The organism is Brachybacterium sp. AOP25-B2-12 (assembly GCF_052378625.1).
Classification (GTDB): domain Bacteria; phylum Actinomycetota; class Actinomycetes; order Actinomycetales; family Dermabacteraceae; genus Brachybacterium.
The window spans coordinates 1-55,742 of record NZ_JBQSXW010000010.1 but is presented as its reverse complement, the minus strand read 5'-3'; the positions used below and the strand labels follow the sequence as shown (position 1 = coordinate 55,742).

The 55,742-nt window shown below is 72.7% G+C and carries 50 protein-coding genes (1 of these 50 running past the window's edge); 24 read left to right on the top strand and 26 right to left on the bottom strand.

The window, feature by feature from the left end; genetic code table 11:
- From ACT3TZ_RS09020 to ACT3TZ_RS09005, 4 genes are all read left to right on the top strand, one after another.
- Positions 1-71: the 3' end of a CPBP family intramembrane glutamic endopeptidase gene (locus tag ACT3TZ_RS09020; protein WP_444583074.1), read on the top strand. Its footprint begins 700 nt before the window's first position; 71 of the gene's 771 nt are visible here — the last part of the coding sequence; the start codon falls outside the window, past its left edge; it ends in the stop codon at positions 69-71.
- A 144-nt stretch (positions 72-215) separates the two neighbouring features.
- On the top strand, positions 216-1,313 hold the full coding sequence (locus ACT3TZ_RS09015) for an NADH:flavin oxidoreductase/NADH oxidase (RefSeq protein WP_444583137.1): 1,098 nt from the start codon (positions 216-218) through the stop codon (positions 1,311-1,313).
- 89 nt (positions 1,314-1,402) lie between these two features.
- Positions 1,403-2,350 (top strand): L-lactate dehydrogenase, encoded by a 948-nt coding sequence (locus ACT3TZ_RS09010; RefSeq protein WP_444583073.1) that lies wholly within the window; start codon positions 1,403-1,405, stop codon positions 2,348-2,350.
- 103 nt (positions 2,351-2,453) lie between these two features.
- Complete coding sequence (locus ACT3TZ_RS09005; RefSeq protein WP_444583072.1) at positions 2,454-4,052, top strand: L-lactate permease; 1,599 nt, start codon at positions 2,454-2,456, stop codon at positions 4,050-4,052.
- A gap of 138 nt (positions 4,053-4,190) precedes the next feature.
- Here the strand turns inward: ACT3TZ_RS09005 and ACT3TZ_RS09000 are convergent, their stop codons facing one another.
- The 3 genes from ACT3TZ_RS09000 to ACT3TZ_RS08990 form a co-directional block, all read right to left on the bottom strand.
- Positions 4,191-5,015 carry a sulfurtransferase gene (locus tag ACT3TZ_RS09000; RefSeq protein ID WP_444583071.1) on the bottom strand — a complete coding sequence of 275 codons (825 nt, stop codon included), beginning with the start codon at positions 5,013-5,015 and terminating at the stop codon, positions 4,191-4,193.
- Positions 5,016-5,061: 46 nt separating this feature from the next.
- Positions 5,062-5,568: a MarR family winged helix-turn-helix transcriptional regulator gene (locus ACT3TZ_RS08995; protein WP_444583070.1), complete on the bottom strand. Its 507-nt coding sequence runs from the start codon at positions 5,566-5,568 to the stop codon at positions 5,062-5,064.
- Between the two features lie 107 nt (positions 5,569-5,675).
- Positions 5,676-6,452, bottom strand: a complete 777-nt coding sequence (locus ACT3TZ_RS08990; RefSeq protein ID WP_444583069.1) for an alpha/beta fold hydrolase — start codon at positions 6,450-6,452, stop codon at positions 5,676-5,678.
- A gap of 144 nt (positions 6,453-6,596) precedes the next feature.
- Here ACT3TZ_RS08990 and idi point away from each other — a divergent pair, with 144 nt between their 5' ends.
- Complete coding sequence (idi, locus tag ACT3TZ_RS08985) at positions 6,597-7,229, top strand: isopentenyl-diphosphate Delta-isomerase (RefSeq protein ID WP_444583068.1); 633 nt, start codon at positions 6,597-6,599, stop codon at positions 7,227-7,229.
- Between the two features lie 12 nt (positions 7,230-7,241).
- On the opposite strand, the gene ACT3TZ_RS08980 is transcribed toward idi, so the two are convergent.
- A complete protein-coding gene (locus ACT3TZ_RS08980; protein WP_444583067.1) occupies positions 7,242-8,477 on the bottom strand; it encodes an endonuclease/exonuclease/phosphatase family protein in 1,236 nt (411 codons plus the stop codon).
- A gap of 89 nt (positions 8,478-8,566) precedes the next feature.
- On the opposite strand from ACT3TZ_RS08980, the gene ACT3TZ_RS08975 reads away from it, so the two are divergent.
- Entirely contained in the window at positions 8,567-9,400 is an 834-nt protein-coding gene (locus ACT3TZ_RS08975) for an NAD(P)-dependent oxidoreductase (protein ID WP_444583066.1), read from the top strand.
- Between the two features lie 44 nt (positions 9,401-9,444).
- Here the strand turns inward: ACT3TZ_RS08975 and ACT3TZ_RS08970 are convergent, their stop codons facing one another.
- The 6 genes from ACT3TZ_RS08970 to ACT3TZ_RS08945 form a co-directional block, all read right to left on the bottom strand.
- Positions 9,445-9,687 (bottom strand): hypothetical protein, encoded by a 243-nt coding sequence (locus tag ACT3TZ_RS08970; protein ID WP_444583065.1) that lies wholly within the window; start codon positions 9,685-9,687, stop codon positions 9,445-9,447.
- An 88-nt stretch (positions 9,688-9,775) separates the two neighbouring features.
- The gene (locus tag ACT3TZ_RS08965) at positions 9,776-11,623 is read right to left on the bottom strand and encodes an ABC transporter ATP-binding protein (RefSeq protein WP_444583064.1); all 1,848 of its coding nucleotides are present in this window, start codon (positions 11,621-11,623) and stop codon (positions 9,776-9,778) included.
- 52 nt (positions 11,624-11,675) lie between these two features.
- Entirely contained in the window at positions 11,676-12,452 is a 777-nt protein-coding gene (locus tag ACT3TZ_RS08960; RefSeq protein ID WP_444583063.1) for a response regulator, read from the bottom strand.
- On the bottom strand, positions 12,449-13,627 hold the full coding sequence (locus ACT3TZ_RS08955) for a sensor histidine kinase (protein WP_444583062.1): 1,179 nt from the start codon (positions 13,625-13,627) through the stop codon (positions 12,449-12,451). The genes ACT3TZ_RS08960 and ACT3TZ_RS08955 overlap by 4 nt, the downstream gene beginning before the upstream one ends.
- 61 nt (positions 13,628-13,688) lie before the next feature.
- On the bottom strand, positions 13,689-14,498 hold the full coding sequence (locus ACT3TZ_RS08950; protein WP_444583061.1) for an ABC transporter permease: 810 nt from the start codon (positions 14,496-14,498) through the stop codon (positions 13,689-13,691).
- Between the two features lie 28 nt (positions 14,499-14,526).
- Entirely contained in the window at positions 14,527-15,462 is a 936-nt protein-coding gene (locus tag ACT3TZ_RS08945) for an ABC transporter ATP-binding protein (protein WP_444583060.1), read from the bottom strand.
- 136 nt (positions 15,463-15,598) lie between these two features.
- Here ACT3TZ_RS08945 and ACT3TZ_RS08940 point away from each other — a divergent pair, with 136 nt between their 5' ends.
- Entirely contained in the window at positions 15,599-16,498 is a 900-nt protein-coding gene (locus ACT3TZ_RS08940) for a phosphotransferase (protein WP_444583059.1), read from the top strand.
- A 52-nt stretch (positions 16,499-16,550) separates the two neighbouring features.
- Here the strand turns inward: ACT3TZ_RS08940 and ACT3TZ_RS08935 are convergent, their stop codons facing one another.
- A complete protein-coding gene (locus ACT3TZ_RS08935) occupies positions 16,551-18,095 on the bottom strand; it encodes an MFS transporter (protein ID WP_444583058.1) in 1,545 nt (514 codons plus the stop codon).
- 106 nt (positions 18,096-18,201) lie between these two features.
- Between ACT3TZ_RS08935 and ACT3TZ_RS08930 the strand changes: the two genes are divergently transcribed.
- The 4 genes from ACT3TZ_RS08930 to ACT3TZ_RS08915 all read left to right on the top strand — a co-directional run bounded on the left by ACT3TZ_RS08930 (position 18,202) and on the right by ACT3TZ_RS08915 (position 22,877).
- Entirely contained in the window at positions 18,202-18,741 is a 540-nt protein-coding gene (locus tag ACT3TZ_RS08930) for a TetR/AcrR family transcriptional regulator (RefSeq protein WP_444583057.1), read from the top strand.
- Between the two features lie 172 nt (positions 18,742-18,913).
- Positions 18,914-20,392, top strand: coding sequence for an amidohydrolase family protein (locus ACT3TZ_RS08925; protein ID WP_444583056.1), 1,479 nt, complete (start codon positions 18,914-18,916; stop codon positions 20,390-20,392).
- Positions 20,393-20,528: 136 nt separating this feature from the next.
- Entirely contained in the window at positions 20,529-21,632 is a 1,104-nt protein-coding gene (locus tag ACT3TZ_RS08920) for a hypothetical protein (protein ID WP_444583055.1), read from the top strand.
- Between the two features lie 342 nt (positions 21,633-21,974).
- Positions 21,975-22,877: a serine protein kinase RIO gene (locus ACT3TZ_RS08915; protein WP_444583054.1), complete on the top strand. Its 903-nt coding sequence runs from the start codon at positions 21,975-21,977 to the stop codon at positions 22,875-22,877.
- A 43-nt stretch (positions 22,878-22,920) separates the two neighbouring features.
- On the opposite strand, the gene ACT3TZ_RS08910 is transcribed toward ACT3TZ_RS08915, so the two are convergent.
- The 6 genes from ACT3TZ_RS08910 to ACT3TZ_RS08885 form a co-directional block, all read right to left on the bottom strand.
- A complete protein-coding gene (locus tag ACT3TZ_RS08910; RefSeq protein ID WP_444583053.1) occupies positions 22,921-23,550 on the bottom strand; it encodes a DJ-1/PfpI family protein in 630 nt (209 codons plus the stop codon).
- Positions 23,551-23,627: 77 nt separating this feature from the next.
- Positions 23,628-24,959, bottom strand: a complete 1,332-nt coding sequence (locus tag ACT3TZ_RS08905; protein ID WP_444583052.1) for an MFS transporter — start codon at positions 24,957-24,959, stop codon at positions 23,628-23,630.
- Positions 24,960-25,005: 46 nt separating this feature from the next.
- Positions 25,006-25,920 carry a DMT family transporter gene (locus tag ACT3TZ_RS08900; protein ID WP_444583051.1) on the bottom strand — a complete coding sequence of 305 codons (915 nt, stop codon included), beginning with the start codon at positions 25,918-25,920 and terminating at the stop codon, positions 25,006-25,008.
- 69 nt (positions 25,921-25,989) lie between these two features.
- Positions 25,990-26,325 (bottom strand): hypothetical protein, encoded by a 336-nt coding sequence (locus tag ACT3TZ_RS08895; RefSeq protein WP_444583050.1) that lies wholly within the window; start codon positions 26,323-26,325, stop codon positions 25,990-25,992.
- A gap of 62 nt (positions 26,326-26,387) precedes the next feature.
- Positions 26,388-27,485, bottom strand: a complete 1,098-nt coding sequence (locus ACT3TZ_RS08890; RefSeq protein WP_444583049.1) for a hypothetical protein — start codon at positions 27,483-27,485, stop codon at positions 26,388-26,390.
- A 31-nt stretch (positions 27,486-27,516) separates the two neighbouring features.
- A complete protein-coding gene (locus ACT3TZ_RS08885) occupies positions 27,517-28,200 on the bottom strand; it encodes a class I SAM-dependent methyltransferase (RefSeq protein WP_444583048.1) in 684 nt (227 codons plus the stop codon).
- A 57-nt stretch (positions 28,201-28,257) separates the two neighbouring features.
- On the opposite strand from ACT3TZ_RS08885, the gene ACT3TZ_RS08880 reads away from it, so the two are divergent.
- Positions 28,258-31,269: a DEAD/DEAH box helicase gene (locus ACT3TZ_RS08880; protein ID WP_444583047.1), complete on the top strand. Its 3,012-nt coding sequence runs from the start codon at positions 28,258-28,260 to the stop codon at positions 31,267-31,269.
- Between the two features lie 62 nt (positions 31,270-31,331).
- On the opposite strand, the gene ACT3TZ_RS08875 is transcribed toward ACT3TZ_RS08880, so the two are convergent.
- From ACT3TZ_RS08875 to ACT3TZ_RS08860, 4 genes are all read right to left on the bottom strand, one after another.
- Positions 31,332-32,165, bottom strand: a complete 834-nt coding sequence (locus ACT3TZ_RS08875; protein WP_444583046.1) for an HAD family hydrolase — start codon at positions 32,163-32,165, stop codon at positions 31,332-31,334.
- A gap of 144 nt (positions 32,166-32,309) precedes the next feature.
- Complete coding sequence (locus ACT3TZ_RS08870; RefSeq protein WP_444583045.1) at positions 32,310-32,846, bottom strand: J-domain-containing protein; 537 nt, start codon at positions 32,844-32,846, stop codon at positions 32,310-32,312.
- Between the two features lie 40 nt (positions 32,847-32,886).
- Complete coding sequence (locus tag ACT3TZ_RS08865; RefSeq protein ID WP_444583044.1) at positions 32,887-33,387, bottom strand: SRPBCC family protein; 501 nt, start codon at positions 33,385-33,387, stop codon at positions 32,887-32,889.
- Positions 33,388-33,763: 376 nt separating this feature from the next.
- The gene (locus ACT3TZ_RS08860) at positions 33,764-34,807 is read right to left on the bottom strand and encodes a GNAT family N-acetyltransferase (protein ID WP_444583043.1); all 1,044 of its coding nucleotides are present in this window, start codon (positions 34,805-34,807) and stop codon (positions 33,764-33,766) included.
- A gap of 415 nt (positions 34,808-35,222) precedes the next feature.
- On the opposite strand from ACT3TZ_RS08860, the gene ACT3TZ_RS08855 reads away from it, so the two are divergent.
- The 5 genes from ACT3TZ_RS08855 (at position 35,223) to ACT3TZ_RS08835 (ending at position 41,773) form a co-directional block, all read left to right on the top strand.
- Complete coding sequence (locus ACT3TZ_RS08855) at positions 35,223-37,625, top strand: oxidoreductase (protein ID WP_444583042.1); 2,403 nt, start codon at positions 35,223-35,225, stop codon at positions 37,623-37,625.
- Between the two features lie 142 nt (positions 37,626-37,767).
- A complete protein-coding gene (locus ACT3TZ_RS08850; protein ID WP_444583041.1) occupies positions 37,768-38,574 on the top strand; it encodes an SDR family NAD(P)-dependent oxidoreductase in 807 nt (268 codons plus the stop codon).
- 50 nt (positions 38,575-38,624) lie between these two features.
- Positions 38,625-39,572 carry a PfkB family carbohydrate kinase gene (locus tag ACT3TZ_RS08845; protein ID WP_444583040.1) on the top strand — a complete coding sequence of 316 codons (948 nt, stop codon included), beginning with the start codon at positions 38,625-38,627 and terminating at the stop codon, positions 39,570-39,572.
- 325 nt (positions 39,573-39,897) lie between these two features.
- Positions 39,898-40,470, top strand: coding sequence for a glutathione peroxidase (locus tag ACT3TZ_RS08840; protein WP_444583039.1), 573 nt, complete (start codon positions 39,898-39,900; stop codon positions 40,468-40,470).
- A 163-nt stretch (positions 40,471-40,633) separates the two neighbouring features.
- Positions 40,634-41,773 carry an SPFH domain-containing protein gene (locus ACT3TZ_RS08835; protein WP_444583038.1) on the top strand — a complete coding sequence of 380 codons (1,140 nt, stop codon included), beginning with the start codon at positions 40,634-40,636 and terminating at the stop codon, positions 41,771-41,773.
- Between the two features lie 119 nt (positions 41,774-41,892).
- Here ACT3TZ_RS08835 and ACT3TZ_RS08830 read toward each other — a convergent pair whose 3' ends face one another.
- Together ACT3TZ_RS08830 and ACT3TZ_RS08825 are read right to left on the bottom strand one after the other, a co-directional pair.
- Positions 41,893-42,867, bottom strand: coding sequence for an aldo/keto reductase (locus tag ACT3TZ_RS08830; protein ID WP_444583037.1), 975 nt, complete (start codon positions 42,865-42,867; stop codon positions 41,893-41,895).
- A gap of 394 nt (positions 42,868-43,261) precedes the next feature.
- Positions 43,262-44,023 (bottom strand): GAP family protein, encoded by a 762-nt coding sequence (locus ACT3TZ_RS08825; RefSeq protein WP_444583036.1) that lies wholly within the window; start codon positions 44,021-44,023, stop codon positions 43,262-43,264.
- Between the two features lie 66 nt (positions 44,024-44,089).
- Here ACT3TZ_RS08825 and ACT3TZ_RS08820 point away from each other — a divergent pair, with 66 nt between their 5' ends.
- Entirely contained in the window at positions 44,090-45,370 is a 1,281-nt protein-coding gene (locus ACT3TZ_RS08820) for a sensor histidine kinase (RefSeq protein WP_444583035.1), read from the top strand.
- A 29-nt stretch (positions 45,371-45,399) separates the two neighbouring features.
- Positions 45,400-46,284, top strand: coding sequence for a response regulator (locus tag ACT3TZ_RS08815; RefSeq protein WP_444583034.1), 885 nt, complete (start codon positions 45,400-45,402; stop codon positions 46,282-46,284).
- Positions 46,285-46,296: 12 nt separating this feature from the next.
- Here the strand turns inward: ACT3TZ_RS08815 and ACT3TZ_RS08810 are convergent, their stop codons facing one another.
- Positions 46,297-47,595 carry an alpha/beta fold hydrolase gene (locus tag ACT3TZ_RS08810; RefSeq protein WP_444583033.1) on the bottom strand — a complete coding sequence of 433 codons (1,299 nt, stop codon included), beginning with the start codon at positions 47,593-47,595 and terminating at the stop codon, positions 46,297-46,299.
- A 178-nt stretch (positions 47,596-47,773) separates the two neighbouring features.
- Here ACT3TZ_RS08810 and ACT3TZ_RS08805 point away from each other — a divergent pair, with 178 nt between their 5' ends.
- Both ACT3TZ_RS08805 and ACT3TZ_RS08800 read left to right on the top strand, forming a co-directional pair.
- A complete protein-coding gene (locus ACT3TZ_RS08805; RefSeq protein WP_444583032.1) occupies positions 47,774-48,727 on the top strand; it encodes an ABC transporter ATP-binding protein in 954 nt (317 codons plus the stop codon).
- Positions 48,728-48,730: 3 nt separating this feature from the next.
- Complete coding sequence (locus tag ACT3TZ_RS08800; protein ID WP_444583031.1) at positions 48,731-49,465, top strand: ABC transporter permease; 735 nt, start codon at positions 48,731-48,733, stop codon at positions 49,463-49,465.
- Positions 49,466-49,535: 70 nt separating this feature from the next.
- On the opposite strand, the gene ACT3TZ_RS08795 is transcribed toward ACT3TZ_RS08800, so the two are convergent.
- Both ACT3TZ_RS08795 and ACT3TZ_RS08790 read right to left on the bottom strand, forming a co-directional pair.
- Positions 49,536-50,567: a LacI family DNA-binding transcriptional regulator gene (locus tag ACT3TZ_RS08795; RefSeq protein ID WP_444583030.1), complete on the bottom strand. Its 1,032-nt coding sequence runs from the start codon at positions 50,565-50,567 to the stop codon at positions 49,536-49,538.
- Positions 50,568-50,610: 43 nt separating this feature from the next.
- Entirely contained in the window at positions 50,611-51,783 is a 1,173-nt protein-coding gene (locus tag ACT3TZ_RS08790) for a Gfo/Idh/MocA family protein (protein ID WP_444583029.1), read from the bottom strand.
- Positions 51,784-51,981: 198 nt separating this feature from the next.
- On the opposite strand from ACT3TZ_RS08790, the gene ACT3TZ_RS08785 reads away from it, so the two are divergent.
- The 3 genes from ACT3TZ_RS08785 to ACT3TZ_RS08775 all read left to right on the top strand — a co-directional run bounded on the left by ACT3TZ_RS08785 (position 51,982) and on the right by ACT3TZ_RS08775 (position 55,698).
- Positions 51,982-53,010, top strand: a complete 1,029-nt coding sequence (locus ACT3TZ_RS08785; protein ID WP_444583028.1) for an ABC transporter permease — start codon at positions 51,982-51,984, stop codon at positions 53,008-53,010.
- A gap of 125 nt (positions 53,011-53,135) precedes the next feature.
- Entirely contained in the window at positions 53,136-53,996 is an 861-nt protein-coding gene (locus tag ACT3TZ_RS08780; protein WP_444583136.1) for a carbohydrate ABC transporter permease, read from the top strand.
- Positions 53,997-54,048: 52 nt separating this feature from the next.
- Positions 54,049-55,698: a sugar ABC transporter substrate-binding protein gene (locus ACT3TZ_RS08775; protein ID WP_444583027.1), complete on the top strand. Its 1,650-nt coding sequence runs from the start codon at positions 54,049-54,051 to the stop codon at positions 55,696-55,698.
- The last annotated feature ends 44 nt before the right edge of the window (positions 55,699-55,742 follow it).

The window sequence follows — 55,742 nt, the reverse complement described above, 5'->3', positions numbered from 1 at the left end:
TCAACAACCTCCTGCTCGCCGGCCCCGTGACGCTCCTGCTCGTGACGGTTCTGCAGAGCGCGGTGGGCTGACCAGGGAGCGGCACCGCTCGTGTGCCGTGCATGCTCCACGATCTTGGCGCGAAAGGAATACCCGCGCCTGCAACTTCGTTGGAGCCTCACGGGTGCCCCCTGCGCATCCGTGCCCGCACGCCCCGACGGAAGGAGCACCCCGTGGTGCCGCACCTCTTCACCCCGATCACCCTGCGCGACCTGACGATCCGCAACCGCGCCTGGGTCCCGCCGATGTGCCAGTACTCGGTGGACGCACGGGACGGCATCGCGACCCCGTGGCACCTCATGCACTACGGGTCCTTCGCCCGGGGCGGCGCCGGCGCCGTGATCATCGAGGCCACGGGGGTGCTGCCCGAGGGTCGCATCTCCCCCGAGGACCTGGGGCTGTGGGACGACGCCCAGCGCGACGCGCTCGTGCCCGTCGTGGACCTCGTCCACTCCCAGGGCGCCGCGATCGGCATCCAGCTGGCCCACGCCGGCCGCAAGGCCTCGACCGCGGCCGCGTGGGGCACCCCGCGACCGGGTGCCTCGCTCACCCCCGCCGAGGGCGGCTGGGAGACCGTGGGACCTTCCGAGCTCGCCTTCGAGGGGCTGACGCGGCCCGCGGAGCTCGGCGAGGCGGGCCTCGATGCCGTCGTCGCGGCGTTCGTCGCCTCCGCCCGCCGCGCCGTCGAGGCCGGCTTCGACCTCCTCGAGCTGCACGGCGCCCACGGCTACCTCCTGCACGAGTTCCTCTCCCCGCTCAGCAACCACCGCACCGACGAGTACGGCGGCGACCTGGCCGGCCGCGCCCGCCTGCTGCTGCGCGTGGCCGATGCCGTCCGCGCCGAGATCCCCGCGGGCATGCCCCTGCTGGTGCGGCTGTCGGCCACCGAGTGGGTCGACGGCGGCTTCGACCTCGAGGAGGCCACCGAGGTCGTGCGCCTGCTGGGTGAGCACGGCGTCGACATGGTCGACGTTTCCTCCGCCGGCAACACCGCCGACGCCACGATCCCCGTCGGCCCCGGCTACCAGACACCGCTGGCGGCGCACCTCAAGGCCGCCACCGAGGTCCCGATCTCGGCCGTCGGCCTGATCGAGGACCCCATCCAGGCCGAGCACGTCCTGGCCACCTCCCAGGCCGATGCCGTCCGCGTGGGGCGGGCCTTCCTGCGGGACCCCTCGTGGGCGGTGCACGCCGCCGTGGCCCTTCGTGCCGACGTCGGGATCGTCCCGCCGCAGTACGACCGGGCGTTCCGGGGCCTCCTCCCGCGCCGCTGAGAGGTCTTGGGAGAGGTCCGCGCAGGTCGCGGCCGCACCCCGTGCCTTTGGTCCTGATCGACTCCTGGGAATGCCCCTAGGTTCGAGGCATGAAGACCGTGAGCAAGCTGACCGTCGTCGGAGCCGGAGCCGTCGGATCGAGCGTCGCGTATGCGGCGATGATCCGCGGCGCGGCCCGCCATATCGCCCTCTACGACATCGCCCCGGAGAAGACCCGCGCCGAGGTGCTCGACCTCGCCCACGGCGCCAAGTTCGTGGGTGCCACCGAGATCACCGGCGGCAGCGACATCGCCGTGACCGCGGACTCCGACGTCGTGGTCATCACCGCCGGGGCCAAGCAGAAGCCCGGCCAGACCCGCATCGAGCTGGCCGCGACCAACGCCCGCATCATGGGTTCGCTCATGGAGCAGCTGCTGGCGGTGTCCCCCGACGCGATCTACGTGATCGTCTCCAACCCCTGCGACGTCCTGACCATGCTGGCCCAGGAAGCCAGCGGGCTCCCCGCCGAGCGCATCTTCGCCTCGGGCACCACGCTGGACTCCTCGCGCCTGCGCTGGGAGATCGCGCGGCGCGCGGAGGTCTCGGCCTCGAGCGTGCACGCCGTGATCGTCGGCGAGCACGGCGACACCGAGTTCCCGCTGTGGTCGAGCGCCCGGATCGGCACCGTGCCGCTGCTGGAGTGGACGGTCCGCGGTGAGAGCGTGTTCGACCCGGCCCTGCTGGACCAGATCGCCGTCGACGTCCGCGACGCGGCGTACACCGTGATCCAGGGCAAGGGCGCGACGAACTACGCGATCGGCCTGTCCAGCACCCGCATCGTCGAGGCGATCCTCAGCGACGAGAACGCGATCCTGCCCGTGGCGCCCGTCCTGAGCGGCATCGCCGGGATCGACGGTGCGGCCCTGTCCGTGCCGTGCATCGTCAACCGCAGCGGCGCCCACCCCATCCCCGCGACGCCGTTCTCCGATCACGAGCTCGAGCTGCTGCACCGCTCGGCCGCCTCGCTGCGCGAGGTCGCCGGCACCCTGCGCAGCTGACGACCGCGCCGGGTGCGCCTCCTGCGCACCCGGCGTCGCGCACTCTCCCCCATCCGCCACCGACCGGACCTCCCGCGTCGGCCCTCCTCGAGGACCCACCCCCATGTGGACACAGAACATCGACCCGTTCGGCAACCCGCTGCTGTCGGGTCTCGTCGCCGCCCTCCCGATCATCGTCTTCCTGCTGTGCCTGATGGTCTTCAAGCTCACCGGGCTCAAGGCCGGTCTCATCGCCCTGGCCGTCGAGGTCGTCGTGGCCCTGGTCGTCTTCGGCATGCCCGTGGGCTCCGTCGCGGGCGCGTCGCTGGCCGGGACGCTCACCTCGCTGTGGCCCATCGCCGTGATCATCGTGATGGCCGTGTGGCTCTACCGCCTGAGCGTGGTCTCGGGCCGCTTCGACGTGATCCGCTCCTCGATCAGCGCGGTCTCGGCCGATCAGCGCATCCAGGTGCTCATGATCGCCTTCGCCTTCGGCGCCTTCCTGGAGGGGGCGGCCGGGTTCGGCGTGCCCATCGCGATCTGCGCGGCGCTGCTGGTGCAGCTGGGGTTCGGCCCCGTCAAGGCCGCCATGATCGCCCTGGTGGGCAACGTCGCCGCCGGCGCGTACGGCGCGATCGGCGTGCCCGTGATGGTGGGCGCGCAGGTCGCCGGGATGGACGTGCTGGACCTCTCGCGCGCCATGGTGGTGGTGCTGCAGCCGCTCACCCTCGCCGTGCCGTTCCTGCTCGTGCTGATCCTCGACGGCGTGCGGGGCCTCAAGGAGACCCTTCCGGCGACGGTCACCGTGACGCTCGTGTTCAGCGGTGTGCAGGCCGGCGCCCTGTGGTTCCTGGGCCCGGAGCTCGCCGACCTCGGCGCGGGCCTGTGCGCGCTCGTCGCGCTCATGGTGCTGAGCCGCTTCTGGTCGCCGCGCCGGATCTTCCGCGAGGGCGGCGGCGAGATCCCGGCGCTGGACTCCCCCTCGCCCCGGCAGTTCCTCGTGGCGTGGAGCCCCTTCTACATCCTCACCGCCTTCATCCTGCTGTGGTCGATCCCGGCCGTGAAGTCGCTGTTCACCGAGGGGGCGCTGGCCGGGACCACCCTGTCCGTGCCGATCCCCGGGGTGACCGGCCAGATCACGACCGCCTCCGGCGCGGTGGTCCAGTCCACCTGGACGTTCGCGATCCTCGGGGCCACCGGCACCGCGATCCTGCTGGCCGTGCTGGTCACCTTCCTCACCACCCCCCAGGTGGACGTGCGGACCCTGTTCGCCGAGCTCAAGGGGGCGCTGGTGATGCTGTGGAAGGCGATCGCGCTGATCACCGTGATCCTCGTGCTCGCCAACATCGCCAACTACTCCGGCGGCTCGAACGCGATGGGCACGGCGCTGACGGGCGTGGGTCCGATCTTCCCGCTCATCGCGCCGATCATCGGCTGGATCGGCGTGTTCCTCACCGGTTCGGTGGTCAACAACAACACCCTGTTCGCCCCGCTGCAGGTGGCCACCGCCCAGGGGATCGGCGTGGCCCCGCCGCTGCTGGTGGGCGCCAACACCGCCGGAGGCACGGCCGCCAAGGTGATCTCCCCGCAGTCCATCGCGATCGCCGCCGGCGCCGTGGGCCTCAGCGGCCGCGAGAGCGAGATCATGCGGGCGTCGATCGGCTACAGCCTCGCGATGCTGGGCGTGCTGTGCGTGTGGAACCTGGTGCTCGCGCTGCTGTGAGGGGGACGCGGCGTGCGCGTCAGCCGTCCGTGCGGCTGTCGGCGCGCACGAGCGCCACGACCGCCGGCGTCACCGGCCGGCCGTCGTCATGAGACCCGTCGGCATCGCCGGTCCGCCACCGTCACACCGCGGTCGTCCTCACGGGGCCGATCCGGTCGCGACCTCGCGCGTCGGGTCCGCGCTCCACTGCGACCACGAACCGGGCAGCAGCCGCGCGCCCACCAGGCCGGCCCGTTCGAGGGCCAGCAGATTGTGGGTGGCGGTCACCCCGGACCCGCAGTAGACGATCACCTCGTCCTCGGGGTCCACGCCCGCGGCCGTGAAGCGCTCCCGCAGGGCATCGACGGGCAGGAAGCGACCGTCCCCGTCCACGTTGCCCGCGAACGGCACGTTCAGAGCGCCGGGCACGTGCCCGGCGCGGGGGTCGATGGGTTCGGTCGCCCCGCGGTAGCGCTCGGGGGCGCGGGCGTCGATCACGAGGAAGTGCCCGGAGGCCACCTCGTCGGGGGTCGCGACGACCTCGACGTCCCAGGCGCGTGCCGTGAACGTGCCCGGCTCGGGGCGCTCGTCGACGACGGACAGCTCGACGCCGATCACGCCGCGCAGGCCGCCGTCGAGCAGGGCCGCTTCGACGCCGAGGGCTCGGAGCATCCACACCAGGCGGGACGCCTGCGAGCCGTCGGTGTCGTCGTACGCCACGACCAGGGAGTCGTCGTGCAGGCCCGCGCGGCGCATCGAGGCCGCGAAGTCCTCCGGGGCCGGCAGCGGATGACGGCCCTCGGCGGCGCTCGGCGGCGCCGCGAGCTCGGTGCCGAGATCCACGTACACGGCGCCCGGGAGGTGCCCTGCGAGGTACGTGGCGTGCCCCGTGGATCCGTCGAGCGACCAGCGCACGTCCAGCAGGATCGCGCCGTCGGGGACGGACTCGAGGACGGGGGCGATGGTCGGGTGGCGTCGCGTCATGGCCTCATCGTAGGCCCGACGTGCGTCGACGCCGGGAACCCCGCGGTCAGGGCTGGGCGTCCAGGGCGTGGTTGAGCTCGCGCAGGAATCTCGTGACGACGCCGCGCTCGGCGGGGGTCAGCGATGCGGCGACCGCGAGCATGCGGGCATGCATGGCGTTCAGGGTCCGATGGACCTCCTCGCTGCCTGCGGCGGTGGGATGCACGGCGGTCGAACGGCGGTCCTCGGGGTGCGCGGACCGCTCGGCGTACCCGTCCCTGACCAGCCGATCCACCAGGACGCTCACCGATGCCGGGCGGATCCCGAGATGCCGCGCCAGATCCTGCTGCCGCAGGACCTCGCCGCGCGCCTGGGCCGCCAGCAGCAGACGCAGCGCCGTGAGGTCCTTCTCCCCCATGCCCATGTCGTCGCGGACCTTCGAGCGCATGCGGGCGTTGGACTCGCGGTAGAGGCGCAGCTCATGGAGCAGGTCGAGGGCATCGACGGGCGGGTGCTCGACGGGAGGGAAGAAGTACCCGCTGCTCGCGGGCCGCTCCTCCGCGTCGCCGTCCATGTCCGCTCCTGGGTGGTGGTGCTCCGTCGGGCTCCTGCTCTGCACGGAACCCGCCTCCATGATAGGCGGGCGCTCGTCCCGGCTCATCGCGAGATCCCCGCCCGAGGTCAGCGCCCCGCGAGCTGCGGAGCCGTCCGCGCGAGGAACCGGCGGATCTCGGTGGCGGTCTCCTCCGGGCGTTCCAGGGGGATCTGATGTCCGGTCCCGGCGAGCTCGACGAAGGTGGCCATCGGCAGCGAGTGCGCCTGGAGACCCGGCTGGGCCGAGCTGCCGAGCGCCTCGTCCTGATCCCCTCCGAGCACCAGGGCGGGCAGCTCGATCGCCCCGACCCGGGCGCTGAAATCCTCTGTGCTGCCCGCGACCAGCCATCGCGTCCATGCCCGGGGCGAGGACCTCATGAAGGTGTCCACGGCGATCCGATGGCGACGCTCGGGCAGGTCGCGGGCGCAGTCCTCGGCGAGGAACTGCGCGGCGCGCCGCCTGGTCAGCCCCTCCCGGCCCCAGGACAGCATCTCCTCGCGCCGGGCCTCGGGCATCGGCTCGGGCTGTGCCGGGGAGGGTGCCAGGAGGATCAGCCCGGAGGGCTGGAACGTCGCGTACGGGAGGTCCCGCAGGGCGGCGGCGACGGTCAGGGCGATCTTGCCGCCCATGCTGTGCCCGAGGAGGTACCAGGGACCGGAGCCGACCTGCGGGACGGCCTGCATGGCCGCCTGACCCATGACGCGGAGGCCGCCGCCACCGGGCGTCGACGCGCGGTCGCCGAAACCCGGGAGGTCGATGGCGACGAGATCGACGTCGTCGCCGAGCGCCTCGCGCAACGGTCCGAAGGTGGACGCCGTGCCGCCGAGTCCGTGCAGTGCCAGCACGGTGATCGTGGGGCTCATCGCGGACCGCCTCCTCCGGGTGACGTCGTTCGCTTGTCTAATAGTTAGACAGACTAGTGATCCGATAGGGTGATCGCAACCGACCACCCCGGGCCTCGGAAGCGGACACCGACCTAGGGCCCCGGCGAAGGAGAAGGGCGCCCCATGCCAGCCAGCAGCACCACGCCGGACACGACGATCAGCACCTCCACGTCGAGGTCCGCCGACGGATCGCGCACCTCGCCCACGGAGCAGGTCGTGCTGCTGGACGACCGGGCCGTCGCCATCGGCACCGTCGACAAGGCCGAGGTCCACACGACCAGCACGCCGCTGCACCTGGCGTTCTCCGTCCACGTCCGGGATCCCGCCACCGGACGGGTGCTCATGACGCGGCGCGCCCTGGGCAAGAAGACCTGGCCCGGTGTGTGGACCAATGCGTTCTGCGGGCACCCGATGCCCGGGGAGGCGATGCCGGCGGCGATCGCACGCCGCGCCGCCCAGGAGCTGCACCTGTCCGCGGACGCCCTGTCCGCTCCGGTGCCGGTCCTCCCCGACTTCCGCTACCGCGCCGTCGATGCGGGCGGGATCGTCGAGAACGAGGTCTGCCCCGTCCACGTGGTCGACCTCCTCATCGACAGGGCCGATCTCCCGGCGCCGCAGACCTCCGAGGTCATGGACGTGGCGTGGGCGCGCTGGGAGGACGTGTGCGCGACGGCCGCGTCGCTGCCGCACCTGCTGAGCCCGTGGCTCGTGCTGCAGGCCGCCCAGCCGGACCTGTCCCGCGCCCTCGCCGGCTGAGGAACGGACCCGTCAGCGCAGCCGCACGTCCACGTACACCAGACGGTGGTCCGAGGCGCCCACGAGGTCCGCGCCGTCCTCGCCCTCGCACGGCCAGAACACGCCCGTGTCGGTGACCCGCAGGTCCGTGGACGGCAGAACGTAGTCCACGCGCAGGTTCCCGGGGCCGGGGTCATCGGTGAAGTCCGAGGTGTCGTACCGCGAGCGGGTCCGGTGCTCCGCGTTCGCGCCGCCCTGCGCGCGGGCGGCCTCGACGGCGCCGCGGCTCGCAGGCCGCGGGTCCTGGATGCGGGGATGCTCGAGGAGCTGCTGGATCGCACCGGGCCAGGAGTCCCCGTCGCGCGGGTCGGAGTTGTGATCCCCCAGCACGACGAAGGACTCGCGACCGCCCAGTCCGCCGCGCACACCGGCGTCGTCCACGATGTAGCGTGCGCGGCGACCGGGTCGAAGGTAGTCCGCCCAGAGCCGGATCTCGTCGTGGTTGCGCCGTCCGTTGCGGTCCTCGGGGCCGTCGAAGCTGGGCGGCGTGGGGTGGTGCGCGAGCACGTGCAGGGTCGTGCGGCCGAACGTGACCGGCACGTCCCAGTGGGACTTCGAGGACAGCCGCAGGCGCGGCACCTGCTCCGGCGTGTAGTAGTCGGTGGGGATGAGGTTGTCGGGCATGGAGGACCACAGCAGGTTCTGGAAGGTCCGCACCCGGTCGGTGTCGATGGGATGGCGCGAGAGCACGAGCATCCCGTACTGCCCGGGGAACAGTCCGAAGCCGTACGCGTCGTCGCCCCCGCCGATCGTGCCGTCCTGGTTCAGGTCCATGCCGCTGGGCACGCCGGTGTTCACCGGCGCGGTGAAGGCGTAGGGGTAGATGACGGGCTTCTGCCCCCGCTGGGGCACCTCGAGGTAGTGGCGGCGGAACAGGTCCGCGGCACGATGCTCCTCGTCGACGTCGAACTCGTTGATCAGGACGATGTCCGGGGCGTTGCGCTGGATGATCTCGGCGACCTGGCGCGCCTGGGCGTTGTCGGGAGTCGAGAGGTCGCTGATCAGCTGCCCTGCGGCGCCGCGGTTCAGGGACGCGTTGTAGGTCGCGATGCGGACGGATCGACTCCCGTGCCCATGGCCGCCGCCCCCGACGCGGACCGCGGCGGGGGCGATGGGGGCCGAGGGCGCGGCGTGCGCGGCGGTGGGGGCCAGGGCCAGTCCGGCGACCGAGGCGACGAGGGCATGGCGGCGGGTGAGACGAGGAGTCATGCCCTCCATCCTCACAAGCGACGGTGGCGCCCGGGAGGCATCCGGATGAATCCGTGGCGACGCACCCCACCGGTGCCAGACTGGAGGGCATGAGAATCGCATTCCTGGGCACCGGGCGGATGGGCACCGAGCTCGCCCTCCGCCTCCTCCCCGTGCACGAGCTCACCGTCTGGAACCGCACCCGCTCGCGCACGCAGCGCCTCGCGAACGCCGGGGCGCAGGTCGCGGACACCGCGGCCGAGGCCGTCGCCGGCGCGGACGCCGTCGTGACCAGCCTGTTCGGTCCGAGCGCCGTCCGCGAGACCGTCATCGACCCCGGTCTGATCCCCGACGGCGTGCCGTGGCTGGACACCTCCACCGTCTCCCCGGCCGACGCCGAGGCCTTCGCCGCGGCCGTCCCCACCTATGTGGCCGTGCCCGTGGTGGGGACCCTGGGCCCGGCGCGCGCCGGGAAGCTGGGCGTGTACGTCGGCACCCGGGACGCGGTCCTGCGCGAGCGCGCCGTGGACCTGGCCCGTCCGTGGGCGGATCCCGACCGCCTGCACGGCGTGGACACCCCGGCCAAGGCGGCGGCCGGCAAGCTCCTGGCGAACCTCGCGCTCGCGGTCAGCGCCGAGGGTCTGCGCGAGGCCCTGGCCCTCGGGGACGCGTGCGAGCTGGAGCCGGCCGAGACCCTCGACATGCTGCAGAGCACGGGACTCGCCTTCATCGCCGGGATGAAGGGGCCGTTCGTCCGGGGCGAGCGCGACAGCGCCGACGGCGACTTCACGGTCGACGCGATCGCCAAGGACACCGGCCTCATGCTCGATGCGGCGGGCATCGACCTGCCCGCCGTACGCGCCGCCCGCTCCTCGCTCGAGCACGAGCAGCAGGCCGGCCGCGGCTCCTACGACTTCTCGGCGATCCTGCGCCCGCAGGGCTGACAGCACCCCTGGGCCCCGTTCCCGTGCCGCTCGCAGGCGGGGTGCTACTCGGGGATGTCGCCGAGGCGTCGCTCGATCGTCTCGAGGCGGCCCGAGATCGTCCGGAGCTGTTCGGCGAGGTCGCGGTGGGACGCGTCGAGCGCCGCCGCGGCCTCCCGCTGTCGCCGCCCGATGCTCCGCGCCACCCGGATCACGGCGGCCACGACCAGCAGCGCCGGAAGGAGGATCATCAGGAGGACGACGACCTCCTGGAGGGAGATTCCCAGCAGTCCGGGGGCGATGTCCATCGGCTTCCTTCTTCCGGTCCAGGGCGGAGGTGCACGTCACCGGGAGTCCGTGCGGGAACTGTATGCCCTCCGCTGGGGGCGAGGGCCGTCAGCCGTGGATCCCGAAGCTCTCGAGGCGTCGTCGTTGGCCGCTGTCCTGCAGCGCGAGCAGCTGCGCGTAGATCCCGCCGGACGCGGCGAGCTCGGCGGGGGTGCCGATCTCGTCGATGCGGCCGTCGCGGATCGTGACGATCCGGTCCACGCCCGCGATGGTCGACAGGCGGTGGGCGATGATCAGCGAGGTGCGGTCGGCCATGAGCTCGTCCAGGCCCGCCTGGACGCTGCGCTCGGCCCGGGTGTCCAGCGCGCTGGTGGCCTCGTCGAGCACCAGGATCGGCGCATCCTTGAGGATCGCGCGGGCCACCGCGATCCGCTGACGCTGCCCGCCGGACAGCCGCAGGCCCCGCTCCCCGATCACGGTCGCGTAGCCGTCCGGGAAGTGCTCGATGAAGCGATCGGCGTTGGCGCGCCGGGCGGCCTCGCGGATCTCCTCGGGACTCGCCCCGGGCCGGCCGTAGGCGATGTTCTCCTCGATGGTGCCGGAGAACAGGCTCGCGTCCTGGAAGACGACGCCGATGCTGCGGCGCAGCGGTTCGAGCGCCAGCTCGGACACGTCGCGCCCGGCCACCCGCACCGTCCCGCTGCCCACCGGGAACAGCCCCAGCAGGAGGTTCACGATGGTGGACTTGCCGCCGCCGGACTCCCCCACGAGCGCGACCTTCTCGTGGCGCCCGACGGTGAAGGAGACGTCATGCAGCACGTCCTCGCCCTGCTCGTAGGCGAAGGACACGTGCTCGAAGGCGATCGACGGCGCGCCCTCGACGGGGTGAAGGGCGGCCGCCGGGTCCGCATCGGTCTGCTCGGGCTCCGCCTCGACGACCACGCCGGTGCCTGCATCGACGCTGACGAGGCGGCGTCCGTCCACGGGGGTGTCCATGACCCGGAAGTAGTCCTTGGAGCCGGCGATCGCGTGCTGGGAGGCGTCGATCACCCAGCTCATCGACTGCACGGGATTGCGGGCCATCGCCATCAGCTGCACCAGCAGCACCATGTCGCCGAGGGAGAAGGCGCCCTGGGCGGTGCGCACGAAGATGATCACGTAGATCCCGAAGAACACGAGGTTCAGCGCTCCCAGGCGCAGCACGTCCATGCGGTGCCAGTGGGTCGATTGCGCGCGGGTCAGGGCGTCGGTGCGGCGGAACCGCCGGGTGAACAGCTCGAGCTCGCCGCGCTCGCGCACGAAGGACTTGACCACCCGGATCTGGCCGATCACCTCGGCGAAGCGGCCGCCCGCGAGGTCGACCTCGGTGTTCTTCTCCCCCTCCAGCCGCTGCCACCTCCGGGAGGTCAGTGCGGTCAGGCCGATGTAGACGGGGGTGATCACCAGCAGCAGCACCGCGAGCGGCCAGGCATAGATCCCGGAGATCACGAGCACCGCGAGCGTCGTGATGAGCATGCTTGCGAAGGAGTTGGAGAACGTCTTGGCGAAGCTCGTGACCTCCGCGATCGACCGGTTCAGGCGGGAGACGATGGTGCCGGTCAGCTCGGTGTCGAACCAGCGCTGGGGCAGGTTCAGCAGCTTCTCGAAGTAGCGCACCGAGAGGATCGTGCGCATCCGGTTGGACATGACGTCGCCCAGCCAGCCGCCGACGTTCGAGACGACGGTGGTCACCAGCTCGGCCATCAGCAGGGCTGCGGCCAGCACGATCACCGTGGTCACGGCGCTGCTGACCGTGAGGCGCCCGCCCACGGTGTCGGTCACGGTGTCCGTGGCCCGGGCGATGATGAACGGCACCGCGAGCCCCGCCGCCGCGGTCACGACCGAGCAGACGAGGATTCCGAGGTAGAGCGGCCAGAGGGTGCGGGTGAAGCGGATGATGTGGAGGAGGGACGACACGGGTCGAGACTACTGGCGACCTCAGACGACCCAGGCGTTCACGGAGCCGTGCTCACAGCCACCCGTTGTCCGTCGCCTCCCGCACGGCCTCGGCGCGGTTGGTGACGCCCAGCTTCCCGATCGCGTTGGAGATGTGGTTGCGCACGGTCCCTTCGGACAGGAACACCCGGGCGGCGACGTCCGCCGTCGTCCCGCCGAGCGCGGCGGCCCGCAGCACCTCGCCCTCCTTGGGGGTCAGCGGGCTCGGCCCCGTGGCCAGGGACTGCGCGGCCAGGTCCGGGTCCACCACCCGCAAGCCCTGCTGCACGCGCCGCACCGCATCGACCAGCTGCTCGACGGGGGCGTCCTTGACCATGAATCCCTGGGCGCCGGCCTCGAGGGTGCGGCGCAGATAGCCGGCCCGGCCGAAGGTCGTGAGCACGATGATCCGGGTGCGCGGCGCATCCGGTCCCTGTCGGCGCTGGTCCAGCCGCCGCGCCACATCGATGCCGTCCTCGGGCGCATCGGGGCCGTCCCCCGGCGGCATCTGCACGTCGAGCAGGAGCACGTCGGGGGCCACCCGGTCCACGAGGGCGATCGCGTCCGCGCAGGTCGCCGCCTCGCCGAGGATCTCGATGTCGCTCTCGAGACGCAGCAGGGCTGCGAGACCACCGCGGAGGATGGCCTGGTCATCGGCCAGGGCCACGCGGATCGCGCGCGGCGCCGACGGGTCCGGCGAAGGATGTGCCCGCTCGCCCGCGGCGGCACCTGCACCCGTCGAGATCCTCGAATCCGTGGCCGGATCGGCGCCCGTGCCTGTGCCTGCGCCCGTGCCGGTTCCCGTGCTCATCGTCGTCCTCCATCGTCCGTGTCCGTCGACAGCCGGGCGTCCAGCAGCGTCCCACCGTCGTGCCCGGATCCGACGGTCAAGGTTCCGCCAGCCTCCTCGACCCGTCGGCGCAGGCCGTCGAGCCCCGTCCGGGCCGCGCCGTGCGCGATCCCCACGCCGTCGTCCTCGATGCTCACGCCGTGGGGGTCCAGGTCGATCCGGCAGCGGGTGGCCTGGGAGTGGCGCACGACGTTCGTGACGCCCTCGCGCACCACGTAGCCCAGCAGCTCGGCGTCTGCGTCGTGCAGGACGGGGAGGGAGACGGGGGTGGCCGGCTCGATCCCGGCTGCGGTCAGGACGCTGCGGGCCGAGGCGATCTCCGCCGCGGCGCGCACCTGCTGCATGCCGCTGGCCGTCGCGCGGACGTCCGCGAGGGACTGCCGGGCGATCCGTTCGATCTCCTGGATCTGCGCCCGGGCGGCGTCGGGATCGATGTCGACCAGACGTTTCGCGAGCTGCGCGGAGACCGTGATCGTCGTCAGAGAATGCCCCAGGATGTCGTGGAGATCCCGGCCGATCCGCTCGCGCTCCGCCGAGACCGCGAGGACCGCATTGCGCCGCTGCACGGCCTCGAGCGCATCCTCCAGGATGCCCTTGTGGATCGAGGCGGCGATCCCCAGCCCCAGGGCCACACCGGCCAGATCCAGCACGACCACCACGGTGTTCTCGGTCGCGATCCCGTAGGCGAGGCCCGCGAGGCCGATCACGAGGACCGCCACCCGACCCCAGACCCACGGCAGGGCGATCGCGTGGCCCATGAGCACGAACATCACGAGGTAGGCGATGTCGCCGTGGATCACGAGGGCCAGGAGCGCGAGGACCAGCCACATCATCCCCAGCCATCCCGCCGTCGCGCGGAGGCCGTAGCGCCGTACGGCCCCCGCGAAGGCGAAGAGGACCCCGAAGAGGAGGCACAGCACGGTCGCGGTCAGCGCCCGCACCCAGCTGAGCTCGGTCCAGGCGGGGACGATCACGAACAGCAGGAAGACGAGGGAGGGGGCCGAGTACCGCACGGTGTCCGACCGCCAGCTCCCGGTGAGGAGCTCGCGGAGGTCGAACCGCTCGGGCGCGGAGCATTCGAGCTCGCGCACCGTCGGGCGCTTCGAGGTCGCGGGCGGGGTGCTCGTGGTGTCCATGCTGCTCACCTCCTCTCGTGCGTCGTCGTGATTGTGCCAGGCGCGGTGCCGGGCCGGCCGGTCACCGGCGCGAGCTGCGCGCGGCCCGGCGGAACAGGAGCGCGACGACGGCCATCAGCGCCAGGGCCCAGACCGCGAGCACCACGACGGCCTGTCCGGGGACGTCCCCACCCAGCGTGGCCCAGTGGCCCAGCTGTCCCACCCAGTAGGTGGGCGTCCCGCGCGCGATGGTCTTCAGCCAGTCCGGGAAGAACTCGTAGGGGAACCAGAGGCCGCCGGCGATCGACAGCGCCATCAGCACGATGGTCGAGGCGCCCTGGACGGCCCGGGGCGGCAGGACCAGGCCCAGCGCGAGGCCCAGGACGATCATCGGCACGATCGCGGCCCACAGCACCAGCACGCCGACCACGGCGGAGGCCAGCGGGATGTCGACCCCGCCGACGGTCATGCCGACGACGAACACCGCCACGAGCGCCGGCAGCATGATCACGAGTGCGGCGACGATCTTGCCGAACACGAATCCTCGGGGGTTCAGCCCGGCCACGGTGAGCTGGCGCAGCCAGCCGTTGGCGCGCTCGATCTGAATGGTGGCGCCGGCGTTCAGCGCGCCGCCCAGGGAGCCGTAGGCGGCCATGTTGGTCATGATGGTCACCCCCGCGATCCCGCCGGAGCTCGTGCCGTAGATCGCGTTGAACATGAGGAACATGACGACGGGCAGCGCGACGGTGAAGAACACGAAGGCTCCGTCACGGAGGGTGACGGCGGTGGCGCTGCGCGCGTAGCGCAGGGCGCGGGTGGTCTGGGAGAGGGGCCGCGCGCTCGAGGTGGCACGGGCCGGGGCGAGGGCGGCAGAGGCTGATGCGGTGCTCATGGCAGGACTCCTGGTCCGGTGCGTCGGGTCAGCGGTGGGTGAGCTGGAGGAACGCGTCCTCGAGGCTCGGGGAGGCGACCTCGATGCCGTGGACGAGCCCCCGGGAGACGGGTCCGTCGGCGGCGAAGAGGGCGCCCAGCGTGGCATCGGAGTCGGCGCTGGCCAGGCGCGAGCGCCCGTCCTCCAGGCGGGTCACGGAGGTGACAGCGGGCAGGGCCGCGAGGGCATCGGCGTCTCCGGCGAGGGTGATGACGCGACCTCCGAGCACCTGCTTGATCTCCGTGCCGGTGCCGTCGGCGACGATCCGTCCGCCGTTCATGACGACGATCCGCTGGGCCTCCTGGTCCGCCTCCTCGAGGTAGTGGGTCGCGAAGACGATGGTGCGACCCTCGGCGGCGACGTGGCGCATGCGATCCCAGAACGCTCGGCGGGTCTCGACGTCCATCGCGACGGTCGGCTCGTCCAGCAGGATCACGTCGGGGTCCGGCAGCAGCGCGAGCGCGAACCGCACCCGCTGGGCCTCGCCGCCGGAGAGCTTCGAGGTGGACTTCTTGAGCAGGTGGGCGACGTCGGCGCGCTCGACCACCTCCTCGAACGCGAGGGGATGCGCGCACACCCCGCCGACGAGGTGCACGAGGGTGCGCACGGGGATGTCCTCGAGCAGGTGCCCGTTCTGGAGCATCGCGCCGACCAGGCCGTTCTCGGTCGCGGTCCGCGGGGACTGCCCGCACACCCGCACCGTGCCGTCGTCCGGCGAGGTCAGGCCCAGGATCATCTCGGTGGTGGTGGACTTGCCGGCGCCGTTGGGGCCCAGCAGCGCGAGGATCTGCCCGCGCGGGATGGTGAGGTCCAGGTGGTCGACGGCCGTGAGGTCGCCGTAGCGCTTGGTGAGGCCGGTGAGCGCGACGGCCGGGGTCCTCGCGGGGCTCGGCGCGGGGCCGGCGGGTGCAGGTGCTGTGGTCATGGCACGACCCTCGTCCACCGCGCGCGGCGCGGGCAGTCCCGGCGATCACGTCGTGGGGATGACAGCTGTCATGGGGTCCCCGGGGGCGTCACGGAATCGGGGCGACGCGACGCCCGGGCGCCGGTACGGTGCCGGGATGGCGATGCACGAGGATCAGCTCACGGTCACGACCGCCGCCGTCGAGCGCGCCCTCGCCACACACGCCCCTGACCTCGCCGGTCGTCCGCTGACCCGGCAGAGCACCTCGGCGACCACCAGCGAGATCCTCCGCCTCGGCGAGGACCTCGTCGTCCGCGTCCCCGTGCGGCGCACGGATCCCGCCGAGGCCCTGTCCACCGTGTGCGCCGAGCAGGCCGCGATGGCGGAGTTCGCGGCCCTGGCTCCGTTCCCCGCGCCGATCCCGGTCCGTGTCGTGCCGGCCACCGCGGCCGTGCCGATGCCCTTCGCGGTCACCACCTGGGTCCCCGGCACGGTGAGCACACCGACCGTCGTGCAGGGCTCCGAGGCCTTCGCCCGCGACCTGGTGCTCCTGCTGACGACGCTCAGGTCGGTCGACATCGGGTCCCGCCGCTTCGACGGCCAGGGCCGCGGAGGCACCCTCGGCGATCACCGGCCGTGGGTCCACGAGTGCCTCGACCGCAGCAGGGGCCTGCTGCCCGTCGCCGCCCTGAGCGCCCTGTGGGACGACCTCTCGGTCCTGCCTGCGCCGAGGGACCTGCGCCTGTGCCACCGGGACCTCATCCCCGCCAATGTGCTCACGGGCGGGGAGCGGCTGACGGGGGTGCTGGACACCGGCGGCTGCGCGCCGGCCGATCCCGCGCTCGACCTGGTCGTCTGCTGGCACCTGCTGGACGCACCGCGCCGTGCCATCGTCCGCGAGGCCCTGGCCTGTGACGACCCCGAATGGGTCCGTGGAGCCGCATGGGCGTTCGAGCAGGCCATCGGCCTGGTCTGGTACTACGCGACCTCGAACCCGACGATGGCCGAGCTGGGGCGCAGCACCCTGGCCCGGCTCCTGGAGGACGCGAGGCGCTGAGGGTGGGGATGTCCACCGGGACCGCGTGCCACCGTCACCGGTGCCGCAGGGATCATCGTGCGGCGGGCCCCTCCGTCCGCGCCCGGCGCAGGGTGACCAGGGCGATCACGGCGGCCACCAGCATCAGCCCCGCGCCGATCGCCGACGTCGCCACCGAGCCCGCGTCGAAGGCCGATGCGGCGGAGGTGCGCAGCGCCTCGCCGGCCTCGGCGGACAGACCCGAGGCCACCTGGCTCGCACCGCCCAGGGTCTCGCGCGCCGCGGTGTCCTGGGCCGCATCCAGCCCCGCCGGGACCTCCACGTTCGCGCGGTAGGTCGCGTTCAGGACGGAGCCCAGCACGGCCGTGCCCAGCACGGCACCCGTCTCGTACGCGGTCTCGGAGATCGCCGAGGCGGCGCCCGCCTTCTCCGCAGGGACGGCGGTGAGGATCAGGTCGTTGGAGATCGTCTCGGCCGCGCCGACCCCGGCGCCGAGGATCGCGAAGGCCACGACGAGCCCGAGGTCGGACCCGCTGTGCCCGGTCAGGAGCACCACGGTGTAGCCGATGGCGTTGAGGACCAGTCCGCCCGCGACCGCATGCCCGGGTCGCACCTTCTTGACCACCTGCACCACCAGCAGTCCCGAGGCGATGGTCACCGCGAGACCGGGCAGCAGCATGAGCCCGGCCTCCATCGGCGAGCGGCCGCTGACGAGCTGCAGGTGCTGGGAGATGTAGTAGAGGAACCCGACCAGGGAGAACACGCTCAGCAGGTTCGCGGCGACGGCCCCGCTGAACTCCGGGCGGGTGAACAGCCGCACGTCGAGCATGGGCGAGCGACGCGCGAGCTGACGGCGCACGAATGCGATGCCCGCGATGATCCCGACCGCGAACGCGACCACGGAGGCGAGGGTCAGGCCCTCGTGGGCGAACTCCTTGATGCCCCACACCAGCGGGACCATCGCCATCATCACGAGGGCGATGCTCGCGGGGTCCACGGGGCCCGGGTGCGGATCACGGGACTCCGGCACGAGCAGCGGACCCAGGACCAGCAGCGGGATGAGCACCGGCACCGACAGCAGGAACACCGAGCCCCACCAGAAGTGCTCGAGCAGGAAGCCGCCGACGATCGGCCCGAGCGCCGCGCCGCCGGAGAAGCCCGCGGCCCACACGGCGATCGCGAGGCGCCGCTCGGTGGGGTCGGCGAAGATGTTGCGGATCAGCGAGAGGGTCGCCGGCATGATCATCGCGCCGAAGAACCCCATCGCGGCGCGAGCGGCCACGAGCAGCTCCGGCGAGGGGACGAACGCCGCGACGGCGGACACCGCCGCGAAGCCCGCGGCGCCCACCAGCAGCAGGCGCCGACGGCCGATCCGGTCTCCGAAGCTGCCCATCGGCACCAGCAGGCCCGCGAGCACGAGGGGGTAGATGTCCACGATCCACAGCAGCTGCGTGCCCGAGGGTCTCATCGCCTCCGAGATCGCGGGCAGCGCGAAGGCGAGGACGGTGTTGTCGATCGCGATGAGGAGCACGGGGAGCATGAGCACCGCGAGCGCCGCCCAGCGGCGCGCGCTGCCTGTGCGCTGCGTGCTCGGTGCCGTCAGGCCGGTCGTGCTCATGATGTCTCTCCTCGAGGGTTCGGGGTGCGTCGCGCACGGGGTGGTCACGACGCGGCCATACTAAACCGTCCAGCCGGTACAGTTGCGAGGGACTATGGTCGAGGTCATGTCTGCACGCGACAGCATCCTGGACGCCCTCGAGCGGATCCTCAGCGACGAGGGCGAACGCGCGGCGACGCTCGATGCGGTCGCCGCGCACGCGGACGTCTCCAAGGGCGGGCTGCTCTACCACTTCCCCTCCAAGACCGCCCTCGTGGACGGGCTGCTGGCGCGCCTGAAGGAGCTCGGCGAGCTCGACCTCGAGAAGATGCGCGCCTCGCCCGACGGGCCCGTGCACTACTACCTCGCCAGCTCGAAGGCCGATGGCTCGGCCCTGGACCGGACGCTCGTGGCCGTGGCCCGCCTGGCACTGGGCGGGAACACCCATGCCCAGGGGGCCCTCGAGGCCACCCGCAGCGACTGGCTCGAGGCGATCTCCGAGGAGGTCCACGACCCGGCCGTCGCCGCCGTGATCCTGCTGCTGGGCGACGGCCTGTACTACGGCACCCTGCTCACCGGCGAGGCCGAGCACCCGGTCACCGACGAAGGGCTGCCCGACCTGCCGGCCCTGCTCGCCGTGGTGGACCGCCTGCGCCCCGGCGCCTGAGAGGCTCCCCCGCCGCGGAACGGCGGACCGTGCCGACCGGGCCCCGCCATCGGCCCCAGCGCCCGACCCCGGCGTCGGATCCCGGCGCCCGAGGGGCACCGTGCGGGAGTGCCATGCACCGTGCTGTGAGCACGATTCCCGCCCCGGCGGCGCTCTGTCCTACTCTCGCCGTGTGGTCATCCGATCCGCCCGCATGCCCGGGACCGCGACCACCGTCGACCTGCGCCTGGACACCGCCACGATCCGCGAGGTCGCGCCCCAGCTGACCCCGGAGCCCGGCGAGGAGGTCCTCGACGCGGGCGGCACGATCGCGATCCCCGGCCTGTGGGACCAGCACGTGCACGTGGGCCAGACCGCGCAGGGCTATGCGCGCCTGGACACCTCCGGGGTGCTCAGCGTCGACGCTCTGCTGGACCTGGTCCGCGGCGCGCTCGCGGTGCGACCGGCCTCGGCGGGGACCCTGGTCGGCTTCGGCCACCGGCTCGTGGGCCTCTCCGGCAGCCCCACCGTCTCCGCGCTCGACGCCGTCAGCGGTGACGTGCCGGTGGTGCTGATCGGTGTCGACGCGCACCACGCGTGGATGAACAGCGCCGCCCTGCGGGGCCTGGGCCTGCCGCCCCAGGAGGGGATCGTCGGGGAGGACCCGTGGTTCGACGCGGTCGCGCACCTCGACGACCTCCCCGGCGTCGCCGACGCCCAGGAGCACGGCGTCGAGCGCATGCAGCGCGACGCCCTCGCCCTCGGCGTCGTCGGGATCTGCGACATGGAATGGGCCGCCAACTGGGAGCTGTGGGCGCGCCGCGAGGCGCTCCTGCACGTGCGCACCGCGACCTACCCCTCGACCTTCGACCGCGCGCCCCACCCCTCAGGCACCCCCGTGGACGCCTCGGGCCTCGTGACCATGGGCCCGCTCAAGGTGATCGCCGACGGCGCCCTGGGCTCCCGCTCCGCCCGCTGCCGCCACGCCTACGGCGGCCAGGGGGCCGACGGCCACGGGATCCTCAACATCGACCCCGACCGGCTCGTGGAGCTCCTGCGTGGCGCGACGACCAAGGGCCTGTGGGCGGCCGTCCACGCCATCGGAGACGAGGCCGCCGAGGTCGCGCTGGATGCCTACGAGGCGGCGGGCGAGCGCGGTCGCATCGAGCACGCGCAGATGCTGACCGACACGGACCTGGCCCGCATGGCCCGTCTGGGCCTCGTCGCCTCGGTCCAGCCCGCGCACCTGCTGGACGACCGGGACCCCACCTCCGACATCTGGGCCGACATCGCCACCGAGGCCTTCCGGTTCCGCGACATGCTCGACGCCGGAATCCCCCTGGCCTTCGGCTCCGACGCGCCCGTGGCCCCGATCGATCCGTGGCTCGCGATGGCCGCCGCGGTCCACCGCAGCGCCGATGCACGCGACGCCTGGTTCCCCCACCAGCAGCTCCAGCCGCGCGAGGCGCTCGAGGCCTCGACCGACGGGGTGCGGGAGCTCGCCGCGGGCGGCCCGGCCGACGTGGTGCTCCTGGGCTCCGACCCCTTCGACGACGTGCCGCTCGAGAACGGCCTCATGCCCGAGCATGCCTCCCGGGAGGCCGCCGAGCGCCTCCGGGCCACCCGGGTGCTCGCGACGGTCGTCGCCGGGCGGGTCGCGTTCCGCGCCTGAACGTTCCGCCCGCCATGTGCGCAATGCCACGAGGGCGGCGCCTCGCCGTGCTCTCCCACCTGCTGGGATCATGAATCCGTCGCACCTCGGCGGATCACTGCCCGGGGCGGCACCACCCTCGAGGAGACCGCGTCCCATGCACGGCGGCGCGCACGACCCTGCCCGCAAGCCCCGGCTGCCCCGTCGTCGGACCGTGATGCTGATGGGGGCCGGCGCCCTGGGCGCCGCGACCGTCGCCACGCGTGCCGCGGCCGGCCCGGTGCCGGCCGACGCGCCGACCGCTGAGGCGGGGTCGGTGGCGGAGACGTCCCCGCTGCGCCGCTTCGGCTTCCTCATCGAGCAGCCTGCCGAGGTTCCCCCCGAGATGGTGGCCCAGAGCATGGACGAGGTCACCGCGCTCGGGATGGGCTGGGTGCGCTTCGGGATCGCCGCGGTCTCCGCGGTCACGTCCTGGGATGCCCCCGACGGCGGGATCGACTTCGCGCCCGAGGCGCTGCAGAAGGTCTCCGACGCGATCGACGCCGCGCATGCGCACGGCCTCAAGGTCTGCCTCATGATCATCGACGTGTACCCGATCGCCGAGGCGTCCGAGGAGCACTTCGTCCTCAAGATGCGCCAGTTCTGGACGCACCTGGGCCGGGAGCTCGGGTCCAGGGCCGACACGATCCAGATCTTCAACGAGCCCGACGGAGCCCACTACCGGACCTTCACCGACGTCGGGAACCCGCCCACGACCGCGTACCTCACCGAGCTCGCCGGGCGCCTCGTGCTCGCGCGCGAGGTGATCCGCGCCGTCGCACCGGACGCCCGGATCACCACCAACATCTTCGGCTACCCCGTGGACACGGAGATGGAGCGGCGCTGGCACCGGGTGCTGGACATCCTCTCCCCCGGCCTCGACCTCATCACGGTCGACGCCTACCCGCAGCTGGACGTCGAGGACATCGAGGACCTCCCGCACAAGCTCGGCCGCCTCGCCGAGCGCTACGGGAAGCCCGTGTCGGTCGGGGAGCTCGGCCTGAACACCTGCGCCGAATGCGGCACCGAGGACCAGCAGGCCGCCGCGTACGGGATGTACACCGATGCGCTGCGCGACAGTGTCGCCGAGTCGGTGTTCTTCTACCAGCTGCGCGACGGGGACCCCGTCACGCCGGACACCTCGTTCGGGGTGATCTCCCGCGACGGCTCGGTGCGCAAGCCGGCGTGGGACGCCCTGGCCCAGAGGTCCCGTCCCGTCTGACCGGGACGGGCCGGCGAGCATCGGCCCGGTCCACGGGGGCTCGCCGGGCCGCGGGCGGCGTGCCCGGCCGTGGGCGGCCTGCAAGGCCGTGGGCGGCGTGCCCGGCCGCGCCACGGCGCGGGACGGAAAACCCGTGGCGCACCATGCCCGCCCCGTCGTAGCGTGATCCCGTCATCGCCCGCGGCACGTCCGCGGGCCCGCGGAGAGGAGGACCCCATGGTTGCCGTCGTGCTGCCCCCTGCCGTCCTGCTGTCCGCCCCGACCTGCTGAGATCCACCGCGCGCCTACGAGCCGCCCGGGCCCATCGGCCCCTCGCAGGTCTTCCCCCACAGGGAGAATCCGATGACCCCGTCGTTCGACTTCGACACCTTCTACGCCACCTCGCTCGCCCAGCTCACGGGCGAGGGCCCCGCCGAGCTCGACCCCGATCAGCGCTGGTCCACCTGGCCCGAGACCGCCCACACGCTGGACCGCGGCCCCCAGCCCTTCCCCTCCTGGGTGGTGCAGCACGACGGAGCGATCGACACCGAGCTCGGCGTGCTCAAGACCGGCAAGGAGGCCGACGCCCACCTCCTCGAGCGCGCGCTGCCTGCCGCCGAGCGCACCGGGGCCGACGGCGAGGCCGCGCTGCTGGTGGCCAAGCGCTACCGCAGCCCGGAGCACACGAGCTTCCACCGCTCCCACGAGTACACCGAGGGACGTCGGGTGCGGGACTCCCGCGAGGCCCGGGCCATGGCGCGCGGCACCGCGTTCGGCCGGGAGGCCGCCGCCGGGCGCTGGGCACGGGCGGAGTTCGATGTGCTGGGCAGGCTGTTCAGCGCCGGGCTGCCCGTCCCCTACCCGGTTCAGCTCCTGGGCACCGAGGTGTGCATGGAGTTCATCGGCACGGACGACGGCGGGACCCCGCGGGCCGGGGCGCGCCTGCACGAGATGCGACCGGATCCGGAGCTCGCGGCCCGCTGGGCGGGCGACCTCCGGGGCATCGTGCTGGCCTTCGCGCGGCTGGGGCTGGCCCACGGGGACCTCTCCGCATATAACGTCCTGGTCGATCCGCGGGACGAGGCCCAGCGCCTGGTGGTGATCGACGTCCCGCAGGTCGTGGACCTCATCGCCCACCCCGCGGGGTCCGAGTTCCTGGCGCGGGACTGCCGCAACCTGTGCACCTGGCTGCGGGGTCAGGGCGCACCGGCCGCAGCGGTCGACGCCGAGGAGTGGGCGCGCGAGGCGATGAGCCAGGTGGTGTGACCGCGCGGGGCGGCCGCGCGGTGGTCGCGCCGCCCCGAGGGGCTCAGACCAGACCGTGGATCCGCGCGAACGGGTCGTGCGAGGGATCGGCCTGCACCTCGAGCTCGGCCCGGACCGTCGCGGTGCGGGCGGCCTCCGGGCCGACGGTCGCGGCGAGGAGCGCGGCGGCCATGTCCATCCCCGCGGCGACGCCGGAGGAGGTCCAGCGGTCCCGGTCCTCGACCCAGCGCGCCTCCGGCACCCAGGTGGTGCGCGCGCCGTGGCCCACGACCCAGGCGAAGGACATCTTGTTGCTCGTGGCGCGGTAGCCGTCGAGCAGCCCCGCCTCGGCCAGCAGCGCGGCACCCGTGCACACGGAGGTGACGATCCGTGCCCGGGCCGCGAGGATGCGCAGGCTCTCCAGGAACTCCGGATCGGACACGAGGGTGCGCGTGCCGCGACCTCCGGGGACCAGCAGGATGTCGGGGTCCGTCACCTCGGCCAGCGCCACGGGCGCCACGACCTCGACGCCGTGCGAGCTGGCCACCGGGCCCGCCACGGGCGCGGCGAAGTCCACCGTCATCCCCGGCGCCATGGAGAACAGCTGCACGGGACCGAACACGTCCAGGAGCTCGAACCCGGGGAACAGGACGATGGTGACGCGACGCTCGGCCGCGGCGGGATCAGAGGTCATGGCGCCGAGAGTACGCCTACGGTCACCACCGTCGTGCCACGGGTCCGGCTCCGGCGCCCCGGCAGGGGCGTGAGGCCTCACGGCACCGGTGCGGCGGCGTCGTACTGCCGGAAGCGCGGCACCGCCCGCAGGATCACCAGGGCCAGCGCCATGATGCAGACCCCGCCCAGCACCGGCGGGAACCACAGGGCGATCGCGGACGCCAGGACCCCGGCATAGAGATCCCCCAGCCGCGGCCCGCCGGTCACGACGACCATGAAGATCCCCTGGAGCCGTCCGCGCATCTCGTCCGGCGCCGCGGTCAGCAGCATCGAGGAGCGGAAGATGGCGCTGACCTCGTCGGCGGCGCCCGTGCCCGCCAGAGCGATGGCCGCCAGCACGAGCGGGACCGCCGCGACCCCGCTCCAGGTGGGGCTCACGGCGCCGAACACCCCCCACGTGGCGAGCAGGAGGACGGCGCCGAAGGCGAGGATGAACAGGCCGTAGACCAAGACGGCACCGGAGATGACGAGCCCGTACCGCCGCACCCTGCCCACGGACCCGGAGAACAGGCTCGCCAGGAACGTCCCGACGGCCGCGGAGGCCGTGAGCAGCCCGACGGTGGTGGGCCCGCCGCCGATCACGAGGGTGCCGGCGGCCGGCAGCAGCACGTACGGGCGCCCGAGGGTCATGGCCACGATGTCGATGAGGAACCCGGCGCGGATGCTCGGGGCGTCGCGGAGGAACCGCGCCCCGTCGCTCAGCGCCACGAGGCCCGGGCGCACCACCGCGGACAGCGGCGCCATCCGCGGCAGGGTCACGACCCCGAGGAATCCGGCGGCCGTGAGCACGACGTCGACGAGGAAGGTCAGCGGGAGGCCGATCAGGGCCGCCAGCACGCCCGCGAGCGCCGGGCCCACCGTGAGCTGGATGCCCGTGGCGATGCCGCCGAGCGCCGCGGCCGCGGGGACGCGGGCGGCGGGCAGGAGCCGCGGGTACACCGACATCCGCGTCGCGCCGCTGATGGTCGCCGCGACGGCGTTGACGGTCGCGGCCAGGTAGTACGGGAGGACGTCGAGGACGGTGCCGTCCGCGGCGCCCAGGTGATGGCCGATCGCGAAGGCGGCGATCGCGACCGTCGAGACCCAGCCCGCGATCGTCGAGACGAGGAGGACCCGGCGCCGGTCGAAGGCATCTGCCAGCATCCCGCCCCACAGCCCCGCCACGACCATGGGCAGCAGGGCGATCCCGCCCACCAGGGAGACCGCGAGCGTGGAGCCCGTGAGGTGGTAGATCTGCAGGCCGACGGCGACGACGGTCAGCTGGGCGCCGATCCCGGAGATCGCCGTGCCGGCCCACAGGCGCGCGAAGGCTGGGGACTCCCGCAGCGGCGTGATGTCGACGAGGTGGGTGCGGCGGGCCGCGCTCATCGCCCCTCTCCCGCGCGCTCGGACAGGGATCGGATGGGCTGCGGGGTCACCGTCGCACGGCCCGCGTCACGAACACGCCGGCCAGGCACAGCACGCCGCCCACCAGCATGATCGGCGTGGGCACCTCCCCGAGCAGGAGCCAGGACAGGAGGATCGCGACGGCCGGGACCGCGTAGGTGGTCGCCGCAGTGCGTCCGGCGCTCGTCCGCTGCAGCACGTAGGCCCAGGTGGTGAAGGCGATCGCGGTGGGGAAGATCCCGGCGTAGACCACCGCGAGGGTCGCACCGAGCGGGGCCGCGGCGGCGTCGTGGACGGTCGCCGGGATCCACGGCAGCAGGGCGATCGTGCCGGCGAGCGCGCCCGTGAAGGTCAGCGTGGTCGAGTCGACGGTGCGCAGCAGGCGCTTCTGGATCAGGGTGCACGAGGCGTAGAGCACGGCCGCGGCGAGCGCGAGCAGCAGGCCCAGCGGCTTCGCGCCCTCCCCGCCCGCAGGGAGGCCGATGAGCACCACGCCGAGGAAGGAGATGGGCGCCCCGATGAGCAGTCCGCGCGGGAAGCCCTCGCGCAGGGCGAGCCCCGCGATCGCGACCACCATGAGCGGGGCGAGGTTCACGACCATGGCGGCGGTGCCGGCGTCGATCATGAGCTCGGCGGCGTTCAGCGCGAGGTTGTAGAGGCAGAACCACGCGATGCCCCACACCGCGACGAGCGGCAGGTCGCGGCGGGCGGGCCATCGGATCCCGCGGCGCACGGCGATCAGCCCGAGCACCGCGGTGCCCACGGCCATGCGCAGGAGCGCGAGCGCCCCCGGGGAGTAGTGCGGTCCCGCTCCCCGCACGACGATGAAGGCGGAGGCCCACAGGACCACGGTCACGGCCGCGGCGGCGAGGACCAGAGGGTCGTTCTCGCGCGGGTGGGCGCCGGTCGCGACGGGAGCGGAGGAGGGCTCGGGGACGGTCACGCCGTCAGATCATCCTCCGCGGGCGCGACGAAGACCAGTGGGGCTCGGGCTCGGCGCCCGCGCCGTGGCTCACAGGGCCGGTGGGACCACCGCGAAGACCACGGCGAGCACGGTCAGCAGGGTCGCCGTGATCCCCGCCGCGTACCAGCGATGCAGGGTCCGGAAGAAGGCCCGATCGATCCGCCCCGCCTGGGCGCGCACCGCGAGGCGGTTCTGCATCGGGACCAGCAGGAGGACCAGGATCAGCGGGCCCGTGCGCACGGCGTCGGCGGGGATGACCCCCATGCCGGCGAGCACCCGGGTGGTGATCGTCAGCGCCATGCCGACGGTCACGACGATCAGGAGGGACCGCGTGCTGGCGTGCAGCCGGGGCAGGCGGGGAGGGTCGGTCGCGACGGCGGTCATGGCTCGGTCCTCTCGGGCGGTTCCGCGGCCGGCGTCGGGCGTCGCATTCTTGGATCGCAGGACTATCCCGATGAATCGGCAACCGTCCGCGCACGCTCGGGGTCGTCGGGCGTCACGCTGCGCACCGCGGCCGTCACAGAGCGGATGAACAGCAGCAGCCACACCAGCACGGTCGAGGCCGCGCCGAGCTCGAACGCCGTCGTGTTGAGGTACCCGACGCCCTTCCACAGCACCAGGCACGTGATCAGCAGGCCGATGATCACGAGCGTCGCCGCCTGGAACGCGCCGGGAAGGCGGCGGAACATCAGCGGGAACGCCACGAGCGCCGCCGCGAACACGACGATCAGGCTCTGCGCCGCGGCATCGTGCCAGTCCTTGTCGATGTTCACGGGGATCAGCCCGACCGCGACGAGCAGCACGCCGAGCACCACCATGCACACCCGCACGTAGACGGCGCGCCAGTGCGGCACCCCGGTGGCCTCGGCCCACACGCCCAGGTCATGCGCGAGGAAGTCGCCGATCGCCACGAGGGCGAGACCCGCCAGCAGCAGCGTCAGGTTGAAGGCGAGCCCGGCCTCCCCGCCCACGGCTCCGAGGAAGGAGAAGTGGTGCTGCCACCACAGCGGGTCCGGGGCCGTGAAGGCGCTGGCCATCACCCCGGTGGCGAGGAAGGCCGCCAGCAGCACCGCCAGGGACTGCGTCGTCATCTCGCTCGCGGAGACGACGCAGATGTAGGTGCAGATCCCGCAGGCCGCCGCGACCCAGAAGGTGCCCGCCCAGGGATCCAGCGCGAGGCCCCGGAACGCGTTGGCGAAGACCGCGAACAGCACGATCGTCAGCAGGAAGCTGAACACGGCGTGCAACGCCGCCAGTCCCAGGATGTTCAGCCAGCGCCGGAACCGGCCGATCTCGCGCATCCACGGCTGGGCGTGGAGCATGAGGGTCGCACCGGCGACGACGAAGGCGATCCCGGAGGTCCCCGTCGCGGCCAAACCCGCGACGGACCCGATCGAGCCGCGCCCGGACAGCGGACGGGTGCCACCCAGGGACAGGAGCCCGACGATCCCGCCGACGAGGATCCCGGCCCCCGCCAGGAGCAGCGCCGCGTTCTCGGCGAAGGCGGCGTCGCGCCGGGGTGCGGCGGTCGAGGTGGCCTGCATGCGGCAAGTGTTCCACCTGGGCGGAACGCGGTCAGCACTGCGTGGCGGGCGCCTCCCACGCCAGCGTGTACCGGAAACCCAGCCGGTGCCGCATGCGCGCACCCGGCAGCTCACGCCGCGCGACCGCCCGGATCGAGGAGAAGGACAGCGAGGGGTCGGCCACGGGGATCGGTGCTGCGGGGGCGTCGGCCGGGTGGGGCCAGGGGTGCTTGACCAGGCCGATCAGCGGGTTGGTGACCATCGAGGCCACGTCCCAGGCACGATCGCGGGGTGTGCGCGGGACGGCGAGGCCCACCACCAGGAGCCGCCCTCCCGGTGCGAGGAGACGCCGCACCTCCTGCAGGGCGGGGGCGAGCTCGAGATGGTGCAGCACGGCCACCATCGTCACCAGGTCGAACGGGCCTTCGAGCGCCTCGAATGGCGTGCCCGCTATCCGCACCGCGGGGATCCCCGTGCAACGGTCCGCCGCGGCGCGGCGCATCGCATCGTCGCGATCGATCCCGAGCACGGTGTCGAAGGAGGGCGCGAGCTCGGCCACGAGCCCGCCGCGCCCGCATCCCACGTCGAGCGCCGCGTGCCGGCGCTCGGGGAGATGCGCGAGGATCCAGGAGTGGAAGTGGTCGTTGTGGTTCCACGGATGACGCGCGTTGAGGTCGCCGAGCGCGCGGGCGGCCGGGATCCCCCATCGGGTCGCGGCGAGGTCACGGATGCCCATGGGCACAGCCTGCCATCCGGCATCCGGTTCGTCCGGGGGTCGTGCCACGATGGCCGCATGTCCCGTTCCCGCCGCTCCGCAGACCCCGGGTGGCGCGATCTCCTCGACGGGCTGTCGGCCGCCGGGCCGGGTCCCGGTGCCGGTGACCTGCCGCTCGCGATCGGCGTGGACCTGCTCACCGGCTTCGGCGGCTTCGGGTTCTCGCGGTTCGGTGCGAGCCCGGCCGACGTCCAGGACGTCCGCGACGGCTCGCCGCTGGCCGTGGCCCTGCGGCCGCTGCGCCCGGGCGCGGCCGACGGCAGCTGGGTCCGCGGCTCCCTGACCTGGAAGCGCTTCCGGTACGCGGGGGCCTCGGCATCGTCCTCCGGAGGTCTCGAGGCGTACCGCCCCGGGCATGCCGAGCTGCTGGGGCGCCTGGTGCGCCTGCATCTGGCCGAGCATCCCTTCGGGACCGACCCCGGGGACGTCCTGCGGCTCGACGAGTTCCGCGGGCCCGATGCCTGGACGCTCCTGGACCTCGCACGGCGCTCCGGCGTTCAGCTCGTGGGCACCGGCGCGGTGGGCGGGGTCACGCTCACGGCGCCGGCCCGCGTCTCGGTCGAGCTGCGCCGCGCGGGCGGCGGTCTCGACGTGGCACCGAGCATCGAGATCGACGGCGAGGACGCCCCCCGCAGGGGCCTCTCCCCGTCCGGCACCGGCGGGTTCTTCGCGGTCGAGCCCGGACCGGGCTCCCGCACGGTGCACGTGGACCTCGTCCCCCTCGCCCAGGCCCTCCCGCCGTCGATCGCCGGCCTGCTCACGCGCGCCGAGCCGCTGCGGGTCCCCGGCGCCGAGGTCGAGGACTTCCTCACCGACCTCGCGCCGCAGCTCCGGGCACGGATCCCCGTGCGCTCGTCCGACCCCGCGATCACGGTCCACGAGCATGTGCCGCCCCGCCTCGTGTGCGAGGTCGCCTACGGCACCGGGGATGATCTGGTGCTGCGGTGGTCGTGGGAGTACCGCGCACCGCGCCGCACGCTGCCGCTGGCCAGGCCCTCGCGAGCCCCGGACCGCGACGCGGCCCACGAGGAGGACGTGCTCGCGCGGGTCGGAGCGATCCGTGCCGGGCTCGCCGACACCGAGCGCCAGGAGCTCACGGGTGTCGAGGCGGCGGAGTTCGTCGAGGAGGCACTCCCTCAGCTGCTCGCCCTCGAGGCGGTCACGGTCCGGGAGGACGGCGACCGACCCGCGTACACCGAGGTCACCGGCACCCCGCACCTGCGGATCACGCAGGTCGAGCCGCCCAACGGGCACGCCCAGGACTGGATGGGCCTCGGCTTCATGATCACCCTGGGCGGGCAGCTGGTGCCCTTCACCGCGGTGTTCAGGGCTCTGACCTCCCGTCAGCGTTCCGTCATGCTCCCCGACCGCTCCTACGCGCGCCTGGACCATCCGATGTTCGCGCGGCTGCGGGAGCTGATCGCCGAGGCCGAGGCGATGGAGGAGTGGGAGCCCGGCTCCCCCGCCGTCAACCGGCGGGCCATCGAGCTGTGGGCCGACTTCGAGTACCTGGCCGACGAGACCGTCGAGGCGGTCTCCTGGCGCGAGAGCGTGGGCCGCCTGCGCGACCTCACCGACGTGCCGGTTCCCCCGCTCCCGGCAGGGCTCGACGCCCGGCTGCGCCCCTATCAGGCCGAGGGCTACGCCTGGCTGGACCTCCTGCGCACCCATGGACTCGGCGGGATCCTCGCCGACGACATGGGCCTGGGCAAGACCCTGCAGACCCTCACCGCGATCGCCCGCGCCCGCGAGGTCGATCCCGCGGCGCCCCCGTTCCTCGTGGTCGCCCCGTCCTCCGTGCTCCAGGTGTGGAGGGCCGAGGCCGAACGCTTCACACCTCACCTCGACGTTCGCCTGGTCGACTCGACGTCCGCGACCCGCGGCGCCGCGCTGGCGGAGACGACCCGCGGTGCGGACATCGTGGTCACCAGCTACACCCTGCTGCGCCTGGACGCCGACGAGCACATCGACGCGTCCTACGCGGGGCTGATCCTCGACGAGGCCCAGTTCGTGAAGAACCCCGCATCGCGCGCCCATGAGGTCGCCACGCTCGTCCGCGCCCCGTTCCGGCTGGCCATCACGGGCACACCCATGGAGAACTCGCTCGAGGACCTGTGGGCGCTGCTGGCGATCACCGCCCCCGGTCTGTACGCCTCGCGGCGGGCGTTCCGCGAGCAGTACGTGCGGCCGATCGAGAAGCCCGACCCCTCCGAGAGCGGTCGTCGCCGCGCCGAGGACCGCCTGGCCCTGCTGCGCCGGCGGATTCGCCCCTTCATCCTGCGGCGCACCAAGGACGTCGTGGCCCGGGACCTCCCCGATCGGCAGGAGCAGGTGATCCGGGTGCCGCTGCGGCCCGCGCATCGGCGCCTCTACGAGCGGATCCTGCAGCGGGAGCGCCAGAAGCTGCTGGGGCTGGTGGAGGACATCGACCGGCACCGGTTCATCGTCTTCCGCTCCCTGACGCTGCTGCGGATGCTCGCCCTGGACCCTGCGATCGTCGACCCCGAGTACGAGGGGGTCGTCTCCTCCAAGCTCGAGGACACCCTCGAACGGCTCGACGAGGTGATCGCCGAGCACCACCGCGTGCTCGTGTTCAGCCAGTTCACCTCGCACCTCGAGCGCGTCGCGGCGCGCCTGGCCGATCGCGGGATCGCCTACGCCTACCTGGACGGCTCGACCACGCATCGCGAGAGGGTCGTGCGCGCCTTCCGCGAGGGCGAGGCGCCGGTGTTCCTCATCAGCCTCAAGGCCGGCGGCTTCGGCCTCACGCTCACCGAGGCGGACTATGTGTTCCTGCTGGATCCGTGGTGGAACCCCGCCGCCGAGGCCCAGGCCGTCGACCGCACCCATCGGATCGGCCAGGAGCGCCGGGTCATGGTCTACCGGATGGTGGCCGCGGGGACGATCGAGGAGAAGGTGCTCGAGCTGCAGGAGCGCAAGCGCGCCCTGTTCTCCGCGCTGACCGACGACGGGACAGCCTTCGCGGGTGCCGTCACGGCCGAGGACGTGCGGATGCTGCTGGGCGGCTGAGGGGGAGGCGGTCCGGGGATCGGGTCTGCGCGCGTCGCCAGCGCAGATGCTGCGCCCGGGTCTCAGCTCGCCGCCGACGCGGCGGTCCGGGTCTCCTCGCCGTCGAGCATCGCGGCGAGCGCGAGCGCCACCCCGTCCTCGGTGTGCGGTCCGCAGGTGCGGTCGGCGATCGCCAGGACCGAGGGGTCCGCGCTCGCGACCGCCCAGCCGGTCCCGGCCCAGGAGAGCATCGGGATGTCGTTGGGCATGTCCCCGAACGCCCAGACGTCCGCGGCCTCGATGCCGAGGTTCCCGCACCAGGAGGCGAGTGCGCGGGCCTTGGTCATCTGCGGTGGCCCGATCTCTGCGAGCCCTCCGGCGCACGAGGTCGACAGGAGCGCACGGTCGCCGATCACGGCGCGCACCCGCGCCCGGAACTCGTGCGGCGCGAGCACGCTGGACTGCGCGAGGAGCTTGCCCACGGGATCGGTGACGACCTCCAGCGGACCGACCGTCTCGCTGCCGATCTCGGGGACACCCTCGGGCGTGCCCGCCGGGTACCCCGGCTCCCGATGGAAGCCGTCAGCCAGTTCGACCGAGAAGGACGTGCCCTCGATCTCGCGCAGATCCGCGATGAGCCGCGAGGTGAGGTCGGGATCCAGACCGTGGGTCTCGAGGATCTGCTGGTGCGCGGCGTCGTACACGAAGGCTCCGTTGGCGCAGATCACGACGCCGTGGTCGCCCGTGATCCCGGCCAGGTGGTCCACCCAGCGCGGTGGCCGCGCGGTGACGATGACCGTCTCGATGCCGTCGCTCCACAACCGTCGCCAGATCCGCGCGGTGCGCTCGGTGATCGTCCCCGAGCCGTCGAGCAGCGTCCCGTCCAGATCGGACGCCACAAGCCGGGGCCGCTTCATGGCACGAGTCTACAGCGGTCAGCCGCCACGTCCGTCCGGTCCGCCTCTGCCCATGCCCTGACTGCGGACGGTGCGAGGTGTCCACCGGGTTCGCGCGCTCCGGGCCCCGATAGCTGGTCGGTCCCGGCGCCCGGGCCCCACTCGTCACCGGCGACGAAAGAGCCGTCGGAACAGGCCTCGACGCTCACCCGGTGCCGTCGAGGCCACGGCTGCGGCCGGGCTGCCACCACCCTCCCGAGCCTGTTCGTCCCTCCACCGCGCCACCCGCTCCTCGACGTCGACGGTCGGGGCGAGCATCCGTGCGAGCGGGTTCCGGGCGCGGTCGGCGAGGACACGCGCGTTGAAGTCCTCGAGATGCTCGCGGACGTCGTGCTCGGTGGGGAGGGACCGCGACGTCTCCGAGAGCGTCTCGGCCTCGCGGCGCAGCAGCATCACCGGAGGCAGCAGCGCATCTCGGTCGAGGTCGTCGTCCTCGAGCTTCCGCTTGATCCACCAGTCCGGATCCTCCTGGCGCGGGAGGTCGAGGGGCTTGCCCGCGCCCGGGAGGTCGTCGAAGTCGCCCCGGGCGATGGCCGCCTCGATGGCGCTCTCGTGGCGCGCCGCGTCCGGGGGCATCGGCGGGCGGCGCGGCCCATGCGACCGGCCGTGCGGAGAGCGTTCCGGGTCCGGGCTGTCGGCCATCAGCGGGCCGATCCTCTCGGCGGGGCCTCGGGATCGGCCATCAGCCGTCCGCGCGCGACTGCTCGGCCAGCGCTGCGAGGCGGTCGATCGAGGCGAGCAGGTTCTCCGAGGTGGTCCGCCGCGCCCGGGCCTCGCGCGAGGGGTCGTGCAGGTCGGTCCACTCGTAGGTGTGGACCACGAGCGTCGTCCCGTCCTCGAGCGGCGAGAGCTCCCAGCGCCAGAGGTGCCCGGGGGGCTGCTCGCCCTCGGGGGCGGGCAGCCAGGCGATCCGCAGGCCCTCATCGAACTCGACGACGTGGTTCTCCCGGATCGCGCCCTGCCCGGTCAGGACGGTGCTGAACACGTCCCCCACCTGCCGCACGCGCTGCCCGGAGGCCGCCTCGGCGAGGTTGTCGTTGCCGTCCCACTCCGGCTGCCGGGCGGGGTCGGCGATCAGTTCGAAGATCACCCCCGCGGGGGCATCCACGATCCGCGAGGCCGAGACGACCCGCGTGTCGTCGTCGAGGCTTCCGAGGTGCTGCTCTGCGCTGGCGTCGCTCATGACCTCATCGAAGCACGTCGACGGCGCCGGGTCACGGGATCGGGCGGTGGAGTGGACGTCGGATGGGGCGGCCTCCGTGCACGTGGCGGCACCGCGGGTGCACCGTTCGGCATGTGCCCGATCGCGGCTGGGGTGCCCTTGGGCTCGACCTCACGCGTGTTCTGGACGCCCTCGGGCCGGACCGCACCCAGTTCGGACCGTCCTCGGAACCGACCGCAGCCCTGCTCGCGCCGCCCTCGGGCCCCACCGCACCCGTTCCGGTGCGCCCGCGGATCCGACCTCACCCCGATGCGGGCCATCCTCGCTCCCGACCGCTGCCCAGCTCGCGTCGTCCGTGCACCTCGGCCTCGGTCCTGGCCGCTCCCGGTACTCGACCTCAGTCCAGCCCGGGCCGCCCCTGGAACACGATCTCGCGGAAGGCGACGCGATAGCCCAGCCGCTCGTTGATCCCGATCATCCACGGGTTGACGTGCGAGTTCCACGTCACGAGCACCTCGACGCCGCCTGCCAGACGCGCGAACGCGCGGTGGTTGGCGACCTTGACCGCGAGCCCGAGCCGATGGCCGCGGTGCTCCGGCATGACCAGGGTGTTGCCCTGCCACGCGAGCGTCGTGCCCTCCTCGACCCCGTACCCGATGTCGGTGCCGCCCGCGAGGGATCCGTCCGGCGCGACGGCGACCGTGGCCAGCCATCGTGCCCCGGTCCGGCGGCGACGGTCCTCCATGTACCGGATCCGTTCGGGGGTGTACTCGGCGGGCTCGTTCTCGACGTCCTCGTCGGGGTCGTCGAGGTCCAGCTGCCGCAGCAGCGTCCCGTAGCCCACGAGGTGCTCCTCGGGGACCTCGTCCTCCCAGGTGAGGATCGTGTAACCCGCATCGCGCTCGCGGGCCTCGGCGTCCAGCCGATCGAGCAGGGCCGGGTCGACAGGGAGGTCGAGCGCCCGACAGATGGAGACATTGCGACGCTGGACGCCGAGGCGCGCGGCGAGCCTCTGCACCGGGTGCGCGGGGTCGTCGACGTCGCCCTCCGCGGGGACCTCGCCCCAGGTGCCCACGAGTGGGCGCCCGGAGGCACGGACCGCCGGGACGATGGCCTCCTCGAGCAGTGCCGTCGCGATACCGTGCCCGCGGAACGCGGGGTGCACCGAGATCCCGACATCGACGGCCTCGAGGTTCTCCTTCTGCGGCAGGTACACGCCGGCGCTCGCGACGATCGACTCACCTCCCTCGACGGTTTCCGCCACCGCCACCCAGGTCTGCCGATGCCAGTACGGCGTGGACTCCAGTCCCACGCGCGTCTGCTCGACCGACTGCGGCTCGACGGCGCCGAAGGCGTCCCGCTCGCAGGCCTCCGACAGCGCGGCGAGCTGCTCGAGCTCGATGCCGGAGCTGGGGTCGACGGGTCGCACGATGAAGTCCATGGCCACAGCGCACCACGTCGGGTGTGCGCACGTCGAGGGCTTTTCGGGGTCGGTCGGGGGCAGGTGCGGGACCCCCGAAGGTCCGGGCAGGGTGGGCGAGCGGCAGGTGTGGGACACACGGTGGCCAGGGTGGGCCTGCGGCCGGATCGGGCCACCCGATGACCCAGGCGAGCCGGGCCAGCGAGCGGAGCAAGGCACCCGACGGTCCGGGCGGGCCGCGCGCTCGCGACCGGTCCCGCACCACGGTCGTCTCCCGTGCGGGCGTGCAACAACCTGACTGTGGGCGCCCACGCCCTCAAAAATCGGAGGGCTCGGGCGCCCACAGTCAGGTTCGTGCACGAGGCCGCGGGCGATCGAGGCACGCGCGACCCCGAACGCCACGGCCACACCCGACATCCCTGGCACAATCGCCGCCATGCCCCCCGTCGCTCCTGCCCCTCGCGACAGCGCGCCCGCCGCCTCGGAGGCCGTCACCGCCGACGCCTCCTGGATCGCGCCCGCCGCCGCCCGCCCGAAGGTGCGCTTCCCGCGCGCCGGCGGCGCCGATCGCTTCACCCACCTCCTGTCCCCGCTGGACCTGGGGCCGTTCACGGTCCGCAATCGCATCGTCATGGGGTCGATGCACACCGGCCTCGAGGATGCCCGCGACGACGTCCCGCGCCTGGCCGCCTTCCTCGGCGCGCGGGCCCGTGGCGGTGCCGGACTGCTGGTCACAGGCGGATACTCCCCCAACCGCACGGGACGGCTGACCCCGCACGGCGCGCAGGTGACGCCCGCCCTGTTCGCCTCCCACCACCGCATCACCGACGAGGTCCATGCGGCCGACGGCCGGATCCTCCTCCAGCTGCTGCACGCGGGGCGCTATGCCTTCCATCCGCTCGCGGCCTCGGCGTCCTCCTCGCGTTCGCCGATCTCCCCGTTCCGCGCGCGACGGCTCTCGCGCCGCGGCGTCTCGCGCACCATCACCGACTTCGCCCGCGCCGCATCGCTCGCCACCGGTGCCGGGTACGACGGCGTCGAGATCATGGGCTCGGAGGGCTACCTGCTCAACCAGTTCCTCGCGCCCCGCACCAATCACCGCCATGACCACTACGGCCGCGACGCGCAGGCACGGCGGGCGGTGCCGCTCGCGATCGCCCGCGCCGTCCGGGAGGCCATCGGCCCCGACGCCCTGCTCACCTACCGCATCTCGCTGCTGGACCTGGTCCCGGGCGGCCAGGACGCGGAGGAGACGGAGGCCCTGGCGCGGGAGCTCGTCGCGGCAGGGGTGGACGTCCTGGCCACCGGGATCGGCTGGCACGAGTCGCGGGTGCCGACGATCGCGACCTCGGTGCCGCGCGGCGCGTTCGTCGAGGCCACAGCCCGCCTGCGGTCCATCGTGGACGTTCCCGTGGTCGCCTCCAACCGGATCCACGACCCCGCGCTCGCGGAGCAGGTGATCGCCCGCGGCGAGGCGGACCTGGTGTCGATGGCACGCCCTCTGCTGGCCGATCCGGACCTTCCCGCGAAGGTCGCCGCCGGTCGCGCGGCGGAGGTCGTCGCGTGCATCTCGTGCAACCAGGCGTGTCTCGACCGCGTCTTCGTCGGGGAGCGGGCGTCCTGCGTGGTCAACCCCCGCGCGGCGCACGAGACCGACCCGTCGCTGACGCTGCTGACGGTCTCGTCCCTGCGCCGCCGACGGGTCGCCGTCGTCGGCGCGGGGCCTGCGGGCCTCGAGGCCGCGATCTCCTCGGCCGCGCGCGGGTTCGTCACCACGCTCTTCGAGGCCGAGGACGAGATCGGCGGCCAGTTCCGCTACGCCGCGCGGATCCCCGGCAAGGAGGAGTACGCGTCCGCGATCCGTTCGTGGGGCACACGCCTGCTGACGCATGGCGTGGGCGTGCGCCTGTCCACGCGCCCGGACGCCCGGGAGCTCGCCGGGTACGACGAGGTGGTCGTGGCCACGGGGGTCCGACCCCGGGTGCTCGACCTCCCCGGCCTGGACCCGGCGGCCGCGCGCCCGGACGGCGCCCCGCAGGTCATCTCGTACGCCGACCTCCTCGCGGGCACCGCGCAGGCCGGCGAGCGCGTGGCCGTGATCGGCGCCGGCGGGATCGGCGTGGACGTCGCCGAGTTCCTGACCTCGCCCGACCCGTCGCTGAGCCTCGACCCGGCCGCGTGGCGGCGCCGCTGGGGCATCGTCGATCCGGCCGTGGCCCGCGGCGGGCTGGGCACCCCGGAGGCCGATGCCGCGAAGCCCGCCTCAGCGGACGCGGCCTCCTCGGAGGATGCCGGGGGCCGAGACGGTGAGGCCGGCAGAGCGGACACGGCACGTGGACCGAGCAGGGCAGGCAGAGCAGGCGCGGCAGACGTGCCGTGCACCGCAACCCCTGCGACCGCCGCGGGCACCGCGGGCACCGCGGGACCTGCACACGCCATCGACGCCCCGGACACCCGCGCGCCCCGACGCCGTGAGGTCCATCTGCTCCAGCGCAAGGACTCCAAGATCGGCGCGGGCCTGGGCCGGACCACCGGCTGGGTCCACCGGGCCGAGCTGCGCCATGCCAGGGTCATCGAGCACCGCGGCGTCGTCTACCGGTCCGTCGACGAGCGCGGCCTCCACCTCACGGAGGCCGGCGTGCCCGTCACCCTGGACGTCGACACGGTGGTCGTGTGCGCCGGTCAGGAGTCCGAGCGCACCCTGGCAGACGCGCTCGCCGCGCTCGCCGAGACCGCCGCGGGCCCCCGCGTGCACGTGATCGGCGGCGCCGACGTGGCCGCCGAGCTGGACGCCGAGCGCGCCATCCGCCAGGCGGTCGAGGTCGTCGCCGGGCTCTGAGCTGCGGTGCAGGGACCTCCCGCCAGGCCCCGCGCCCCTGGTTCCATCCCGGCGATCGGCCCCCGTCGGATTCCGCGCGCCGGCCGCACCTCGGCATCGCGCTCCCCGCCGCCGCCCACGTCCAGGTCGTAGGCTCCGGGGCATGCAGCCGCTGACGTACGACGACCAGACCATCCTCATCACGGGCGCGAGCTCGGGCCTCGGCGTCGAGTACGCCCGGCGCCTCGCCGCGCGCGGCGCCGACCTCGTGCTCGTGGCCCGTCGCGCCGACCGCCTGCAGGCCCTGGCCTCCGAGCTCACCGAGCGCTACGGGGTCACCGTCACCGTGATCGTCAAGGACCTCTCCGAGCCCGGTGCGGGCGCCGAGCTGCACGAGCGCGTCACGCGCCAGGGCGTCGCCGTCACCGCCCTGTTCAACAACGCGGGTTTCGCCAACAGCGGTGCCTTCCACGACATCGCCCCGGAGGATCTCGCGCGGGAGGTCGCGGTCGACGTCGCGGCGGTCGTCGACGTCACGCGCGCCTTCATCGACGACCTGCGGGCGGCGCCGCAGGGGATCCTGGTCAACCTCTCGAGCGTCGCCGGTTACCAGCCCGACCCCTACCTCGCGGTCTACGGGGCGTCCAAGGCCTTCGTGCTGTCGTTCACGGAGTCCCTGCACGAGGAGGCCCGCGGCACCGCGCTGCGGGTGCTGGCCGTCTCCCCCGGGCCCACCGAGACGGAGTTCTTCGACGTCGCCGGGCAGGGTGCCGCGGGTGGGCTGCCCGTGATGTCCGCCGAGGACGTCGTCACCGAGTCCCTCGCCGCCCTCGAACGCCGTTCGCCGCCGCCGTCGATCGTGCCCGGCCGCTTCAACCGGGGCCTCGCGCGCGCCGGACGGCTGATGCCGCGCGCCCTGGTGTCCCGCACCGCCGGGGCGATGATGCGCCGCTACTCCGACGGGTCCTAGCGGGCCCCGGGAACGCGTCCCTGCTCGTCACGGGCACCTAGACTGCGCTCATGCCCCGCGTGCTCCACACCGCGCAGGCGCTCGTGGACCACGTCATCGAGGTCCCCGCGCTGCCGGCCCCCGGTGACAACACGAATGCCTCCCGCGCCGTCCTGTACGCGGGCGGGGCGGTCAACACCCTGCTGGCGGCGGCCCGTGCAGGTGCGAGGGCCGTCCATGGCGGAGCGCACGGGACGGGGCCGCACGGCGATCTCATCCGGGCGGCGCTGACCGCCGAGGACGTCACCCTCTCGGACCGTCCCGTACCCGACGAGGACACCGGCGAGTGCATCGTGCTCCTCGAGCCCTCCGCCGAACGCACCTTCATCACCGTCTACGGCGCCGAGCGCCGCGTGAGCGCGGCCTCGCTGGCGCGCCTCGATCCGCGTCACGGGGACCTCGTCTGCTTCTCGGGGTACTCGCTGTACCCGCCCACCCGGGATCCGCTCCTGACCTTCCTCGGGACCCTGGACCCCGGGGTCGGGCTGGTCCTGGACCCCGGCGCCCCCTTCGCGCGCTTCCCCGCCGAGCTGCGGGACATCGTGCTCGCCCGCACCACCGTCTGGACCTCCAACGCCGAGGAGGCCCGTGAGCTCACCGGGCTGGACGACCTCGCCGCGTGCGCCGCCGCGATCCGCGACCGCCTGCCGCGGGAGGACGCCGTGGTCGTCGTCCGCGACGGCGCCCGCGGATGCCTGGTGCTCGAGGCGGGGACGGTGCACGAGGTGCCCGGGTTCCCGCAGGTGCCGGTGGACACCAACGGCGCGGGCGACGCCCACACGGGCGTGCTCCTGGCCGAGCGCACCCTCGGGACGGCGTGGCCCGAGGCCGCGCGCCGCGCGAACGCCGCGGCGGGGATCGCCGTGACGCGACCCGGGCCCGCGACCAGCCCGAGCCGCGCGGAGGTCGATGCCCTGCTCGCCGCGACGGACGCACCGGCCACGGCGCACGCACCCTGACGCGGACGACCGCATCGGCGGCTCGCGCGATACCGGCCCCCGCGCCATCAGGTGTGTGGATCCTGCGCGGTTCGGACATCGGGACCAATGGCCTGGTGCGCCCAGCGGCGTGATCTGTATCATGTACTGACCGGTACAGCTGAGGGTCTCCCGCGCGCCATCGAGGCACCGCGACGGTCGCCACGGACCGCACCGACGCCGCCCCGGAGGCCGACCCCCGTCGGACTCCGCATCTCTTGGCAGCGTCGCGCCCGGCGCACCGCCCCGAACCCGCTGACGCCCGCCGACCCGCATGATCTCGCCGATGCCCCTGGAGGTGACCACGATGGAAGACACCGCTCCCGCACCGCCCCGGCCCTTCGCGGGCCCCGTCCCGCCGCAGAGCGCCTCGCCCAGCGCCCCCACCAGCCTGTACGACTTCTCCGCCCGTACGATCACCGGGGTCGACCAGGACCTCGCCGCATACCGCGGCACCGTCACGCTCGTGGTCAACACCGCGAGCCGCTGCGCCTTCCGCCGCCAGTACGAGGACCTCCAGCAGCTCCAGCTGCTGTACGGGGACCGCGGCTTCACGGTGCTCGCCTTCCCGTGCGACCAGTTCCTCCACCAGGAGCCGGGCACCGACGCCGAGATCGAGGAGCTGTGCCGCACCTCGTACGACGTCACCTTCCCGATGTTCTCCAAGGTCGACGTCAACGGCCCCGCCGCGCACCCCGTGTTCCGCTGGCTGCGCGGCGAGAAGGGCGGGATCGTCGGCGGCCGCATCGCCTGGAACTTCACCAAGTTCCTCGTCGGCCCCGACGGCCAGGTGATCCGCCGCTACGCCCCGCCGATTCCGCCGCTGCGGATCGCGCGACGCATCGAGCAGGCGCTCGAGAACGGGCCCGCGATCCCCTGAACCACCGGCGATGTCCGCCCGTCGTGGCGTCTCGCCCGATGCCTCGTCCCCCCCCTCATCGGCGGGCCGAGGCGTCCAGCGCGCCACCAGCGATGCTTGGTAGCGTGGATCACACGAGTGCCGCGCCCATCGACGGGCGCCCGATCACCCCAGGGGGTTCTCCATGGAAGGTGCCGTCGCCGCGATCGTCATCGTCGCCATCGTCATCGTCGTTCTCATCATCTTGTTCGCGCTGCTCTTCGGCGGCCTGCGCACCAGCATCCTGTTCACGGTGCACACGCAGGAGAACATCATCGTCGAGCGCTTCGGCAAGTTCCAGCGGGTCGCGACCCCGGGCCTGAACATGAAGATGCCGTTCATCGACACCACCACGCGTCCCATCTCGCTGCGGATCCAGCAGCTCGAGGTGAACATCGAGTCCAAGACCAAGGACAACGTGTTCGTGACCGTGCCGGTCGCGGTGCAGTACGTCATCAAGGAGCAGCAGGTCGTCGACGCCTACTACCGGCTGTCCAACCCCGAGGCGCAGATCCGCTCGTACGTGTTCGACACGGTGCGTTCGGCGCTGTCCGGGCTGAACCTCGACCAGGCCTTCGAGTCCAAGGACGACATCGCCCGCAACGTCGAGGAGACGCTGTCCCAGCGCATGCAGGAGTTCGGCTTCAACATCGTCAACACCCTGGTCACGGACATCTCGCCCGATGGGCGCGTCCGCGATTCGATGAACTCGATCAACGCCGCGCAGCGTGACCGCGTGGCCGCCCAGTCGCTCGCCGAGGCCGACAAGATCAAGCGCGTCACCCAGGCCGAGGCCGAGGCCGAGTCCAAGCGCCTCCAGGGTGAGGGCGTCGCCGCCCAGCGCAAGGCGATCGCCATGGGCATCGCCGAGCAGTACGAGATGCTGCGCAAGGTGGGCATCGAGAACTCCGCCGAGCAGCTGCTGCTCATGACGCAGTACTTCGACACGATGCAGGACATCGCCCGCAACGGCCGCTCCAACGTCCTGTACCTGCCCTCGAACCCGGGCACGGTCGGGGCGATGGGCGACGAGATCCGCAATGCGATCCTGCAGGGTCAGGCCGCGCACGAGGCCGACAAGAACGCCGACGCCGCCGAGCGCACGGCGGGCGACCTCCGCCGGAGGCAGGAGGCCCAGCGCAAGTCCGAGCAGGACCGGCGCCGCGCCGAGATCGATGCCCGCAGCAACGCCGAGCGCGCCCAGCGCCAGACCCGCGAGGCCGCCCAGCAGGCCCAGGACCAGATCCCGCCGTGGGCACGCCCGGGGTTCAACCCCGAGGGCTGATCACCGCATCCGGAGCACGGCGCCCCGAGGGGAGCCGATCCCCGGGGCCGTGACCCGACAGCAGGAGGGGCCGGACGCGAGAGCGTCCGGCCCCTCCTGCTGTCCGTGCGGGCAGGCGGTCAGTCGAAGGCGACCCCGTCGGCGTCGGTCTCCCCGAAGATCGAGCGGAGCGCCTGCTGCTCGGCGTCGGTGAGCGTCAGCGTCATCGCGGAGGCGGAGTCCGCGATCGAGGCCGGTCGCGAGGCACCGGGGATCGGGATGACGCGGTCCGAGAGGCCGAGCTCCCAGGCGAGGACCACCTGCTGCGGGCTGATGCCGCGGTCCTCGGCGATCCGGGCGATCGCGGGGAAACGACGCGCGGTGCCGGCATGCCCGGAGATCCCTCCGAGGGGCGACCAGGGCACGAACGCCACGTCGGCGGCTGCGCAGCGGTCGAGCTCGGCGCGGCTGGTGTGGTGGAAGGTGGGCGAGAACTGGTTCTGGACGGCCGCGAGGCCGCCTTCGCCCAGGACCTCGATCGCCACGTCGATCTCCTCGACGTTCGCGTTGGAGATGCCGATCTCGCGGATGAGGCCGTCTGCCTGCAGGCGGGCGAGGGTCTCGATGACGTCCGCGTAGCGCAGCGAACGGTCGGGACGGTGCCAGTAGTAGAGGTCGATCGCGTCGGTCCCGAGATTCTCGAGCGAGCGCTCGACGGCGGCGCGCAGGTACGTCGGCGAGCCGTCGCGGCCCCAGGTCTCCCCCTCGCCCCGGGTGATCCCGCCCTTGGAGGCGACGACCACGCCGTCGGTGTCGCCGGACCAGGTGCGCAGGCCCTCGGCGACGATCCTCTCGTTGTGCCCCATGGCGTCCCAGGCGGGGGCGTAGATGTCGGCGGTGTCGATGAGGGTGATCCCGGCGTCGAGCGCCGCGTGGATGGTGGCGATCGCCTGGTCGTGCGGCGGAAGGGGGTCCTTGCCGAGCGAGGAGGGCATGGCGCCCAGCCCGATCGGGGCGACCTCGAAGCCGCCGATGCGGCGACGCGCGACGCCGGCGGAGGCGGCGGGAGCAGAGACGGCTGGGGTCGATGCGTTCGATGCGTTCGCAGAGTTCATGGCTCGACCCTACGACCGCGCGCCGTCGCAGGCCGAGGATCGTCCCAACTCTCCCTGCATTCCTGCTGACCTGCACAGATGCGAATAAGGAACTTTACGCAAGACTGGGCTTGCGCAACTGGGTGAGGGTCGTCTAATCTGATCGAGCCAGCCCGGAGAGGCCGGCCGCGGATCTCGGTCCACGGCGCGATCACCCTCCCGGCGCCCTGGTCGTCGCTGACGCGGTGGAATCCCGCCAGCAGTCGCGACTCAGCGCGCCGCCGATCGGACATGGGGCGAACGTATCCGATCGGCGGCGCGCACTTCTTTGCCGCGAGGGCATCTGCCCGTGGCGCTCCTCCCGGACCGCCCGCGGCGCTCGGCCCACCCGGGTACGACGCCCTCCCGCCGTCCCTCACGCGAGGGTCGACAGCACCTGGGGGACCGTGTTGATGAGCAGCACCACGCCGATGATCCCGATCCCCCAGGCGACGGCGCTCGCCGCGTTCCTGGTGCCCCAGGCCTGCAGGCGGTCCAGCACGCGATCCATCCGCGCACCCGCGAGGGCGCGAGCTCCCGCGAGCACCAGACCGGGCAGGATCATGACGGCGCAGTAGCCGATGAGCACCAGCACGCCCATTGGGAACGAGAGCCCCGCGTGGGCGATCACGCCCATCGCCGCGAGATAGGGGATCATCGACGCCGCCTCGATGACCCCGGCGATCAGCGCCAGCCCCACCAGCAGCCTCCATGACCCCAGCGCCCGGTGCACACGCTCCATCCAGCGTCGTCCCGAGGCCTCGGGATCCCCGCCGCGCCTGCGCACCGCCTTGGGGTCGGCGTAGTAGGACCACACGACCAGCCCGGCACCGACGAGCGCGAGCACCACCAGGGTCGCCGGGGAGTCCAGGAGTCCCTGCAGCGCCCGGTACAGCGGCAGCAGCCCCGCGAGCAGCGCCGTCCCGAGCATGAGGTAGAACGCTCCGATGATCAGCAGGTAGACCACGGTGCGCCCGGCGACCCGGCGGGCCCCGTCGCGGCCGGTCACCAGCAGCATGAGCGGGATGACGAGCGTGCCCACGCTCGTGGAGTCGATGAGCGCGAGGATCGGCAGCGCCGCCAGGGTCATGTCGGGGTCCATGCCCACCAGGCTCCCCGAGCGCCCGTCACGGGTCATCGTCCGAAGGTGCCGAACCCTCCGTGCACCCCTGTGCGGGAGCCTGCCCGCCGATAGCCTCGACCCATGACCGTCCCCGCGCCTCCCGCGCCCTCCCCCCGGGCAGGCCTGCCCGCGCGGGACCTGGCGCTGGCCGGCGTGTACGGCGCGCTGGCGGTGGTGCTCACGGTGGTCCCGGTGGGCACCTCGGGGGTGGGGGACGCGAGCCCCGCGCTCGGTCGCTGGCTGCCCCTGGCCATCCTGCTGATCGCCTGCGCGGGCGTCACCCTGCGGCGCACGCGGCCGGTGGTCACCCTCGCGCTCACCGGGCCCCTCGCCCTGACCGTGGTGATCCTGGACGGGCACGTGATGGCCTTCGCGCTCCTGTTCGAGGCGCTGTTCACCCCGGTGGTCCACGGCTCCCGTCGCCTGGCCCGGATCGCGACCGTCGCAGGAGCGGCCTGCGGCGTCCTGCTCATCGTGCTCGTGGCCGCGTGGCCCGTGCCCGGCGCGCTGATCGTGGGTCTGCTGATCGTGACGGTCGTCGTCGCGACACCGCTCATGTGGGGCTGGGAGGTGCGGCATCACCGCGAGGCCCGGCGCACCGCGGAGGCGCTCGCCGCCGCGGAGCACCGTCTGGCGCAGGAACGCTCGGCCCGGGCCGTCGACGGGGAGCGCCGACGGATCGCCCAGGACCTGCACGATCTGGTGGCCGGGCACCTCAGCGCCGTCTCGCTGCACGCCGGCCTCGCCCAGGACCTGCCCGATGGACCGGCCCGGAGCACGGCGCTGACCACGACGCGCGATGCGGCGCGGGCGGCGCTCACGGACCTGCGCGCCCTCATCGACGTGCTGGTGGAGGACGACGCCGACGGAGTCACCGCCCCGGCGCCGACGATCGGCTGGGACGAGCTGCGGGCTCGGCTGGCTCCTGCGCCCGCCGAGCCCGCAGTGCCCGCAGTGCCCGCAGACGCACCGTCCCCGACCCGCACCGACACGTCCGCGCTGCGCGTGGATCCCGCCGTCGACGACCCGACCCGCGTGGACCCCGCGGTGCGCGCCGTGCTGCTGCGGATCACGGCGGAGGCCGTCACCAACGCCATGCGCCATGGCACCGGACCCCGCGAGCTGGCGATCACCGTCGGAGAGGACATCGTGGAGCTGACCGGCACCAACCCCGTCCCTGCGGACCGACGTCCCCCGCACGAGGAGGGCACCGGGCTGGGCCTGGCGACGATCGCCCACCAGGCCCGGGCCGTGGGGGGCTGGGCCGGCGCCGGCCCCGATCCGGCGGATCGCGGGACCTGGACGCTGCGCGCCCGCTTGCCGAGGTTCGGCGCGGGCCCGATCCCGGGAGGGCGGACGTGACCGAGGGCCGCACCGGGAGGAGCGATCGGATGCGCGACCACGATGACGGGCACGTCCGGGGACGGGAGGACCGCCCCCGGATCCGGGTGCTGGTGGCCGACGACCATCCGGCGGTGCGGTCGGGCCTGGTGGCGGTGCTGCGCACGGCCGCGGACATCGATGTGGTGGGCGAGGCGGGCGACGGTCCCGCGGCGCTCTCGGCGGCACGGTCGCTGCGGCCCGACGTGGTGCTCACCGACGTCCGCATGCCCGGCGCGACCGGTATCGACATCACGCCCGCGCTGCGTCAGCTCGGCGCGCGCGTGCTCGTGGCCTCCGCCTTCGACCTCGACGCCTACGTGCTGGGAGCCCTCGCCGCCGGCGCCGACGGCTACCTCGTGAAGTCCGAGGACCCGATGCGTTTCGTCGAGGCCGTGCGCCGCGTGGCCGACGGGGACGCCGTGCTCTCCCAGGAGGCGACTCGCGCCGTGGTCAGCGAGCTGTTCCGCGGCCGGCACCGGGCGGATGTCCCGGCGGAGGCAGGCAACGGCACCCAGGTAGACGCGGACCGCGGCACCGGCACGCGCACGCGCGCTGGCACTGGCACTGGCACTGGCACTGGCACTGGCACTGGCACTGGCACTGGCTCAGCATCGGCCGGCCCGGGACGACCCGCCCCCGTCACCCCGGGGCCGGTCGCCGACCCGGGGCCGGTCGCCGCCCCGGGGCAGGTCGGCCCGCCCCCGCAGCTCACGCGCCGCGAGGAGGAGGTGCTCCGGCTCCTCGCCGAGGGGCTGTCCAACCAGCAGATCGCCCGGGCGCTCGTGGTCGAGACCACGACGGTGAAGTCGCACATCACACACGTCCTCGCCAAGCTCCAGGTCGGGTCGCGCCTGCAGGCCGCCCTGTGGTGGCAGAGGCACCGCCAGGGCTGACGGGCACGGAGCTCAGGCGATGCGCGCCCCCGACACGATCCCCAGGAGGTGGTCGAGCACGCCGTCGCCGCTGGCCCGCAGGCCGTTGTGCTCGTACTCGCTGGTCACCCAGCAGGTGATCTGCGGCAGCAGCGCCGCCGTCGCGAGGGAGAGCTCCCGCGGGACGTAGGCGTCGTCGAAGTAGACGGCGGCCGCGGCGCGCACATCGGCGCTCCGCAGGGCCTCCTCGTCGTACAGGCGGGGCCATTCGTGCTCGGCGAGCAGATCCGCGGCGCCCTTCCACGGCGCCAGGTCGGGATCCTCGTCGAACAGGCTCCGGTGCACGTGCTCGCCGGCGAGGAGGGTCGGGTCCTCGCACACCTGCTCGGGCATGGTGCGGTCGGCGGCCCACCGCGTCGCACCGCCATCGGCCCAGCAGGACTCGTGGATCACGGCGTACAGCGGGTTGCGCCCCCCGAAGGGCAGCGAGGCCGCGAGGTCATGGACGAACGCCGGGCTGGTCGGGTCGAGATCCAGGAGGTAGTGCAGGCGCTCGGGGCCGCCCGCGGCGCCCAGGAGGTGCCCCAGGGTGCGCACACGGTCGCGGGAGACCACGCTGCCGTCGGGCAGCACCAGGCGACCGGCGTCTGCAAGGTCCACGAGGCGTCGCACCTTCTCGCGGTCCCCGTCGAAGCGCGCGTAGAACTGCTCGCTGCGCCGGATCATGCCCTCCCAGGTGGTGCGGTAGACCTCGTCGAGCTCCACCCCGATCGCGGGCAGGCCGCCCGTGAACAGCGCCGATGCCACCGAGCCCGCGTGCGCACTCAGGTAGCGCAGCGTGCAGAAGCCGCCGAAGGACTGCCCCAGCAGCGACCAGGTCTCCACCCCCAGCGCGCGGCGCACCGCCTCGGCGTCCTCGACGATCGCGTCGGCCCGGAAGTGGGTGAGGTACGCGGCGCGCTGGGTGTCAGTGGCCTCCCGCAACGTCCCGGCGCCGTGGATCGCGCCGGCGGACAACGGGACGTCCAGGCCGATCGGTGCCGAGCCCCCGGTGCCGCGCTGGTCGAGCATGACCACCTGGAAGTCCCGCAGGGCACGCTCCAGCCACGAGGGGTTCGCCGGGACGGCGGCCGGGCGCGGAGCCTCCGAACCCGGACCGCCCTGGAGGTAGACCAGATAGGGGCGGTCCTCGCCGCCGGGCGCGGTGGCCACGCGGGCGAAGACGCTCAGCCGCGGGCCGCCGTCCGCGGTGGGCGCCTCATGGTCGAGAGGCACGTCGACGGTGAGGTCGCGCAGCAGCAGTCCGGGCAGGGTCCACGAGGTCGAGGCCATGGACGGCAGTCTAGGGAGGTGGCGCACATCGGGGTGAGGTCGCCTCACGGCGGGGCCGGGATGCCCGTGACCCTGCCCCAGGGAGGGGCCACGTCGACCCGCCGCCGACCAAAGTCGCCCCGTGTGCCGGACTCCGGGCGGATTCGCGAGGCCCCCTCCATCGCCCAGAGTGGATGCCATGACCACGAGCGATGCTGCGGGCATCACCTTCGAATCCCTGACCAAGCGCTACGGCCACCACACGGCCGTGGACCACCTCACCTTCACCTGTGAGCCGGGAACCGTCACCGGGTTCCTCGGCCCCAACGGCGCCGGCAAGTCCACCAGCCTGCGGATCCTCACGGGCCTCGCGCAGGCCGACAGCGGCACCGCCCTCATCGGCGGACGCTCCTACACCGACCTCGCGCGCCCCGGGCGCACCGTCGGGATCATGCTGGACGCCCGCTCGCTGCACTCCGGCCGCACCGGCCTCGAGACCCTGCGCCTCGCCGCCGTCAACGCCGGCGTCGCCGCCTCCCGCGCCGACGCCGTGCTCGAGCAGGTGGGCCTGCAGGGCGCCGCCAGGAAGCGCGTGGGCGGGTACTCCTACGGCATGCGCCAGCGGCTCGGGATCGGCGTCGCCCTGATCGGCGAGCCCTCGACCCTGATCCTCGACGAGCCGGCCAACGGCCTGGACCCCGAGGGGATCCGCTGGATGCGCCAGCTGCTGCGGGGCTTCGCCGCGGCCGGGGGCACCGTGCTCCTGTCCAGCCACCAGCTGGCGGAGGTGCAGGCCACGGTCGACCGCCTGGTCGTCATCGCCCGGGGCGGCCTCGTCTCCCAGGGCACCCTCGACGAGGTGCTCGGCGCGTCAGGGACCCGCGTGGGCGTCACCGAGCCGCAGCGGCTCATCGCGGCCCTGGACCGCCTGGGCAGCGACCACACCACCCACGAGAACGGCCTGATCGACGTGCCGCTCGAACCAGAGGCCGTGGGTCGGCTCGCGCTCGACGAGCGCCTCGTCCTGACATCCCTCGGATCGATCGAGGACAACGGCCTCGAGGAGGTCTTCTTCTCCCTCACATCGGGGTCCACCGGCACGACGCCGACCACGACCTCGTCCGCCGACCGACCCGTTCCCGTGGAGGCCTGAACCATGCGACCCATCCTCGACATCCGCCAGTTCCTCGACACCCGCGGGGGCCTCGCCGCCGTCATCGTCACCGTCGTGGTCACCGCCGGCCTCGCGGGGCTGATCGGGCTGATCCAGCCCGCGATCCTCCCCGACGACGCCGTGACCTTCTCGGGGCCTGCGGTCGCCGTGACGTTCGCGCTGTGGATCATGATGCCGATCCTCGCGGTGCTGTTCATCGCCTCGGACTGGTCCAACGCCTCGATCCAGACGACGTTCCTCCAGCGACCCTCGCGCGGCGCGGTGCTGGTCTCCAAGATCATCGCCGTCGTGGTCGTCGCCGCCGTCGTGGTCGGACTCGGCATCCTCGCCGCCTGGGCCGCGACGGCCATCGGCGGGGCGATCAGCGACCACGGCGCGAGCTACGCGAGTGCGGGGGACGACGTCCTCGCGCTCCTCGCCTCCTCGGCGGGCGCCCTCGCCTTCGGCATCGCGATCGCCGCCCTCGTCCAGAGCACGGCGCTGGGCCTCGTGGCGGCACTGGCCCTGCCGTTCGTCGTCTCGCTGGTCTCACCGTTCGTCACGGCGTTCGCGCCCGACTGGGCGGCCGACGTGTTCTCCCTGATCGACCTGAACACTGCCACGTCGCACCTGGCCACGGGCGATCTCGACGCGCTGGACGCGGCCTGCATGGTGCTGCTGATCGTGGTGCCGTTCGTGTTCGGTGTGATCCGCTGGTCGCGCCGCGAGGTGGGCTGACCCACCCGTCTCCGCGCCGCCTCGTCCCCACCGGGGCGGGGCGGCGCCACGGGGCGCGCCGGCGATCCGCTCAGTCGTCGCGCGTGGTCGCGCCCGCGAAGTACCGCCAGTCCAGGACGTGGCGCACGCCGTCACCGTCCAGCGGCGTGATCGCCCGGTCCACGACGATCCCGGCGATCCGGTCGAACACCCGGTCGACCCCGTAGTAGCTGACGGGCTCGAAGAACTGGGCGTCCCCCGGCACGTCTCCGATGGAGACCAGTTCGAGATCGTCGGGAATCGAGATGCCCAGACGCACCGCCGCGACCTGCATCGCGATCGCGAGGTAGCCGGTGGCGCACACGACGGCCTCCGGCCGCTCCGGCGATGCCAGCCAGGCCAGGCAGCTCTCGATGGACCGGCCGTGGCCCTGCTCCGCGATCTGCACGGTCAGGGTGTCGGCGCGGCCCCGGTCCTGGGCGTGGCGGACGAGGGCCTGGCTGCGGGTGACCGTCCGCACGCCCTCGGCGACGTCGGGAGCGCTCGTGGCCAGGTACGCGACATTCTCGTGCCGGGACGCGAGGAGGTCGTAGGCGTCGCGGGCCGCCTGCAACGAGGAGGACGTGACGACGTCGAATCCGTCCGGCTCGAGATCGCTCCCGAAGGCGACGACGCCGATCCCAGACCTCGCGAGCCGGGCGATCTTGGCCTGGCCCTCCGGGTCGAGATCCGCCCCGGTGACGAAGGCGCAGTCCGATGCGTAGCCGGTGAGGAACTCGTACCAGCTCTCGTCGGCGAGGACCACCGTGGACAGGCCGCGCGGTGACGCACGGCCACGCACCGCGCGCGTCAGCGAGACCCCCCACGGGTCACCGATCGTCCCGAGCGCCAGCACCACCGCATCCGACCGTCCCGTGCGCATGGCTCTCGCGTAGCGATTGGGGACGTATCCCAGGTGCTCGGCGGCCTCGCGGACCTTCCGCTTGGTCGCGTCGGAGCCGGCCGATGCCCGTCCGTCCCGTCCGGACAGCACGAAGGAGGCCGTGGCCGGGGAGACCCCGGCCACGGCCGCGACCTGGGCGAGCGTCACCGCCTTGGCGGCGCGCCCGCGTGCGCTGGTCATGGTGCGTCCTCCGTCCACCGGCGGCGTACCGGTGAAGGTGCCGTCATGCCTGTCCGTTGTCGAAGTACTCTCGCACGTCCTGAGGCACCGGGGGCACATCCAGCGGAATCCCGCCCTGGCGGATCGACTCGGCCCCGCGGGTCCCTGTGGCGACGGCCTCGCGAGCGGCGATCGCCGAGACGTCGGTGGCACCGCCGTCGCGGACGAACCTCAAGAACTCCTGGACGAGGTTCGGGTCGGCCCCGCCGTGCCCGCCGTCTCCGCGCGAGATGACCTCCACCGCGTCGGGGTGCCCTGGGCCACTGCTGCGGGACTCCCAGATGTGGATCTGGTCGCCGCCGCCGTCGCCCATGTTCTCGATCCGCCCGGCATCGCCGATGACCGTGTAGTTGCGCCAGTAGTCGGGCGTGAAGTGGCACTGCTCGTAGGAGGCGAGCACACCGTTGTCCAGGGTCATGTGCAGCATCGAGATGTCCTCGACGTCGATGACGGGGTTGAGCTCCTTCTGAGCGGTGGGCGGGAACACCTCGGCGTCGTACCAGTCCCACATGCGGCGGTCGGAGTTGTCGCGGCGGTCGGTGATGTCGCCGTACACGGCCAGCTTCCCGATCCCGGAGACGCGACGGGTGTACCCACCCGACAGCCAGTGGATGACGTCGATGTCGTGCGCGCCCTTCTGCAGCAGCAGGCTCGTCGCCTTGGCCCGCTCGGCGTGCCAGTCCTTGAAGTAGAAGTCGCCGCCGGTGCCCACGAAGTGGCGGCACCACACGGCCCGCACGCGGCCGATCCGCCCGGAGTCGACGATGGCCTTGAGCTGACGGACCACCGGCATGTGGCGCATGTTGTGGCCGACGTAGAGCTTGGCGCGGTGCTCACGGGCCAGCCCCAGCATGGCATCGGCGTCCTCGAGGGTGATGGCCATCGGCTTCTCGGTGAAGGTGGGGATCCCGCGGGACAGGGTGGCCGTGGCGATCTTCGCATGCGCGAAGTCGGGTGCCAGGATCATGACGGCGTCGACCTCGTGCTCCGCCAGCAGCGTCTCGACGTCGTCGACATAGGCGACGTCGTCGCCGTACCTCTCCTGGGCATCCTTGCGGCCCCGGGGGCTCGGATCGGCCACGACGGTGACCACCGATCCCCCGCCGGGACGGTGAGCGTGACGGGACATCGCCCCTCGTGCTCCGTAGCCGATGATGCCGATCCTGAGGTCCGACACGGGTGCCGCCTTCCTGTGGTGGTGTCCGAAAGGACCGATCCGCGACCCGTGGGCCGGCAGATCACGATTCGGTGACGCGGTTGCGTCGCGTGATGTACAGCGAGAGCAAAAGCATTTACTCTCGGCACCACCGTGTCAAGCAGCTCACATTCGGACACGGGTCGCCACATCCCCACGCGAGAGAGCGGAGGACCACCGATGACCCAGGCCCCTCAGCCATCGGGCGCGATATCCGCCGGGCATGCCCCGGTCGCGACATCCCCGGCAGCGCATTCCGCGCAGGAGCGCACGCTCCCACCACCTCGACCGCGCACGAGCATCGGCGCCCGGTTGCGCAAGGACTGGCAGATGCTCGTCCTCATGGTCCCGGGCGCCCTGTGCCTGCTGCTGTTCTTCTACGTCCCGATCCTGGGCAACGTCATCGCGTTCCAGGACTACCAGCCCTATCTCAAGATCACCGAGGCGCCGTTCGTCGGCTTCCAGAACTTCCTCGACCTCGCCGACGACGACCGCTTCGGGCTCGCCCTGCGCAACACCCTCGTGCTCGCCGTGGTGCAGCTCGTGCTGTTCTTCCCGGTCCCGATCATCCTGGCGCTCGTCGTCGACTCGATGATGTCGCCGCGTCTGCGCAAGGCCTTCCAGTCGATCATCTACCTCCCCCACTTCCTGTCGTGGGTGCTCGTGATCGCACTGTTCCAGCAGATCCTCGGCGGCGCCGGCCTGATCAACCAGCTGCTCCTGCGCAACGGCATGGACGCCATCCCGTTCATGTCCAACCCGTCGACGTTCCCGCTGCTCGTGGCCTTCGAGAACGTGTGGAAGGACGCGGGCTGGGGCATGATCATCTTCCTCGCGGCGCTGGCCAGCATCGACGGCTCCCTCTACGAGTCCGCCGCCGCGGACGGCGCCGGGCGCTTCCGACGGATCTGGCACATCACCCTGCCGGGCATGCGACCTGTGATCGTGCTGTTGCTGATCCTGAACCTCGGTTCGATCCTCACCGTCGGCTTCGAGCAGTTCATCCTCCAGCGCGACACCGTCGGCGCCGACACCGCTGAGGTCCTGGACACCTACGCCTACTACTCCGGTGTGATCGGCGGGGACTGGTCGATGGGTGCCGCAGCAGGGCTGGCCAAGGGCGTCGTGGGCACCATCCTCATCCTCGTCGCCAACAAGGTGGCGCACATGCTCGGCGAGGACGGCATCTACCGAAGGAGCGCCTCATGACCCGGACGACCCCCAGCCCGATCGCGACCGGCGCCGCCGCTCCCCGCACCTCGGCGGGTCGGGGCCGATCTCTCCACGAGCGGATCTGGGCACGCGCTTTCGGCACCAGCGAGCGCGCGGCGTGGATGGAGAAGCCCTCCCCGACGTTCATGGCGCTCAAGAGCGTGCTCATCGGCGCCGTCGCCCTGTCGGTGCTCCTCCCGCTGCTGGTCGTCGTCTCGACCTCGTTCGCCTCGGACGAGCAGCTGCGCGCCGCGGGAGGCTACGTCCTGTTCCCGACCGACCCCACCCTGCGCGCCTACGAGACGCTGTTCACGAGCCCGCTCATCTTCCGGGCCCTCGGGGTCAGCGCCTTCGTCACGGTGGTGGGCACCCTGATGGCCCTGTTCGTGACCATCTGCATGGCCTACGCGCTGAGCCGCCCCGTGCTGCTGGGACGACCCATGCTCATGGCGATCATCCTGACCCTGTTCTTCTCCCCGGGGCTGATCCCGCTGTACCTCATGATCAAGGAGCTGCACCTGCTGAACACCGTGTGGGCGCTGATCCTGCCGGGACTGTTCGCGGGCTTCAACTTCATCGTCATGCGGTCGTTCTTCATGGGGATCCCGAGCGAGCTGCTCGAGGCCGCGCGCATCGACGGCGCCAGCGACTTCCGCATCCTGTTCTCCATCGTGCTGCCGCTGTCCAAGGCCGTGATCGCGGTGATCGGCCTGTTCTACGCGGTGGGCTTCTGGAACAGCTTCTTCAACGCCCTGCTCTACATCAACGACCAGAACCTCTGGCCCATCCAGCTGATCCTGCGCAGCTACGTGGTCCAGGGCAGCTCGCTGTCGGCCGATCAGCTCGGCGTGCAGCAGGCCCCACCGCCGCAGTCGATCAAGATGGCCGTCGTCGTCGTGGCGCTCGTGCCGATCCTCCTGGTCTACCCGTTCCTCCAGAAGTACTTCTCCAAGGGCGTCATCACCGGCGCCATCAAGGGCTGAACCCGTTCGTCACCCTTCGCCTGCCCCACCCCACCACCGGAAGGTCCACACCATGCGCACCCAGATCAGTCGACGCACCGCTCTTGCCGCCGGAGGCGCCGCCGCCGTGGCCGTCTCCGCAGCCGCCTGCGGCGGAGGCGGCTCCAGCAGCGGCGGCGCCGCGAAGTCGGCGGATGTCACCCTCCCCACCTACAAGGCCATCGAGGGCCTGGCCCCGGACCTCCCGGGGGACGAGCGCGGCCTGAACGACGTGTACCTCGCGGCTCCCGCCGAGCTCGTGACCACGACCGACGCCAAACCCATCACCTCGGGCAGCATCTCCGCCCTCACCGAGACGTTCACGACCCCTCCGCCGCCGATGGACAAGAACCCGTTCTGGCAGCGGCTGAACACGGCGCTGGGCGGAGACCTCAACCTCACCATCGCGGTCGAGGCCGGAGGCGGGTACCCGGAGAAGTTCGCGACGATGCTCGCCTCGGGCGACCTGGCCGACCTCATGTGGGTGCCGCCGAACCAGGGCCTGCCCAACATCGGTCCGATGCTCGAGTCACAGTTCACCGACCTCACCGACCATCTCTCCGGCGACAAGGTGCTGGAGTACAAGAACCTCGCCGCGCTCAAGCCCAACTCCTGGAAGACCGCCGTGGTCAACGGCAGGATCTGGGGAGCTCCGATCCCCTCCACACCGTTCGGCCAGGTCTACCTGGGCAACCCCTCGGTGTGGGACAAGGTGGGCGGGTTCCAGTCCTCCTCCGCCCAGGAGTTCCTGGACAAGTGCACGGAGCTGTCCGTGCCCGGCGAGGTGTGGGCCCTGGAGCCGGCCCTGGCCAACGCGATGCACATGTTCAGCCAGTGGTTCGGCGCGCCCAACCAGTACCGCGTCAACGCCGATCGGACCCTGACGGCATCGTTCCAGACCGACGAGTACCTCGAGGCGCTCGAATACGCCCAGAAGGTCTTCAAGGCCGGTGCGTTCTACCCGGACCTGAACCTCACCGAGAGCCAGCAGCTGTTCGCCAACGGCACGCTCGCGGCACTGGTCCAGGTGGGCCCCGCCAGCGCCTCCACCTATCGCGCCCAGAACCCTGATCTGCTCGCCCAGATCCTGGTGCCCTTCGCGGCGGTGCCCGGTCGGCGTCCCGTCTACAACATGGGCTACGGGACCGTCGGATTCACGCCGCTGAAGAAGACGGATGACGAGGGGAAGATCCGCGAGCTGCTGGATCTCATCAACTGGCTCTCCGCGCCCTTCGGGACCACCGAGTACGTGCAGCGGTCCTGGGGCCAGCAGGGCGAGGACTACACCATCACCGACGGCAACTACGTGCTCACCGAGTCGGGACAGCAGAACGTCCCGGGTCTGCTCAGCGCCCTGAACATCATGGCCTCTGGCGAGAGCGTGCTGTACGGATCGGTGCCCGACGACTCGAAGTACGTCTATGAGCAGGAGAAGAAGCTGCTCGAGATCTCGATGGAGCGGCCCACCAAGGGCCTGTACTCCGACACGCAGTCCGACAAGGGGGCGGAGCTGTCCGAACGCCTCAACGACGTGCGCGACGACGTGATCCAGGGACGCAAGACCATCGACGACTTCCGTGCCGCCCTGAAGACCTGGGCCGACAAGGGCGGCGACAAGATCCTCGAGGAGTACGCGGCGGTCCTTCCCGACGACGTCCCGGTGACGCCCAGCACGACCGTCTGAACCGGGCGACCGGGACCGAGACGCGGGGGGGCCCCGCCCCCCCG

Bases quoted from the DNA above. Each gene is read 5' to 3' on its own strand.
- ACT3TZ_RS08825 (WP_444583036.1), bottom strand. From the start codon at position 44,023: ATGACCCGTGACGGGCGCTCGGGGAGCCTGGTGGGCATGGACCCCGAC.
- ACT3TZ_RS08895 (WP_444583050.1), bottom strand. From the start codon at position 26,325: ATGACCGCCGTCGCGACCGACCCTCCCCGCCTGCCCCGGCTGCACGCC.
- ACT3TZ_RS08905 (WP_444583052.1), bottom strand. From the start codon at position 24,959: ATGAGCGCGGCCCGCCGCACCCACCTCGTCGACATCACGCCGCTGCGG.
- ACT3TZ_RS08805 (WP_444583032.1), top strand. From the start codon at position 47,774: ATGACCACGAGCGATGCTGCGGGCATCACCTTCGAATCCCTGACCAAG.
- ACT3TZ_RS09000 (WP_444583071.1), bottom strand. From the start codon at position 5,015: ATGACGCGACGCCACCCGACCATCGCCCCCGTCCTCGAGTCCGTCCCC.
- ACT3TZ_RS09005 (WP_444583072.1), top strand. From the start codon at position 2,454: ATGTGGACACAGAACATCGACCCGTTCGGCAACCCGCTGCTGTCGGGT.
- ACT3TZ_RS08875 (WP_444583046.1), bottom strand. From the start codon at position 32,165: ATGAAGCGGCCCCGGCTTGTGGCGTCCGATCTGGACGGGACGCTGCTC.
- ACT3TZ_RS08910 (WP_444583053.1), bottom strand. From the start codon at position 23,550: ATGACCTCTGATCCCGCCGCGGCCGAGCGTCGCGTCACCATCGTCCTG.
- ACT3TZ_RS08950 (WP_444583061.1), bottom strand. From the start codon at position 14,498: ATGAGCACCGCATCAGCCTCTGCCGCCCTCGCCCCGGCCCGTGCCACC.
- ACT3TZ_RS08890 (WP_444583049.1), bottom strand. From the start codon at position 27,485: ATGCAGGCCACCTCGACCGCCGCACCCCGGCGCGACGCCGCCTTCGCC.
- ACT3TZ_RS08780 (WP_444583136.1), top strand. From the start codon at position 53,136: ATGGAGAAGCCCTCCCCGACGTTCATGGCGCTCAAGAGCGTGCTCATC.
- ACT3TZ_RS08840 (WP_444583039.1), top strand. From the start codon at position 39,898: ATGGAAGACACCGCTCCCGCACCGCCCCGGCCCTTCGCGGGCCCCGTC.
- ACT3TZ_RS08970 (WP_444583065.1), bottom strand. From the start codon at position 9,687: ATGGACATCGCCCCCGGACTGCTGGGAATCTCCCTCCAGGAGGTCGTC.
- ACT3TZ_RS08795 (WP_444583030.1), bottom strand. From the start codon at position 50,567: ATGACCAGCGCACGCGGGCGCGCCGCCAAGGCGGTGACGCTCGCCCAG.
- ACT3TZ_RS08820 (WP_444583035.1), top strand. From the start codon at position 44,090: ATGACCGTCCCCGCGCCTCCCGCGCCCTCCCCCCGGGCAGGCCTGCCC.
- ACT3TZ_RS08945 (WP_444583060.1), bottom strand. From the start codon at position 15,462: ATGACCACAGCACCTGCACCCGCCGGCCCCGCGCCGAGCCCCGCGAGG.
- ACT3TZ_RS08955 (WP_444583062.1), bottom strand. From the start codon at position 13,627: ATGGACACCACGAGCACCCCGCCCGCGACCTCGAAGCGCCCGACGGTG.
- ACT3TZ_RS08815 (WP_444583034.1), top strand. From the start codon at position 45,400: ATGCGCGACCACGATGACGGGCACGTCCGGGGACGGGAGGACCGCCCC.
- ACT3TZ_RS08830 (WP_444583037.1), bottom strand. From the start codon at position 42,867: ATGAACTCTGCGAACGCATCGAACGCATCGACCCCAGCCGTCTCTGCT.
- ACT3TZ_RS08980 (WP_444583067.1), bottom strand. From the start codon at position 8,477: ATGACTCCTCGTCTCACCCGCCGCCATGCCCTCGTCGCCTCGGTCGCC.
- ACT3TZ_RS08850 (WP_444583041.1), top strand. From the start codon at position 37,768: ATGCAGCCGCTGACGTACGACGACCAGACCATCCTCATCACGGGCGCG.
- ACT3TZ_RS08810 (WP_444583033.1), bottom strand. From the start codon at position 47,595: ATGGCCTCGACCTCGTGGACCCTGCCCGGACTGCTGCTGCGCGACCTC.
- ACT3TZ_RS08880 (WP_444583047.1), top strand. From the start codon at position 28,258: ATGTCCCGTTCCCGCCGCTCCGCAGACCCCGGGTGGCGCGATCTCCTC.
- idi (WP_444583068.1), top strand. From the start codon at position 6,597: ATGCCAGCCAGCAGCACCACGCCGGACACGACGATCAGCACCTCCACG.
- ACT3TZ_RS08920 (WP_444583055.1), top strand. From the start codon at position 20,529: ATGCACGGCGGCGCGCACGACCCTGCCCGCAAGCCCCGGCTGCCCCGT.
- ACT3TZ_RS08835 (WP_444583038.1), top strand. From the start codon at position 40,634: ATGGAAGGTGCCGTCGCCGCGATCGTCATCGTCGCCATCGTCATCGTC.
- ACT3TZ_RS08915 (WP_444583054.1), top strand. From the start codon at position 21,975: ATGACCCCGTCGTTCGACTTCGACACCTTCTACGCCACCTCGCTCGCC.
- ACT3TZ_RS08935 (WP_444583058.1), bottom strand. From the start codon at position 18,095: ATGAGCACGACCGGCCTGACGGCACCGAGCACGCAGCGCACAGGCAGC.
- ACT3TZ_RS08855 (WP_444583042.1), top strand. From the start codon at position 35,223: ATGCCCCCCGTCGCTCCTGCCCCTCGCGACAGCGCGCCCGCCGCCTCG.
- ACT3TZ_RS08775 (WP_444583027.1), top strand. From the start codon at position 54,049: ATGCGCACCCAGATCAGTCGACGCACCGCTCTTGCCGCCGGAGGCGCC.
- ACT3TZ_RS08960 (WP_444583063.1), bottom strand. From the start codon at position 12,452: ATGAGCACGGGAACCGGCACGGGCGCAGGCACAGGCACGGGCGCCGAT.
- ACT3TZ_RS08785 (WP_444583028.1), top strand. From the start codon at position 51,982: ATGACCCAGGCCCCTCAGCCATCGGGCGCGATATCCGCCGGGCATGCC.
- ACT3TZ_RS08990 (WP_444583069.1), bottom strand. From the start codon at position 6,452: ATGAGCCCCACGATCACCGTGCTGGCACTGCACGGACTCGGCGGCACG.
- ACT3TZ_RS08885 (WP_444583048.1), bottom strand. From the start codon at position 28,200: ATGGGCATCCGTGACCTCGCCGCGACCCGATGGGGGATCCCGGCCGCC.
- ACT3TZ_RS08860 (WP_444583043.1), bottom strand. From the start codon at position 34,807: ATGGACTTCATCGTGCGACCCGTCGACCCCAGCTCCGGCATCGAGCTC.
- ACT3TZ_RS08940 (WP_444583059.1), top strand. From the start codon at position 15,599: ATGGCGATGCACGAGGATCAGCTCACGGTCACGACCGCCGCCGTCGAG.
- ACT3TZ_RS08870 (WP_444583045.1), bottom strand. From the start codon at position 32,846: ATGGCCGACAGCCCGGACCCGGAACGCTCTCCGCACGGCCGGTCGCAT.
- ACT3TZ_RS08975 (WP_444583066.1), top strand. From the start codon at position 8,567: ATGAGAATCGCATTCCTGGGCACCGGGCGGATGGGCACCGAGCTCGCC.
- ACT3TZ_RS08845 (WP_444583040.1), top strand. From the start codon at position 38,625: ATGCCCCGCGTGCTCCACACCGCGCAGGCGCTCGTGGACCACGTCATC.
- ACT3TZ_RS09010 (WP_444583073.1), top strand. From the start codon at position 1,403: ATGAAGACCGTGAGCAAGCTGACCGTCGTCGGAGCCGGAGCCGTCGGA.
- ACT3TZ_RS08865 (WP_444583044.1), bottom strand. From the start codon at position 33,387: ATGAGCGACGCCAGCGCAGAGCAGCACCTCGGAAGCCTCGACGACGAC.
- ACT3TZ_RS08995 (WP_444583070.1), bottom strand. From the start codon at position 5,568: ATGGACGGCGACGCGGAGGAGCGGCCCGCGAGCAGCGGGTACTTCTTC.
- ACT3TZ_RS08800 (WP_444583031.1), top strand. From the start codon at position 48,731: ATGCGACCCATCCTCGACATCCGCCAGTTCCTCGACACCCGCGGGGGC.
- ACT3TZ_RS08930 (WP_444583057.1), top strand. From the start codon at position 18,202: ATGTCTGCACGCGACAGCATCCTGGACGCCCTCGAGCGGATCCTCAGC.